Below are 56,225 nucleotides of genomic sequence, written 5' to 3'. Positions count from 1 at the left end.
GAATCCGGGTCTAAACAAATTGATAGAGCATGATGTCGTCCGAAACCGCTTCACACTTTCGGCATCATGCTTTTTCTACAGACGGTGATCGGTTTGCGTCCTGTTTCCAGGCCGGTTGCCACCACCTCCGTATGGGCTTGCTCCCCGGTCGGGGAACGGAACTGATCCGATCTGTCATCAAATCGCGCCGACCACAATATCTCATTGTAGAGTCAGGTTCGGTCGATCAGCTTGGCGGCAAGGTGCGACAGCAGCTTCACCGCTTGACCATAGGTCTTGGCCTTTTCGGGATTGGAGGCGTTGCCGTCCAGCGCCCGCTTGTAGACGCCCTGACAGATGGCCGCCAAGCGGAAGAAGGAGAATGCGAGGAAGAAGCTCCAATTGTCGATGCCGGCCAGCCCGCGCCGACGGCAATACGCCGCGACATAGGCTTCCTCCAAGGGCAGGCCGAGGGCGGCGCGGTCGACGCCGCCAAGACCGCGAAAGCCCGAGGCGTGCGGCAGGCGCCATTGCATGCATTGATAGGCGATGTCGGCGAAGGGATCGCCGAGTGTCGACAGTTCCCAGTCGAGCACCGCCAGCACTTTCGGCTCGCTGGCTGCGAAGATCATGTTGTCCAGCCGGTAGTCGCCATGCACGAGGGATTTTCGGCCGTCATCGGCCGGCATATGCGTCTCCAGCCACGCGATCAGCAGGTCCATGTCGGCGACCGTGCCGGTCTCCGAGGCGCGGTACTGGCTGGTCCAGCGTGCCAGCTGGCGTTCGAAGTAATTGCCGGGTTTGCCGAAATCGCCGAGCCCGACCGCCTCGACATCGACATCGTGCAGGGCCGCCAGCGTGGCGTTCATAGCATCGTAGAGGGCGGCGCGCTCATCGTTGCCAGCGGCCTCCGGCACTGCCGGATCCCAGAAGATGCGGCCGTCGAGAAAATCCATGACGTAGAACATGCGGCCGATCGGCGTCGCCTCCGCCGACAGATGCAGCATCGCCGGCACCGGCACGGCGGTGCCGGCCAGCGCCTTCATGACCGTGAATTCGCGGTCGACCTGATGCGCCGATTTCAGCAACTGGCCCGGCGGCTTGGCGCGCAGGACATAGCGGCCGCTGGCCGCGGTCAGCAGATAGGTCGGGTTCGACTGGCCGGATTTGAATTTTTCGATTGCGGAAAGCCGTGCAAAACCAGGGATGTGCGCCTCGAGGTAAGGGGCTAGCGCTGTCTGGTCGAGCGTATTGGCGTCGCTCATGCGGTCTCCGGCTCACGCTCGATCAGCGTCAGCGTCAGCCAGCGCGCCGTCAGCGCCGGCTTCTTCGAGCCTTCGATCTCGATGGTCACGTCATGCGCCGTCTGCACCCAGCCCGACGGCCTGACCTTGACGTCGGCCAGCACGAAGCGGGTGCGGATGCGCGCGCCGGTCTTCACCGGCGCCAGGAAGCGCAGCGAATCGAAACCGTGATTGACTCCCATCTTGCCCTTTTCCAGCGGCGGCATGGTCTCGAAGGTCATGGCCGACAGCAGCGACAGCGACAGAAAGCCATGCGCGATGGTGCCGCCGAACGGCGTCTCCAGCCTGGCGCGCTCGGGGTCGCAATGGATGAACTGGTGGTCGTCGGTGGCGTCGGCGAACTGGTCGATCATGGTCTGTGTGACCTCGCGCCATGGCGAGACGCCGACTTCCTTGCCGACGCTGGCCAGAAGCACATCGAGACTGATCGGTTCCACTGCGGTGTCCTCCCCTTGCCGCCGACCGCGGCTCATTCCTTGAACAATGTCAGCCCATGCTGCACCGACTGCCCGCCGTCGATCGGCAGGATGGCGCCGGTGACATAGGAACCGGCACGGCTGCACAAATAGAGCGTTGCGCCGCCGATGTCATCCGCCACGCCGATACGGCCGATGGGGACATGGCTGCCGACATGTCTGGCCTTTTCTTCGGTGCCGGTGGCAAAGGCGGTCATCCGGCTCTGGAAGGGGCCGGGGGCGAAGGCGTTGACGGTGATGCGCCGCGCCGCGAGTTCGATCGCCAGCGTGCGCGTCAGGTGGTGAACGGCGCCCTTGGACGCGGCATAGGAATAGGCGTCGTCGGCCAGCGGCTGCGTGCCCATCACCGAGCCCAGATTGATGACGCGGGCCGGATCGGCATCGCTCGCGGCGGCTTCCAGCAGCAGCAGCAATTCGCGCGTCAGATGGAAGGCGGCGGTGACGTTGACGGCGAACACCTTGGCCCAGCCGCTATAGGGAAAATCCTCCAGGGAGGCACCCCAGGATATGCCGGCATTGTTGACCAGAATGTGCAGCTTCTCGGTGCGCGCCTTGACCTCGCCGACCAGCGCGGCAATGCCTGCTTCGCTCGAGACGTCACCGGCAAAGCCTTCGGCACTGCCGGAGCCGCCGAGCCCGTTCAACTCAGCGGCGACCTTGATGCAATCCACGCCCTTGCGCGAAGCGATCATCACGGTGGCGCCGGCTTGGACCAAAGCGGTCGCCACCATGCGGCCGATGCCGGTCGCGGCTCCCGTCACGAGCGCGGTCTTGCCGACCACTGAGAACAACTCGTCGAGATAGCTCATCGATCCTCCGCCTCTTCCTTGCCGCCCGGCAACAGTTCGCGTTGACAAGGCTATCCGAAGTACGGTCATCCTTGCCACGGGTAAAGTGCCCCAGATGCGTGAAAGGGTTGGAGACCGATGGCGGACATGAATCTCGGCATGACCGAGCGGCTGAAGCCGATCCACGCCCGCGTCGCCGCCATGGTGCGCGATGAGATCATGCCGCTCGATCATAAGTTTTTGAGCGAGGTCGGCAAGGGCGGCGACCGCTGGGTCTACACCGCGCGGCAGACCGAGATCCTCGAAGGGTTGAAGAAGACGGCCAAGGAGCGCGGCCTGTGGAATTTCTGGCTGACCGGGTCCGAGCGCGGCTACGGGCTCTCGACCGTTGAATATGCCTATCTCGCCGAGGAGATGGGCAAGGCGCATCTCGGCGCCGAGACCTTCAACTGCTCGGCGCCCGACACCGGCAATATGGAGGTGCTGGAGCGCTATGGCTCGGAGGATCACAAGCAGGCATGGCTGGCGCCGCTGCTCGAGGGGAAAATGCGCTCGGCCTATCTGATGACCGAGCCGGACGTCGCTTCCTCCGACGCCACCAACATCGCCATGCGCTGCGAAAAGCAAGGCGGCGACTATGTACTCAACGGCGAGAAATGGTGGGCGTCGGGGGCCGGGGACCCGCGCTGCGCCATCTACATTGTCATGGTTCGGACCGGCGGCGAAGCCGAGCCGCAGCACCGCCGCCATTCGATGATCCTGGTGCCGTCCGGTACCAAGGGCGTGACCAAGCTGCGGCCGATGCAGGTTTATGGCGACGACGACGCGCCGCATGGCCACATGCATCTTCGCTTCGACAATGTGCGGGTGCCGGCCGGAAACCTGATCCTCGGCGAGGGCAGGGGGTTCGAGATCGCCCAGGGGCGGCTTGGCCCCGGGCGCATCCACCATTGCATGCGCGCCATCGGCCAGGCCGAAATGGCGCTGGAGCTGCTGTGCCAGCGCTCGGTGCGCCGCGAGGCCTTCGGCCAGCCATTGGCCAAGCTCGGCGCCAATTTCGACATCATCGCCGAGTGCCGCATGGAGATCGAGATGGCGCGGCTGCTCTGCCTCAAGGCGGCGTGGATGATCGACCAGGGCGATGCGCGCACAGCCGCGCCCTGGATCAGCCAGATCAAGGTCATCGCACCGCGCGTCGCGCTCAAGGTCACCGACGAGGCAGTGCAGATGTTCGGCGCGCAAGGCATCAGCCAGGACACGCCGCTGGCACGCTCATGGACGCATCTGCGAACCCTGCGCCTCGCCGACGGGCCGGACGCCGTGCACCGCCGGCAGGTGGCGCGCACGGAGCTCAGGAAATACACGCAGGAAAGGGTCTGAGTGGATGAAAACCCTCATCGCCCGCGATTTCGCGCCGCTCGACCAGCTCGTCCATGCCGACAATCTGAAGGAGCTGGTCGGCTGGCATCTCGCCGGCAAGGTTCGGCCGGCCATCGAAGGCACTTATCCGCTGGCCGATGCCGCCGCCGTGGTGACGCGCGTGCTTGGCCGTGGCGCATCCGGCAAGCTCATCCTCAAACGTTAAGGAGCCCCGCCATGCCGATACCTTCAGACATGAGAGCACTGCTGCTGACCGGCGACGGCTACACCAGGACGCCCTCCGGCAGCGTGCTGGAGGCGATGGAGCCGTATCTCAAGCTTGGCAGCATCGGCGTGCCGACGCCCGGACCGAGCCAGGTTCTGATCAAGGTCAGCCTCGCCTCGATCAACCCGTCCGACGTCATGTTCATCAAGGGCCAGTACGGTCAGCCGCGCGCCAAGGGCCAGCCGGCCGGCTTCGAGGGTGTCGGCACGGTCGTTGCCAGCGGCGACGAGCCCTATGCGAAAAGCCTGATCGGCAAGCGCATCGCCTTCACCACAGGCGTCACCAATTGGGGCGCGTGGGCGGACTATGCAGTTGCCGAAGCTGCCGGCTGCATTCCGCTGCTCGACACGGTCCGCGACGAGGATGGCGCGGCGATGATCGTCAACCCGCTCACGGCGCTCGCCATGTTCGACATCGTCAAGGAGACGGGCGAAAAAGCCTTCATCATGACCGCCGGCGCCAGCCAGCTTTGCAAGCTGATCGCGGGTCTCGCCAAGGAGGCTGGGTTCCGGCCGATCGTCACCGTGCGCCGCGACGAGCAGATTCCGCTGTTGAAGGAGATCGGGGCTGCCCATGTGCTCAACGAGAAGGCGCCGGATTTCAAGGCAGCACTACGCGATGTGGTCAAGGCCGAGCAGCCGCGCATCTTCCTCGATGCCGTGACCGGGCCGCTGGCCTCGGCGATCTTCGACGCCATGCCGAAGCGCTCGCGCTGGATCATCTATGGACGGCTCGATCCGGACACCACTGTCATCCGTGAGCCCGGCCAGATGATCTTCCAACACAAGCACATTGAAGGCTTCTGGCTGGTCGAATGGATGCGCCAGTTCCGCGACAAGCGCGGCCCGGCGATCATGGAAGCACAGAAGCGCTTTTCGGATGGGCGCTGGTCAACCGACGTGACGGCGGTGCTACCGCTGGATGAGGCGATGGCGAAGGCCCCGGCGGAGCTGGCCAAGCCGAACGGGAAGGTGTTTATTAGGCCGTAGATCAGAAGAGTTCGAGGTTCTCCCATGAAGCAACTGTGGTTCGTTGCAGTCGTCCTCACGGGGATGACAGGCTCGATTTCTGCCGAGGCTGCTGACAAGTTCCCGCCTTCCTGGCGCAAGTCGATGACCAATGACCCCAGCACAAACTTCTTCCTCAAGAAGTATTCGGCCGCCCTGGACAATCCTGCTGCGACCGCAGTCAGAAACATCGTGCTGGCGCGAGAAGTCGGCTCGGAGTGTCAGTCGTCCAAGCTCAATAAAGCCAAGCTCAAAGCATATCGCGACAGCACGCTCGGCGCGCTTTCGCCTGACGCCCTCAAGGCAGCGGCGTTTGAAACCCGCGTTGCGCTGCGCGGCTTTGACTACCAAGATCTCGCTCACCTCTGTGCCGGGATAGACTATCAATTCGGGCCGAAAGGAGCACTGATCGCGGGTGCGATATCACCGGGGAAAGGTGAGCCGAGGTACCGGTACGACCCGGCCAACCCGTACATCCAACTGCCAGAATTCACTGGCAAATAGTGGAGGCGCACGAACGGTTTTCAGTGCTTGACGACCGCCCCCTCCCTATATCTACAGCCACTGGAGCCAGCTACTCCGCCGGCTCGACATTGGCGTACGCCGCTTCCTCAAGCTCCCGCTTCAGCCTCGCTTCCTCATGCGCCTTCGGCGTGACGAAGCGGCCGAGCAGGAGGTAGGCGACCGGGGTCAGGAACAGCGTCGAGACGGTGGCGAGACCCAGCCCGCCGACGATGACCCAGCCGAGCGCGATGCGCGCTTCGGCACCGGCGCCGGCGGCCAGCACCAGCGGGACCCCGCCGAGGATGGTGCAGATCATCGTCATCATCACCGGCCGCAGGCGGATGATCGAGGCCTGCTCGATCGCCTCGCGCACGCCGAGGCCGCGGTCGCGCAGCTGGTTGGCGAATTCGACGATGAGGATGCCGTTCTTGGCCATGACGCCGACCAGAAGCACGAGGCCAATCTGGCTGTAGGCATTGAGGCTGGTGCCTGACAAAAGCAGCGCAAAGATTGCGCAGGCAAGGCCGAGGGGGACCGTCGCCATGATGATGACGGCGCTGACGAAGCTTTCGAACTGGGCGGCGAGCACCAGGAGGATGATGACCAGCGCGAAGCCGAAAATGGTGATCATGGCGCTGTTGGTCTCGCCGAGCGTCGCGGCTTCGGCCAGCGGCAGGACGCGGCTGCCCGGCGGCAGCAGCGGGGCGGCGATCTGCTCGGCAACGCCGAGCGCGTCACCCAGTGCGAAATTGCCGTTCAGGTTCGAGGTGATCGCCACCGAAGGCTGCTGCTGTTCGCGGGTCAGCGACGGCGGCACGGCGCGCTCGGTCAGCGTGGCGATGGTCGACATTGGCACGAAGCGGCCGTCGGCGGTCTTCAGGAAGATGTTTTCCAGATCGGTCGGATCATTGATCGGGTTGGTGGTCGAGACCAGCTTCACGCCATAGCTGCGGTCGGCGATGTAGACATCGACGACATCGTTGCCGTCGAGCATCGCCTGCAAGGTGTTGGCGAGACCCGATATGTCGATGCCGAGATCGGAGGCGCGCTCGCGGTCGATCGCCACCGCCAGCTGCGGCTGCGTCGGGTCGATGGAAAGCCGCGGCGTCTGGAAGCGCGGATCGGCCTGCATCCGGGCGATGATCTTCACCGCCGCGTCGCCGAGCGCCTTGCGGTCGTTGCCGACCAGCGCGAATTGCAGGCCGTTGCCGGCGCCGCGAATGCCGAGGCTATTGGCCTGCACCGGGAAGATGCGCACGGATGGCACCTGCCGGGTCAGCTGGCTTATCTGCGCCATGATCTCCTGCTGGCTGCGCGTGCGCTCGTCCCACGGCGCCAGCGTCATCACCATGAAGCCGGAATTGTAGGCGCCGTTCTGGCCGGCGTTTTCGAAGGTCGAGACGATCTCGCCGGAATCGCGAAGCGGCTGGATCAGTCGCTCGATCTTCTGCATCTGCTGCGTGGTGTAATCGAGGCTGACGCCTTGCGGCGCGTTGATGCGCAACAGCACGACGGCGCGGTCCTCGCTCGGCGTCAGTTCCTGGCGGATGGTGCCGAACAGGCTGAAGGCGACGCCCGCAAACAGCACCGCAACCAGCAGCACGATCCACGGCGCGCCAAGGCAGGCATGCAGGGCGCGTTTGTAGGCCGCGTTCAGCGCACCGCCGATGCGCGCGCCAATGCCGTGACCGCCTTCATGGTGGAGCGATGCGCCGGTCAACATGCGCGAGGCCAGCATCGGGCACAGCGTCAGCGCGACCACGCAGGAGAGCAGCACCGACATGGCGAGGACGAAGCCGAATTCGCGAAACAGGCCGCCGGTCTGTCCCGGCAGGAAGGAGATCGGCACGAAAACGGCAACGAGCGTCAGCGTCGTGGCGATGACGGCGAAGAACACTTCCTGGGCGCCGAGCACGGCGGCGGCACGAGGCCCCATGCCTTCGTTGCGCCGTCGCACGATGTTTTCCAGAACGACTATGGCGTCGTCGACGACAAGGCCGGTCGCCAGCACCAGCGCCAGAAGCGTCAGGATGTTGATGGAGAAGCCGGCGAGATAGATGGCGGCGATGGTGCCAATCATGGCGACCGGCATTGAGAGACCGGGGATCAGCGTCGCGCGCCAGTCGAGCAGGAAGATGTAGATGACGATCAGCACCATGGAGATCGACAGGCCGAGCGCGATCTCGACCTCGTGCACGGCGCCGTTGACGAAGACGGCGTCGTCGCTGGTGATCTTGATCGACATGCCCTTGGGCAGGTTTTCCTGCAGCTTGGCGACGGCTGCCTTCACTCCGGTGGAAATATCCAGCGTGTTCGATTCCGCCTGGCGGATGATGCCAAGGCCAATGCCGGTCTTGCCGTCGGAGCGCAACGAGGTCTGGCCGATGTCGGGACCGAGCGTGACGGTGGCGACGTCGCGGATGCGCGTCGTGCCGCCGATGATGATGTTTTCGAATTCTTCCGGCGTCGTCACATCGGCCGTGGTGCGGACGATGAGATCCTGGTTGGTGGTGGTGATCGAACCGGCTGGTGAATCGAAAGCGACCGAGGCAAGCGCTGCCCTCAGATCGGCCACAGTGAAGCCGAGGCTGGCGAGCTTGTTCTGGTCGACATCGATGCGGAAGATCTTGTCGCGGTCGCCATAGACCTGAACGTCGGCGACGCCGGGCACGGCGGCCAGTTCGTCCTCGATCTGGTCCTGGACGATCACCGTCATGTCCTGCACCGACATGGTGTCGGAGGTGACGGCCAGTCGCATCACGGCATCGGAATTGGCATCGGCCTTGACGATGCGCGGCGGATCGGCGGTCTCCGGTATCATGTTGGCGACACGGCCGACCGCGTCGCGCACGTCGGAGGCGGCGACGTTCAAATCGACGCCGTCGTTGAACTCGATGGTGACGCGGCTCTGGCCGAAGGACGAGGTCGACGAGATCGACTTGACGCCGGATACGCGCGCGACCGCACCCTCGATGGTGTCGGTCAGTTCACGGTCGACGGTTTCGGCGGCGGCACCCTCGAAAGCCGTCGACACGGTGACCACGGCGCGGTCGACATCGGGCAGTTCGCGGATTTCGACGCCGTAGAAAGCGGCAAGGCCGGCCACTGCGATCAGCGTGTTCAGCACGAAGGCCATGACCGGCCTGCGGATGAAGAGAGCGGTGAAGCCGGTTTCGCTGGCGGTGCTGACAGGCGCGGTCATGAGCCTTCGGCCGCGTCCGCGGCGCGCTGATCCTGGCCGGCGATGCGGACCGCGCCGCCTTCGCTGACGCTCTGGGTGCCCTCGGTCACAACCATGTCGCCATCCTCGATCTCGGCGTCGATCAGCACCGTCTCGGTGTTGCGCTGGATGATGCGCACGGGAACGCGCCTGGCCTTGCCGTCCTCGACCTGCCAGACATAGGCGCCGTCGGAACCCCACAGGATCGCCAGCGGGCTGACGGCCGGATAGGTGTCGCCGGGGAAGCGCATGGTGATGCCGAATGACATGCCGGCGCGCAGCGAATCCGCCGGATTGGCGATTGCAGCCTTGACCAGCAGGGTGCGGCTCTTTTCGTCGATGTGGTTGTCGATGGCCGACACGGTGCCGGTATAGGCCTTGCTCGGATTGGCGATCGGCGTCGCCGACAGTTGCGCGCCGACCTTGACGGCGGCGGCGAAGCGCTCGGGCACCAGGAAATCGACCAGGATGGAGGAGCGGTCGTCAAGCGTGGCGATCGCCGACTGGCTGGTGACGTAATTGCCGGCCGATATCGGCAGGATGCCGACCGTGCCGGCGATAGGGGCGACGATCGAACGACGCTGCAAGGCGAGTTCGGCATCCTGCAGCGCCAGTTTGGCGCCGGCCAGCACCACTTGGGCATCGGCGACGGCGACCGGAGTCGCGGCGTTGGAGGCCCTCAATGATTTCACCCGCTCGAGCTTGTCATGGGCATCCTGCAAGGCGAGCTTGGCACGATCCTGCGAGATCACCTCGGTCTCGGAATCGAGAACAGCGATGATCTGCCCCTTGTCGACGCGGGTGCCGGACTGGACGAGGAATTCAACCAGCCGGCCGGAGCTGTACGGGTTGACCGTCACCGAGGCGTTGGCGCGGCCGGTGCCGATCGCCTGCAGGCGATCGTTGATGGTGGCGGTGGCCGCAGGCAAGGCGACGACATTTGCCGGCCGGCCGGCAGCGTTGCGGCCGCCTGCCTGTTTTGTCGTGTCGACCGCACCGGTTGTGGCGGGCGCCGAAGCATAGGTCCAGTCGATGCCCCAGCGTGCCAGAACCTCCGGCGCGCCCGGGAGGAATCTCGCCCAGGCGAGGACAGCCGCGACCAGGATCACAAGCGCAAAAACGATCTGTTTCCAGGCGACCATCGACACTCCGGTTGGCAAAACGTCTACCGGTTTCACCAAGCAAAAAAACGCGCAGCGACGCACCCGGTATGTGCGAAGCCGCCGCAATATCATGGCTTTATGGCAATTCTGCCGCTTCCATGCACATTAAATCTGCGTAATTTTGCGCACCTGCGGCGGGGATTGAACGTGTCAGCGCAGGCTTTCCAGGTCGCGGATGCGCCTGGCGCTGTCGGCCTCGAGCTGCCTCGTGACGGCGCCGATCAGCGTCTCGGCGACAACGAACAGAGCGGCGGAAGAGTCCCACGCCGAAGGCACGGCGGTGCGTCCGGCAATGACGTGGCGGGCGAAGCGGGCGATCGGCGATAGCCACTGGTCGGTGAACAGCACGATCTGAACGCCGCGCTGATGCGCGGTCTGGGCAAAGCGGACCAGACTGTCCTGATAGCGCCTGATGTCGAAGATCACCAGCACGTCGCGCTTGCCCATGTCGATCAGCCGGTCGCGCCAGATGCTCTCCTGGCCGGCAAGGTGATAGACATCGGGCTGGATGATGGCGAGGTGGGCGGCCATGTAGCGCGCCAACGGATCGGTGAAGCGGCCGCCGATCAGGAATGTCTTGCCGCGCCGTTCGGCGAGCCTTGCGGCGATGTCGGCAAGCTGCCTGTCGGAGAGATGCCTGAAAGTCTCGCGCATATTGTCCAGCGTCGCCTCCAGCATTGGCGACACGGCACTGCTGCCTGGCGAGGCCGGATTGAGCGTGCGCGATGCCGGCGACTGCAATTGCGCCGCCAGTTCGTCCTGCAGCGCCGACTGGAATTCGGGATAGTTCTGGAACCCTAGCCTCGAGACAAAGCGCAGGATTGTCGGCGACGATACGCCGGCGGCGGTCGAGAACTCGGCGACCGTCTTCAGCCCGATCAGCGGATAATTGGCAATCAGCGTTTGCGCGGCGCGGCGCTCGCCGGCCGGCATCGTGCCGATGCGGTCCGAAATCAGTTCGGCAATGCTGGAAATCATCGTTTTCCCCACCCCTGAGCCCGTCCAGACCGCTTCCCCGAAATCGCGTTTGACAAAGCCGACAAACTGTATGAAATCATCCACAGGGACGCAATGAGGCAAAATACGTAACATAAGATACAGCGCTCCCCAGGGGACGGCAGACTATGGAGAGAGCACGGCCCGCCAGCCTTGCATCGTCTGATACCGTAGGGGTGACGAACCCCGGCGGGTGCAGCCCTTTCGTGCTGACCTGCGACCACGCTTCCAACTTCCTGCCGTCGGCATTCGGCACGCTTGGCCTGCCGGCCGAGGACCTCTCCCGCCACATCGCCTGGGACCCCGGCGCGCTGCCGGTGGCCCGCCGCATCGCGACCGCCCTCGATGCGACGCTCATCGAAACCCGCATCTCGCGCCTGATCATCGACTGCAACCGTCCGCTCGACGCACCGGACCTGGTGCCGCCGGTCAGCGAGACGACGGCCATTCCGGGCAATGCCGGCCTGTCGGACAGTGAGCGCGCCGAGCGCATCGCTTTGTCGTGGCGGCCGTTCCACGACACGATCGCATCGATCATCGACGACCGGCAGGCGCGTGGGCAGGACACCCGGCTGGTGTCGGTGCATTCCTTCACGCCGGTCTACAAGGGCAAGAACCGGCCCTGGCATATCGGCATCATCCATGATGACGACCGCCGGCTGGCATCGCCGCTGATAGCGGCGCTGCAGCGGCTCTCCGGCGTCACTGTCGGCATCAACGAGCCCTATTCGCCGGCCGACCGCGTCTATTTCACTTTGGAGCGCCATGCACGCTCGCGCGGCCTTGCCTGCGCAATGATCGAAATCCGCAACGACGAGATCTCCGGCGAGACCGGGCAGCGGAAATGGGCGGATCTGCTCACAGGCATTTTTTCTGACCTGGAACCCGAGGAGGCCAAGGGTTCCTGGCGACACGCAATGGGAAAGTCAGTTCAATCGGCCAGCTAAGAACGTTAAAAAGGGGACTTCAAATGGCAGCACCGATACACACGGACACATCGGAGGACGTGAAGGTCCTTCACAGCATGGGCTACGCCCAGGAACTATCGCGGCGCATGGGAGCATTCCAAAGCTTTGCGATCTCGTTTTCGATCATCTGCATCCTGTCCGGCGGGTTTGGATCATTCCCGATCGCGCTTTCGACGGGCGGTCCATTCTCACTGACCATCGGCTGGATCATCGGCAGCGCGTATGCGGTTGTCGTTGCGGCCTGTCTTGGCCAGATCGCGTCAGCCTACCCGACGGCAGGCAGCCTGTATCACTGGTCGTCAATCCTGGGCGGCCGGTTCTGGGGTTGGGCAACGGCCTACGTCAATCTGCTGGGACTGCTGTTCGTCATCCCGGCCGTGAATGTGTTTCTCTATCTCATCACGCGTGATCTGTTCTTCGGTTCGGTACTCGGCTGGGACGTCTCCGGCTGGGGGATGGGGACGCAAATTCTATCGGTCGCCGTCATCACCGCGGCGCAAGCCCTGCTGAACCATTTCGGCATCAGGCTGACGACCATACTGACGGATTTCTCCGGCTACCTGATCCTCGGGGTCACCGTCATCCTTATCATCATGTTTCTGATGGCGGCGCCAAGCCTGGACATCGGCAAGGCGTTCACCTTCGTAAACAACACCGGGGCTTCTGGTGGTGGCGTTTCCCCGCAAACCGGTCCATTGATGGCGATCATCATCGGCCTTCTCTATCCGCTGTTCACCATTACCGGCTTTGACGCGTCCGCACACACGGCGGAAGAAACAGTCAATGCGCGCGACACGGTGCACAAGGGCATGCTGCATTCAGTCTTCTGGTCCGGCGTGTTCGGTTTTGTGCTGATCCTTGTCATGATCATGGCCATCCCGGATCTGAATGCCGCCGCCGCCTCCGGCTGGAGTTCCTTCAACAATCTCTTCATCGCAGCCATCATGACGTCGTTTATCGGCAAGTTGATGCTGATCGGTGTGATCATTTCCAACTTCCTCTGCGCACTAGCCGCCGTGACGTCCACATCACGGATGATCTATGCGTTTGCGCGTGATGGTGGCTTGCCATTCTCGGGCCTGCTGAGCTCGGTCAGCCCGACATATCGCACGCCGGTGGCGGCGATCTGGTTCTCCGCCATCATGGCGGTCGTGTTGACCGCCGTGACGACGCCACTCAATGCCTTTGCCGCGCTCTCGACCGGCTGCGCTATGTATCTCTACATTTCATATGCAATGCCGATTGTTGCGGGTTTCTTTGCCGAAGGAAAAACCTGGACCACCTTTGGCAGCTTCCGTCTGGGCGGTTTGTCAAAAGTCTTCGCGGTCATTGTCATGATCGGAACCGTCCTGGTCACGATCGGTGGTCATGCCTTCGTCGTGTCGATCCCCGGCACACCGGGCGACGCTGCCGCCAATCCGCCGGTTGCCGCCACAAGCTTCGTGCCGGGCCTGTGGTACTATTCGGTTGGCTTCGCCATCATCCTGGCAATTCTTTGGTTCGCCATTGAAAACCGGCGTTTCCAGGGTCCGCCAATCGGCGAGGCGGCAATCGCCAAGCGCAAGGCGATCATTGCAGCCGCTGAAAAGGCTGTCGGCGAATCTGCCTGAGCAACAATCAAAGCCGTGGCGAGTTCGATAGCCACGGCTTTTTCGCTTTCAAAGTGACAAGCCCAAGCGGCTAGCTGGAGTGCCAAAGGAATGGCCGGAAATTTCTCGTTCGATCAGTTGAAGAAAGCGGTCTCCAATGGCGAGATCGACACGGTGCTGGCCTGCATCGTCGACATGCAGGGGCGGCTCGCGGGAAAGCGTTTCCTGGCGCAGTACTTTGTGGATTCTGCTCATGACGAGACGCATGGCTGCAACTATCTGCTCGCCGCCGACATCGATATGGAGCCGGTGCCGGGCTACAAGGCGGCAAGCTGGTCGAAGGGCTATGGCGACTTCGTCATGAAGCCGGACCTTGCGACGCTGCGGCGGATTCCGTGGCTGGAAAAGACCGCGCTGGTGATCTGCGACGTGCTCGACCACCACACCCATGACGACCTTCCGCATTCGCCGCGCGCGATGCTGAAAAAGCAGGTCAAGCGGCTCACCGAACGCGGCTATATCGGCTACTTCGCCTCCGAGCTCGAATTCTACCTGTTCAACGAGACCTATGATTCCGCCCGCAAGAAGCACTGGCAGGGCCTCGATACCGCTTCGCCCTATATTGGCGACTACCAGATCGGCATCACCACCAAGGAAGAAGGCGTCATGCGCCGGCTTCGCAACGAGATGGAAGCGGCCGGCATTCCGATCGAGAATTCCAAGGGCGAATGGGGCCCAGGCCAGGAAGAGATCAATGTGCGCTATGCCGAAGCGCTCGACATGGCCGACCGCCACGTCATCCTGAAGAACGGCGCCAAGGAGATTGCCGAGTCCGAAGGCAAGTCGATTTCCTTCATGTCGAAATACAATTACGGGCTCGCCGGTAATTCCAGCCACATCCACAATTCGCTGTGGAGCGCCGACGGCAAGACGCCATTGTTCTTCGACAAGAAGGCGGACTGGACTTTGTCCACGCTTGGCCAGCAATGGGCGGCTGGGCAGCTCAAATATGCCAGGGAGTTTACCTGGTTCCTAGCGCCCTACATCAACTCCTACAAGCGCTTCCAGGCCGGCACCTTCGCACCGACCAAGATCATGTGGAGCGAGGACAACCGCACCGCTGGCTTCCGCCTGTGCGGTGAGGGCACCAAGGGCATCCGCATGGAATGCCGCATCGGCGGCGCCGACCTGAATCCCTATCTCGCTTTCGCCGCGCTGATCGCCGCCGGCCTTGCCGGCATCGACGAGAAGCTCGAACTGCAGAAGCCGTTCGTCGGCGATGCCTACCAGGCCTCGCGCCTGCCAGAGATCCCGAAGACGCTTCGCGACGCCACCGAGACGCTGGCCAAGTCGAAGATGCTGAAGCAGGCGCTCGGCGATGACGTGCTCGAACATTATGTCCACACCGCAAAGTGGGAGCAGTTCGAATACGACCGCCGGATTACGGATTGGGAACTGCACAGGGGGTTCGAGCGATATTAAAACTTTATACAGCTTTAATGTTGACAATGTAGTGAAGTTAGTACCATATGGTACCTGTAAATTGCAGTGCGCTACATTGAGGAGTTTGCAATGTCCAAATATGCGCCGCTCAAGGACTTCCTCATTGCCCAAAATGTCGATCGCGTTCCGATGTCATTCGCCGAAATCGAGAGAGTGCTCAATCTGCCGCTGCCCGCATCGAAGCAATACCCTGCATGGTGGAGCAACAATCCGAGCAACAATCCCATGACAAGGGAGTGGCTTAAGGCTGGGTTCGAGACCGAATCCGTCAATATAGGGAGTGGGAAACTGGTATTTCGCCGCGTTCGCAAAGTGCCCATTTCGGCGCCGCCCAGTGGTAGCGTGCCTGCCGCGCCAAAGGAGGCGCGCGCGGATCGCCACCCCGGTTTTGGTTTCATGAAGGGCCTGATAACAATCGAAGCCGGATTTGATATCACCAAACCTTTCGATGACGAGCCATGGGACCGGGGCTATCTGGGCGGTGAGGCTGACGCGCGTGACGGCAAACTTGCGGTGCGTAAATGAGCGAAGGGCCAAACCTGCTTCTGGATACATGTGCGATGATCTTTGTCGCCAACGATAGTCTGATCGATCCGCACGCAAGCCGGGAGATTTCGGAAGCGGCCTATGACGGCCGTCTGTATCTTTCGCCGATGTCGGCATGGGAGATCGGAATTGGCGTAGCCAAGGGCCGGCTCAATCTGCCATTGGCGCCACTCGACTTCGTGCAGCGATTCATCGAGCGAATGTCGGCAAAGCTCAGCGCTATCTCACCAGCCATTCTGATTGCGTCATCCAACCTGCCCGGTCCGCCTCATGGTGATCCCATGGATCGGATACTGATGGCAAGTGCGAGAGCGTTGGACATGGTTCTGGTGACGCGTGACGAGCCCATCCTTCGCTATGGCCGCAACGGCCATCTGCGCACCCTAGCCTGCTAACTTGGAGTATCCTTTGGAAACCGTAAAACTGAAATCGCCCATCGATGGTTCGATTTACGCCGAGCGGCCGATCGCGACCGACCAGGCGATCAATGCCGCGGTCGAGCGCGCCAAGGCGGCGCAGGAGAAGTGGGCGCTGACGCCGATCGTCGAGCGCGGCAAATTTATGCTGGCGATGCTCGAAGCGCTGGTCGCGATGACCGACGAGATCGTGCCGGAGATCGCCTGGCAGATGGGGCGACCGGTGCGCTATGGCGGCGAGTTCGGCGGCGTCAGGGAACGCACCAATTACATGGTCGAGATCGCTGAAGCCGCGCTGAAATCCGTGCCGGCATCCAACCCGAAGGACGGCTTCCGACGCTATGTGAAGAAGGATCCGCTCGGCGTCGTCATGGTGATCGCGCCGTGGAACTATCCCTATCTGACCGCCGTCAACACCATCGTGCCGGCACTGACGGCCGGCAATACTGTTATCCTCAAACATGCGGCGCAGACGCTGCTGGTCGGCGAACGGTTCCAGCAGGCGTTCGACAAGGTTGGGCTGCCCAAGGGCGTGTTCCAGAATGTCGTGCTGAACCATGCCCAGACCGAGAAGCTGCTCGGCTCGGGCAAGATCGACCATGTCAATTTCACCGGTTCGGTCGGCGGCGGCCGCGCCATCGAGAGGGCGGCGGCCGGCACCTTCATGACGCTCGGGCTCGAACTCGGCGGCAAGGATCCGGCCTATGTGCTGCCCGACGCCAAGCTCGACCATGCGGTGGCCAATCTGGTCGACGGCGCCTTCTACAATTCCGGCCAGTGCTGCTGCGGCATCGAGCGCGTCTATGTGCATGAGAAGGTCTACGACCAGTTCGTCGAAGGTTTCATCGCCGAGACGAAGAATTATGTCGTCGGCAATCCGCTGGAACAGGCGACGACAATGGGGCCGATGGCGCAGGCGCGCTTTGCCGACCTGATCCGCGAGCAGAAGGCCGAGGCGCTGCGCAAGGGTGCAATCGCACACATCAATATGAAGGTGGCTAACGACAAGGCCGGCTCGCCCTATCTGGCGCCGGAAGTGCTGACCGGCGTCGACCACCAGATGAGCGTCATGCGCGAGGAAAGTTTTGGCCCGATCGTCGGCATCATGAAGGTGCGCAACGACGAGGAGGCGATCGCGCTGATGAACGACAGCCACTACGGGCTGACCGCTTCGATCTGGACCGACGATATCGAGCATGCGGTGGCGATCGGCGACCGCGTCGAGACCGGCACCGTGTTCATGAACCGCTGCGACTACCTCGATCCGGCGCTGGTCTGGACCGGCGTCAAGGACACCGGCAAAGGCGTCGCCCTTTCGGCGCTCGGCTACGACAATCTGACCCGGCCGAAATCCTTCCATCTGCGCGAAGCCATCTGATTTTTTGAAAGACAAGACATGTCCAAGCTGATCTCCAAATGGAACTACCCGACCACCGTCCGCTTCGGTGCCGGGCGCATCAAGGAACTGCCTGAGGTGCTCGCGGCCACCGGCATTAAGCGGCCGCTTTTCGTCACCGATCCGGGGTTGGCGAAACTGCCGGTCGTCGCTTCGACGCTGAAAATCCTCGACGACGCCAAGGTATCCTATGGCGTGTTCTCCGAGGTGAAGCCGAACCCGGTCGATTCCAACCTCACCGCCGGCATCGCCGTGTTCAAGAAGGGCAAGCATGACGGCGTCATCGCCTTCGGCGGCGGTTCAGCGCTCGATCTCGGCAAGCTGATCGCGTTCCAGGCTGGCCAGACGCGGCCGATCTGGGACTTTGAGGATGTCGGCGACTGGTGGACGCGCGCCAATTCGGATGCCATCGCGCCGATCATAGCCGTGCCGACCACTGCCGGCACAGGCTCGGAAGTCGGGCGTGCCGGCGTCATCACCAATGAGGCGACGCACACTAAGAAGGTGATCTTCCATCCGAAGCTTTTGCCGGCAATCGTCATTGCCGATCCGGAACTGTCGGTCGGCATGCCCGGCTTCATCACCGCCGGCACCGGCATGGATGCGCTGGCGCACTGCCTCGAAGCCTATTGCGCGCCGGGCTATCACCCGATGGCCGACGGCATTGCGGTGGAAGGTGTGCGCCTGGTGTTCGAGAACCTGCCCAAGGCCTACGCCAACGGCAAGGACCTTGTCGCGCGCGCCCACATGATGAGTGCGGCCGCCATGGGTGCTGCCGCCTTCCAGAAGGGTCTTGGCGCCATCCACTCGCTGTCGCATCCGATCGGCGCGCTCTACGACACCCATCACGGCATGACGAATGCGGTGTTCATGCCCTATGTCTTGGCCTTCAATCGCGACTCCATCGAGGAGCGGATTGCCCGGCTCGCTGCCTATTGCGGCATCAAGGGTGGCTTCGACGGCTTTGCCAAAGCGATCATCAAGCTGCGCAAGGAATTGAAGGTGCCGCATGCGCTGCCCGATCTGATCAAGGGGCTCGACATGGACAAGAAGCGCAAAGGGCTGATCGCCGACATGGCGGTGGTCGATCCGACCGCCGGCGGCAACCCGGTCAGGCTGACCAAAAAGGCGGCGCTGACGCTGCTCGAGAACACTATCGCCGGCACTGTCTGAGGCGGTTTCTGCGCCGGACGTGATCTAAAAACGAAGGGAAAGGAAGGGCAAGGGGGCAAAAAGCAAGGCAATAAACCATTAGCCGGGAAATTAAGTCGAGGCTAATTGCTACAGCCGGTTAAAAAGAGTTAACTTTTCGTACCGCCGGGGGCCAGTTTCAAAAAGCTTTCATCTGGCTGTCATATGAAACCGATACCGCATCGCAGGCGTCCAGGACGCCAGTTCAACGGAGAGAACACATGTTCAAGTTCACAGGGAAAGTGCTTTCCCTTTCGGCCGTCGCCCTCATGGCGACCTCTGCTATCTCGTCGGCCCAGTCCATGGATGAACTGGTTGCCGCTGCGAAGAAGGAAGGCCAGCTCACGACCATCGCGCTGCCGCATGACTGGTGCGGCTACGGGGCCGTCATCGACGGCTTCAAGGCAAAGTATCCTGAGATCACCATCAACGAACTCAACCCCGATGCCGGCTCCGGCGACGAGGTCGAGGCGATCAAGGCCAACAAGGACAACAAGGGCCCGCAGGCGCCCGACGTCATCGACGTTGGCCTGTCCTTCGGCCCGACCGCCAAGGCTGACGGCCTGATCCAGCCCTACAAAGTGTCGACCTGGGACTCGATCCCCGACAGCGCCAAGGATGCCGATGGTTACTGGACCGGCGACTACTATGGCGTGCTATCCTTCCTGGTGAACAAGGACCTCGTCAAGGAAGCGCCTGCTGACTGGGCTGACCTGCTGAAGCCGGAATTCGCCAACACCGTGGCGCTTGCCGGCGACCCGCGCGCCTCGAACCAGGCCATCCAGGCCGTCTACGCGGCCGGCATTTCCGGTGGTGCGGCTGCCGGCGAAGCTGCTGGCACTGCTGGTCTCGACTTCTTCAAGAAGCTTAACGCCGCCGGCAATTTCGTGCCGGTCATCGGCAAACCGGCGACCCTGGCACAAGGCCAGACGCCGATCCTGGTGACCTGGGATTACAATGCACTTGCCGGTCGCGACACGCTGAAGGGCAATCCGCCCGTCGACGTCGTCGTGCCCAAGACCGGTGTCGTTGCCGGCGTCTATGTGCAGGCGATCAGTGCTTTCGCACCGCATCCGAACGCTGCCAAGCTCTGGCTGGAGTATCTCTACTCCGACGAAGGCCAGATCGGCTGGCTGAAGGGCTATTGCCACCCGATCCGCTTCAACGATCTTGCCAAGAACGGCAAGCTCCCGGCGGACGTGATGGCCAAGCTGCCGCCGGCCGAGGCTTACGCTGCCGCGGTGTTCCCGACGCTGGACGAGCAGGGCAAGGCAAAGGAAGCCGTCACCAAGAACTGGGATGCCGTCGTCGGCGCCAACGTCAAGTAAGGCTTGAAACCAACCGGGCGGCCTCGCGGCCGCCCGGTGATCCTCGGAGACGGTAGCCGGCGCATGACAGATATCTCGCTTTCCGATCACGCAGTTGCCGGGAAGACCGCGCCCCCCGGCGAGGCGCGTGCAATGCGACTGCCGACGCAATGGCTCGGCGTTGCGCCATTCTTCATCTTCGCCATCATGTTCCTGATCCTACCCACGCTCTATCTGATGCTGGGTGCATTCCAGAACGATGCCGGCGAATTCACGTTCGAAAACATAGCAGCACTGGCGCAGCCATCGATTGTCGCCGCCTACTGGATCTCGCTCAAGGTCAGCCTTTCCTCGTCGCTGATCGGCGCCTTCGCAGGTCTCGGCATCGCCATCGCCATCGTGCGCGGCGGCCTGCCGGAGTGGATACGTTCGGCGACGCTGACATTCTCCGGCGTGGCTTCCAATTTCGCCGGCGTACCGCTGGCCTTCGCCTTCATCGCCACGCTCGGACGCCTCGGTCTCGCCACGGTGCTGCTCAACACCGTGTTCGGCCTCAACATTTATGCGCACGGCTTCAACATCCTATCGTTCTGGGGCCTGACGCTGACCTATGTCTATTTCCAGATTCCCCTAATGGTGGTCATCATCACGCCGGCGATCGACGGCTTGAAGAAGGAGTGGGGCGAGGCTGCGGCGACGCTTGGCGCCACCCAGACGCAATACTGGCGCATGGTGGTCATCCCGGTGATCTGGCCGAGTTTCCTCGGCACGGTCATCCTGCTCTTCGCCAATGCCTTCGGCGCCATCGCCACCGCCTATGCGCTGACCGGCTCTTCACTCAACATCGTGCCGATCCTGCTCTATGCGCAGATACGCGGTGACGTGCTGCACAATGCCCATCTCGGCTATGCGATCGCCTTCGGCATGATCGTCATCACCGGGCTGGCCAATGTCTTCTACATCTGGTTCCGGACGCGCTCGGAGAGGTGGCTGAAATGAAGTCCGGAAAATTCTGGGCCTGGGTCGTCTTCGGGCTGGGCGCGGCCTATTTCTTCATTCCGCTGATCGCGACGGTGGAATTTTCCTTGCGCATGCGGCGCGGCGCTTATTCCTTCGACGCCTATCAGATCGTGCTTGGCGACCCTCGTTTTCAGGCGACCTTTGGCTACTCAGTGCTTGCCGCCATCTTCACCATCATTCTGGGCGTGTTGATCGTGGTGCCCGCCGCCTACTGGATTCGACTGCGCCTGCCGCAACTGCGGCCGATCGTAGAGTTCATCACGCTGCTGCCGCTGGTCATTCCCGCCATCGTCATCGTCTTCGGCTATATCAGGATGTACGGTTCGAATTCGCCGCTGCCGTTCCTGGCGACCGACATGGGCACAAATGCCTTGCTGGTCATCGGCTATGCAATGCTGGCGCTGCCCTACATGTATCGCGCGGTCGATACCGGACTGCGCACCATCGACGTCAGGACGCTGACCGAAGCGGCGCAGATCCTTGGCGCCGGTTGGGGCACGATCATTGGTCGTGTGATCCTGCCCAATGTGCTGATCGCCGTGCTCTCGGGCGCCTTCCTTACCTTCGCCATCGTCATTGGCGAATTCACCATGGCCAGCTTGCTCAACCGGCCCGCCTTCGGTCCCTATCTGCAAAACGTTGGCGCCAACCGCGCCTATGAGCCCGCAGCGCTTGCCATCATCGCCTTCGCCATCACCTGGGGCTGCATGTCGCTGATCCAGATCCTGTCCCGTTTCGCGCCGAGATCGGCGAACCGCCCGAACTGATCGACAAAGTACTGATCGAAAGAAAAAGCCATGGCCGAACCATTCCTCTCCATCCAGCATGTGCGAAAATCCTTCGGCGCCACCACCGTGGTCGAAGATTTCAATCTTGATGTCGAGCCGGGCGAGTTCGTTTCCTTCCTTGGGCCATCGGGTTGCGGCAAGACCACCGTGCTGCGCATGGTCGCCGGTTTCGAAGAGCCGTCGGCGGGCAAGATCGTCGTCGCAGGCAAGGACATCACGAGGCTAAAGCCCAACCAGCGCAATGTCGGCATGGTGTTCCAAGCCTATGCGCTGTTCCCCAACTTGACGGTGGCGCAAAACATCGGCTTTGGCCTGAAGGTCGCCGGCATGCCCAAGGCGGACATCGACAGACGCGTGGCCGAGATGCTCGACATCATCAAGCTGCCGCAGATGGCCGACCGCTATCCCTACCAGCTCTCCGGCGGCCAGCAGCAGCGCATCGCGCTGGCCCGTGCCATTGCGCCGAAGCCGAAGCTGCTTCTTCTCGACGAGCCGCTGTCGGCGCTCGATGCCAAAGTACGTGTGTCGTTGCGCGAGGAAATCCGCTCGATCCAGAAGAAGCTCGGCATCACCACCATCTTCGTCACACATGACCAGGAAGAGGCGCTGTCGATCTCGGACCGCATCGCGGTGATGTATGGCGGCAAGGCCGAGCAGGTCGGCACCCCGTTCGAGATCTACAACCGGCCGGCGACCAAGTTCGTCGCCAATTTCGTCGGCACGCTGAACGTGCTCGAAGGCACTGTCACCGATGCCGCGTCCGGCAAGGTGCGCGTCAACACGCAGGAAGTCTCGCTAATGGGCAAGCTCAACGGCTCGAAGTCCGGTGACACGCTGTCGCTGGCGCTGCGACCGGAGGCGATTTCGCTCGGACGCCAACCCGGGCGCGATTCAAGCCTGTCGGGCGAAATCTCCGAAGTGCACTTCCTCGGCTCAGTCATTCGCGTTCGCGTCGGCATCGGCGGCAACACGGTGTCGCTCGACACCTTCAACAGCCCGGCAACGCCGCCGCCCGCCGTCGGCGAGAAGGCCGACATATCGTTCTCATCAAGCGATATGCTGGTGCTGCACTAGCAAGCAGCATCCTGGGGCGACCGAGGCGGTCGATTCGAGCTGGCGCGATGAACGGCCGTATCATTGCCGGACCCCGAGTGCTGGATAATCAACAGCATCTTGCCATCCAGCCACTGCCCATGATGCCGCTTCGCCGCTACGATGGGCCATGGCGCTATTCGAACTTACCCTCATCCTACTCCTGGCAGCCGTCGCGCTGACGGCGCTGTCGCGGCGGCTGGAAATTCCCTATCCGTCCCTGCTGGCTCTGGCCGGCGTCGCGATTGCCTTCGTACCCGGTGCGCCGACAATCGAGATCGATCCGGAGCTGGCGCTTGCCCTGTTCATCGCGCCGGTGCTTCTCGACGCCGCCTATGACACGTCGCTGCGCGACCTCAAGCGCTACCGGCTGTCGCTCGCGTTGCTCGCGCTGGGCGCCGTCGTCTTCACCACCGTGGTGGTTGCCTTGGTCGGCTGGAAGATGGCCGGCCTGCCGATCGCGGCGGCAATCGCGCTTGGCGCCATCGTCGCGCCACCGGATGCGGTGGCCGCATCCGCCGTGCTCAGCCAGTTCAAGGTGCCGCACCGCATCACCGCCATCCTGCAGGGCGAGAGCCTGCTCAACGATGCCACGGCGCTGCTGATCTACCGGCTGGCGGTTTCGGCCGCGCTTGGCACGATCATGCTCAGCAACGCCGTTCCGGTGATCCTGCTGGCAACGATCGGCAGTGTGATCGCGGGCTATCTGTTTGGCCGCGTCTCGCTGCTGGCGCTCGGCCGCATCGAGGATGCGGCGAGCAGCACGGTGGTGCAGTTTGCCGGAACCTTCGCCGTGTGGATCATCGCCGACAGGCTCGGCCTTTCCGCCATCATCACCATCGTCGTCTATGCCATGACCATTGCGCGCAGGGCGCCGCGCCAGTCGTCGGCGAGACGCCGCGTCAGCACCTATTCGGTCTGGGAGTCGGCGGTGTTCGTGCTCAACGTGCTGGCTTTCGTGCTGATGGGCCTGCAGGCACGCACGATCGTTGGCAGGCTGGCCGGCGACGGGCAAGGCGAAGCATTCCTTTTCGCCGCAACGGTGCTGGTCGTCGTTATCGTCGCGCGCCTTGTGTGGGTGGCGAGTTACGTCGCGATCATCCGGTGGCTTGCCCGCTTCGGCAGCCAAGAGGCAAGGCGGGAATTGCCGACGTTCGGCGGCGCCGTCATTGTCGGCTGGTGCGGCATGCGTGGGTTGGTGACGCTGGTGGTGGCCATTGCGCTGCCGGCCGATTTTCCCGGCCGCGACCCGATCGTGCTTGCCGCCTTCGCGGTGGTGCTGGGCACGCTGGTGCTGCAAGGCATGACGCTGAAGCCGCTGCTGCGCTGGATCAACTTCGACCCCGATAGAACCGTCGACAATGAGGTGGCGCAAGCGCGCGTCGCCATCATGCAGGCAGCACTGGACGTGCTGAGCCGCAAGACATCTGCGGCCGCCGCCGTCGTGCGCGAACAGTATGAAGCGCAGCGCCTGATTGCGGAAAACCCGGAGGACGCTCAGGCCGCGACCGAATACGACCGGCTGCGCCTCTATGCCATCAACCGCCAGCGCGACACGCTCGAGGAGTTGCGCAGCAACGGCACGATCGGCGACGAAGCCTACCACCGGCTGGAGGAAGAGATCGACTGGGCCGAACTGGCGGCATCGCCGGCGGGCCGGTTCCAGCCGCTGACCACATCATAGACGCTGGCCCAGTTCCGCCGTCGTGCCGGTACATTGCAACCCGTCTGCCGAACCGCTACTGCCAAAGCGAAATTGAGCCGGATAAGCAATGAAGCTGGTCAGCTACAACATCCAGTACGGGTTCGGCGGCGATGGCCGTTACGATCTTTCGCGCTGCACCAAGCTGGTCGACGGCGCCGATATCATCGCGCTGCAGGAGGTCGAGCGGCATTGGCAGCGCACCAATGAGGACGACCAGCCGGAGGTCCTGTCCAAGCTGCTGCCTAGCTATTACTGGGTCTATGGCCCGGCCTTCGACATGGACGCCAGTGAGCAGCGCGACGGCCGGGTCGTCAACCGCCGCCGCCAGTTCGGCACAATGCTTCTGTCGAAATTGCCGATCGCCTGGTCGCGGCTGCACGCGCTGCCGATGCGCCGCACGCTGCGGCCGCTCAACACGCGCAACGCCGCGCTCGAATGCATGATCCGCACGCCGGCCGGACCGGTAAGGGTCGTGTCGCTGCATCTCGCCCATATCGCGGCGGAGGAGCGTCTGGAGCAGATCGACTATCTCTTGGCCGAGCATCGCCGCGCGCCGTCCGAGGGCGGCCCGTGGAGCGGCGCGGACGATGAGCCTTCGCGCAACTGGACCAGTGGCGAGGCCGAGCCGGAGAACCCGACGGCGGCGATCTGGATGGGCGATTTCAACATGGAGCCTGGCAGCGCCGAATACAGCCGCATCGTCGGCAGCACGCCCTATCATCGCGGGGCGGCCTATCTCGACGGCTTTGTTGATGCCGCTGCCGTCGCTAGCGAGCCGGCTGCCGATTACCACACCCATGTGAAAACGATCGACGGGAAAGTGGCAAAACGCCGGCTCGACCATTGCTTCGTCGGCGGTATGTTCGCGGACCGTGTGCGCTCGGTCAGTGCCGATATAGGCGAGATCGCTTCAGACCATTTTCCGGTCCGGATCGATATCGATCTCGAAACGCCTTTGAGCTCGGGAGATCGGTGAGCCCTCGATGACGCTTTTCGTCTTTTTCGCGGTGCTTGCCGCCGCCGCCATGCACGCGATCTGGAACGCGCTGGTCAAGGTGCATCTCGATCGCTTCCTGTCGATCACGCTGATGACGCTGGGCATGGGTTTTGCCGCACTGTTCGTGCTGCCCTTCGTCGAGTTTCCAAAGGCCGCGGTATGGCCCTTTATCATCGCCTCGGTGCTCTTTCACATGGGCTACCGGACCTTCCTGATCGGCGCCTACAAGGCCGGCGATTTCGCCCAGACCTATCCGCTGGCGCGCGGCACGGCGCCGCTTTTGACCGCCCTCGGCGGCGTTGTCGTGGTGCAGGAGATGCCGGCGCCTTTCGCCATCCTCGGCATCCTGCTGCTGTCGGCCGGCACGCTGGTGATGTCGTTTCGCGGCGGCGCGCATCTGGAGCGGATCAATGTGCGCGCAGTCGGCTTTGCGCTCGGCACTTCGATCTTCATATCCAGCTATACGCTCTCCGACGGCAGCGGCGCGCGGCTGGCCGCAACGGCAACGAGCTATGCCGCATGGCTGTTCATCTGCGATGCCACGTGGGCGCTGGTGCTGTGCCTCATCTTTCGCGGGCCCAAGGCGCTGCCCGTGCTGGCGCGTGACTGGAAGGCAGGCCTGTTCACCGGCGTGCTCAGCGGCGCGGCCTACTGGATCGTCATGTGGGCGATGACCAAGGCGCCGATCGCCTCGGTGGCGTCGTTGCGCGAGACGTCGATCCTGTTTGCCATGATGATCTCGGTTTTCGCGCTCGGCGAGAAGATGACAGGCTGGCGCGGCGCCGCCGCGCTCAGCATCGTCGCCGGTGTCGTGGCCCTCAGGCTGGGCTGAGAGCCTGATACTTCAGCCGAGCACCGTCATCACCTGTCCGCGCCGTTCCGGACTGAAGCGGATGACGAGGATGATGCAGACGGCGACCACGCCGGCAAACAGCGCCAGCGCGTAGCCATAGCTGCCTCCAGACGCCTCGGCGATGCCGGCCTGGTAGGGACCGCCATAGGACGCCGCGAGATTGCCGGCCTGGTAGATGAAGCCGGGCAAGGTTGCCCGCACGGCGCCGGGCGACAGCTCGTTAAGATGCACCGGAATGACGCCCCAGGCGCCCTGCACCGCGACCTGCATGACGAAGGCGCCGATGGCCAGCATGAACGGTGTCGAGCTGAAGGCCCAGAGCGGAATCGAGGGCAAGGCAATCAGGCAGGCGAGCGTTATCGCGCTGACGCGGCCGATCTTCTCCGACAGTGCGCCGAACGCCAACCCGCCGACGATGGCGCCGATATTGGCGACGATGGTGATCCAGCTCACCGTGTGCGGGTCGAAGCCATGCTGCTTCTTGAGGAAGGTCGGGTAGAGGTCCTGCGTGCCGTGGCTGAAGAAATTGAAGAACATCATCAGCACGACCGCATAGACGGCGACGCCCCAGTGCTTCTGCAGCGTTTCAAGAAGGCCAGGTCTGACGGATTTCTGCGCCTCGACGAAGGCCGGCGATTCCGGCACATGCGAGCGGATGAAGAGCACGATCAGTGCCGGCAGGAAGGAGAGCAGGAACATGGCGCGCCAGCCGATCGTGTAACCACCGATCGTCTGCTGGTAGAGCACGCCGTAAACCACGGCCGCCAGAAGGTAGCCGGTGGGATAGCCGCATTGCAGGATGCCCGAGACCATGCCGCGGGCACCGGGCGGAATGGACTCCATGGCGAGCGAACTGCCCAGCCCCCATTCGCCGCCCATGGCGATGCCGAACAGAGCGCGCAGCGCGAGGAAAATGCCGAGATTGGGCGAGAAGGCAGCCAGCGCGCCGATCACCGAATAGCTGACGATGTTGAGCATCAGAATGGGCTTGCGCCCATATTTGTCGGCCAGCCTGCCGAAGAAGAAGGCGCCGATGAAGCGTGTCGCCAGCGTCAGGAACAACGCCTTGGAGACTGCCGGGACGTCGGTGTTGAATTCGGCTGCGATATCGGTGAGCAGGAACGTCAGAAGGAAGAAATCGAAAGCGTCGAGCGTCCAGCCGAGGAAGGAGGCAAGGACGGTTTTCTTCTGCTGCGCGGTGAGAGCCACGACGTTCCTCCTAAACGCCCCCGGGGAACGATATGTTCCTTGGGGCGCAAAAGAGAACAGGCGTCAGCCGGCTTTCGAAAGAAGCGCGGTCACTTTTTCGTAATGTCGAGATCGAACACCATCAGCCCGTCGGTGCCGCCTTCGAGCGCTGCGACCAATCGGGCGCCGGCGCGCTGATGCGCTTCATGCACGAGATAGGCGTCGCGGGCGGCGGCATCGCGGAAGTCGATGGTGAAGGCATGGCTGAAGCCGCGCGCGAACGGCTCCGGGCTGACATTGGTGCTGAAATGGACCGTGTCCATGCCGTCGACAACGGAGCGCAGTGCTTCGAGATCGGCGTGGATTGCCGTGCGCTCGGTGGCGGGCACATCGCTGCGGAAGCGTACGAAGACGCAGTGTCTGATCATTGGTTCGTTCTCCTAAGTGGCTATGCGGCCCGATTGCCGGAGAACACCGCCGGCGGAAGCGGCTCGCGGCCGAGGATGATGTCGGCGCCTTTTTCGCCGACCATGATGGTCGGCGCATTGGTGTTGGAGGAAGGCACGCGCGGCATCACCGAGGCATCGCAGACGCGCAGGCACTCGATGCCGCGCAGACGCAGGTCCGGTGTGACCACCGCCATATCGTCATGGCCCATGCGGCAGGTACCCACGGGGTGATGGTCGGTCTTGGCGGTGCGGCAGGCATAGTCGATCAGCTCGTCATCGCTGGCGAGCGATGGTCCGGGCAGCACCTCGCGCAACACGTAAGGCGCAAGCGCCTTCTGCCGCATGATCTCGCGCGCAAGCCTGAGGCCCTTGATCGACATGGCGCGGTCATAAGGGTCCGACCAATAGTTGGGATCGATCAGCGGGTGGTCGGCCGGGTCGGCGCTGCTCAGCCGCACCGTGCCGCGCGAGCGCGGGCGCAGGAAGGCCGAGTTCAAGGTCACGCCGGGGTTCTTCAACCTCTCGACGCCGGCCTCGATGCCGGAGCCCAGTCCCAGATGGAACTGGATGTCGGGCGAGGCGGCGGTCGGATCGGCGTACCAGAAGCCGCCGGTCTCGAACAGGCTGGAGGCGACCGGCCCTTTCTTCAGCAGCAGATACTGCAAGCCGGCCCACGCGGTGCGGTGCAGCTTGGCGTAGTTGTCATAGGTGTGGTCGCCGGTGCATTCGGCGATGACGAACAAATCGAGATGGTCCTGCATGTTGGAGCCGACACCGGGCAGATCATGCACCGGCGTCACGCCGACCGATTTCAGGTGATCAGCCGGGCCGATGCCCGACTGCATCAACAGCTTCGGCGAACCGATGGCGCCGGACGAGACGATCACTTCGCGCTCGGCGCGCATGATGGTCTTCTCGCCGCCGGGTTTGTCGACGATCTCGACGCCGATGGCGCGGCCTTTCTCGACCACGATGCGGGTGACCAGCACATCGGTTCGGACTGTCAGGTTCTTGCGGGCGCGGATGGGCTTCAAATAGGCGACCGAAGCGGATGAGCGCCGGGCGTCCTTCTGGGTCAGCTGGTAGTAGCCGACGCCTTCCTGGCTAGCGCCGTTGAAATCCGGGTTGAAGGGGATGCCCATCTCTTGGCCGGCGCGGAAATAGGCCTCGCAAATCGGCAGCGGCGAAATCGGGTTCGACACGCCGAGCGGCCCCTGGTCGCCGTGAAAATCGTTGGCGAAGCGCTGGTTGTTCTCGGCGCGCTTGAAATAGGGCAGCACGTCGCGATAGCCCCAGCCCGCGAGGCCCTCTTCCTTCTCCCATGCGTCGTAGTCGCGAGCGTTGCCGCGCGTGTATATCTGGGCATTGATGGACGAGCCGCCGCCGACCACCTTCGCCTGCGTATACCAGAAGACGCGGTCCTGCATGTGCCTCTGCGGCACGGTCGACCAGCCCCAGGAAGCGATGCCCTTGGTCATCTTGGCAAAGCCCGCCGGCATGTGGATGTAGGGGTGCCAGTCCTTGCTGCCGGCCTCGAGCAGCAGCACGGAATTCGCTGGATCCTCGCTCAGCCGGTTGGCCAGAACGCAGCCGGCCGGGCCGGCACCTACGATGATGTAGTCGGTCATAACTCTATCCACCTACAGTCGAGGCACGGAGAGCGCGCCGTCGACATTGATAATCGAGCCTGTGGAAAAGCCGAGCTTGCCGGCGGCAAGCGTCGCCACCACGGCGCCGATGTCCGATGCTTCGCCCCAGCGTTTTGCCGGCACCAGGCCGCTGTCGATAAGCGCGTCGTATTTGGCTGATACGCTCGCGGTCATGTCGGTGCGAATGATGCCGGGCCGCAGTTCGAACACGCCGATGTTTTCCGGCGCAAGCCGTAGCGCCAGGTTCTTCACCCACATCGAAAGGCCGGCTTTCGAGATGCAGTAGTCGGCGCGTTCCGGCGAGGCCATATCGGCGCTGACCGAGGTGATGGTGATGATCGAGCGCGGATGATTGCTGGGAGCCGCCAGCATCGCCTTGGCGACGGCCTGGCTAAGGAATACGGTGCCGCGCAGATTGATGCCGAGCGCACGGTCGAAGTTTTCGGGCGTCAGCTCCAGCAGATCGCCGCGCACCACGGCGCCGACGCCGGCATTGTTGACGAGGCAATCGATTCGGCCGAAAGCGCGTGTGGCGGCGTCGATAAGTGATGCGTGATCGGGAAGGCTGGCAATGTCGCATCGGTGGTAAGCGAACTTTGCGCGGCGCGCGATGATGTTTTCAACAAGCCGTTTGGCGGGGTCGTTGGCCAGGTCAGCGACGAGAATGTCGAAGCCTGCATCGGCCAGCGCCTCGGCGCAGGCCAGTCCAATGCCGCGCGCGCCGCCGGTGACGATGGCTGCGGGGCGGATCATGCCGCGAGGTCCGTTCGGCGAATATGCTCGGCCACGCGCAACGCCTGGGCGGCAATCGACAGCGCCGGATTCACAGCAGCCGAGTTCGGCAGGAAGCTCCCGTCGACGACGAACAGGTTCTGGTGATCGAACGCACGGCAATACGGGTCGAGCGGCGACGTCGCCGGGTCATCGCCCATTTTCACCGTGCCGCACTGGTGCGAGGGCGTGCGCTTGTCGAAGGGACGCGACAGCACGATGGGATAACCGCAGGCGCGGAAGTTCTCACGCATCACCTTGGTCAGCCCGTCCAGCGACTGCATGTTGGAGCGCCGCCATTGCATGACGATGTCCTTGCCGTCGACCATGATGCGGCTGTCCGGATCGGGTAGATCCTCGCACATCAGATACCAGTCGACGGCGTGACCGGCCATGTAATCGAGCGCGAATTTCGGCACGCGTTTGACGTTGGCCTTCAACATGTTGCCGTCGATCTTGCCGAGCAGCTGGACGTTGCCGAGCGGCTTGCCGCCTTTGCCGTCGGAGAGATAGTAGTCATTCAGCATCAGCGTCTTCTGGTAGACGCTGTCGTTCCTGCGGCGCGGATCGATCGCCAGCATGGCGCTCGAATTATGGTTCATGAAATTGCGGCCGACCTGGTCGGAGCTGTTGGCGAGGCCTTTGCCGTCTGATGACGGCGAGCGCAGCAGGATGACGGCGGAATTGACCGCGCCGGCGGACAGGATGACCAGCTTCGGCGCGACTTTCTTCAGCTCGCCATTCTGACGGTAGTGAACGGCAGCGATGCTTTTGCCGTCGGACGACGCTTCGAGATATTCGACATGGCAGCCGGTTTCGAGTCGGATATTGCTGTCCTTGAGTGCAGCCGTCAGCGGTCCGGTCTGCGCATCGACCTTGCCCTGGGCGGTATTGGGGAATGCGTCCCAGCCGGTCTTGCCCTCTTTCAGCCAGGTGTCGATGTCGACGCCGAGCGGCAGCGAGGCCGGATGCAGGCCGAGGGCTTTCAACTCAGCGCGGGCGCGGGCAATCGGCGCTTCGTCGGGCACCGGCTTGAAAGCATAGGGGATCGAGTGGAACGGTTCGGTCGGGTCCTCGCCGAGCGAGCCGCGGACGCGAAACAGCTGCTCGGCTTTCGAATACCAAGGCTCGAATTCATCGTAGGAAAACGGCCATGCCGGCGAGACGCCACCGAAGTGCTCCATGGCGGCGAAATCCTCTTTGCGGTAGCGGATCAGCACCGCGCCGTAGAATTTCGAATTGCCGCCGACATAGTAGTAATTGCCGGGGTTGAAGGCCGCACCGCCGGCCTCGCGCCACATCTCCTTCGGACGGTAGTGGCCGTCGACGAAGATGGAGCGCGTGTCGCGGGCATGCGGCGTTGCCGTCAAGGGCTCACCGCGCTCCAGCATCAGGATCGAGGCACCGCTGCCCGCCAGACCGGAGGCGATCGTAGCGCCGCCGATACCGGAGCCGATGATGACGATATCGGGGCTGACCATCTCGATCAGCGGATGCGGTGTTCGGTCGCCGGATCGAAGAACACGGCCTTGGTCAGGTTGAAGGCGAGCGGCGTGCTGGTGCCCGGCTGGATGTTGGCGTCGGCCCGCAACCGCGCCACCACGCCCTTGCCGCCGAGGTTGGTCACCGCGAACGTGTCGGACCCTGCCGGCTCGACCACTTCGATGTGCAGGTCGGCAGTGGCAATGTTGGAGGCGTTGCGTTCCGCACCTTCCGGATCGGTCAGCGCTTCCGGGCGCACGCCGAAGATGATCGGCTTGCCCTGGAATGCCGAAAGACCCGCCGGCGCGTTGGCCATCGGCAGCGTGATCGGCTCGCGCGCCTCGCGCTCCAACACGACGGACAGCGCATTGCCCGACGTGGCAATGGTCGCCGGGATCAGGTTCATCGCTGGCGAACCCATGAAGTCGGCGACGAACAAATTGGTCGGGTTGTTGTAGATCTCGGCCGGGGTGCCGAACTGCTGCACCTCGCCGTCGCGCATGACGGCGATCTTGGTAGCCAGCGTCATCGCCTCGATCTGGTCGTGGGTGACGTAGACGATGGTTGTGCCGGTGGTGGCATGCAGGCGCTTGATCTCGATGCGCATGTCAACGCGCAATTTGGCGTCGAGGTTGGACAAAGGCTCGTCGAACAGGAACAGCTTGGGGTCGCGCACCAGCGCCCGGCCCATGGCGACGCGCTGGCGCTGGCCGCCGGAAAGCTGGCTCGGCTTGCGCTGCAGGAGGTGGCCGATCTGCAGGACCTTGGCCACCTTGTCGATCGCCTTTTGGCGTTCGTCGGCCGGCACGCCGCGCATCTCCATGCCGAAGGAGATGTTTCCGGCCACCGTCATGTTCGGATAGAGCGCATAGCTCTGGAACACCATGGCGATGTCGCGCTTGGATGGGTGCAGATCGTTGATGGCGCGGCCGTCGACGCGGATTTCGCCCTCGGTGATCTGCTCCAGGCCGGCAATCGTGTTGAGCAAGGTGGACTTGCCGCAGCCGGACGGGCCGACCAGCACCAGGAAGCCGCCCTTTTCGAGCTCGACATCGATGCCCTTCAGGATCTCGACATTCCCGAAGCGCTTCTTCAGCCCATCAATTTCCAGAAAAGCCATGGTCGTTCCTTCCGAATTGATCAGCCCTTGACCGCGCCAGCCATCAGCCCGCGCACGAAATAGCGGCCGGCGACGACATAGACGATCAGGGTGGGCAGAGCCGCGATCATCGCGGCCGCCATGTTGACGTTGTATTCGACGACGCCGGTCGAGGTGTTGACGACGTTGTTGAGCGCCACCGTCATCGGCATGGAGTCGCCTGTGCCGGCGTAAGCCGAAGCGAACAGGAAGTCGTTCCAGATGTTGGTGAACTGGTAGATGACGGTGACGACGAAGATCGGCATCGAGTTCGGCAGCATGATGCGGCGGAAGATCTGGAAGAAGGAGGCGCCGTCGACCTGTGCGGCCTTGATCAGCTCGTTCGGGAATGCCTCGTAATAGTTGCGGAAAAACAGTGTGGTGAAGCCGATGCCGTAGACGACATGGACGAAGACCAGGTTGACCGTCGGATTGCCGAGACCGAAACTCGTACCCGTCGCATTCTGCAGCTTCACGCCGAAACGTCCCAGGCTGCCGAGGATGGTCGCCATCGGCAGCAGCACCGACTGGAACGGAATGAAGCAGGCAAACAGCATCAGCCCGAACACCAGCGTGGCGCCGCGAAAACGCCATTTGGTCAAGACGTAGCCGTTGAGCGCGCCGAGCATGGTCGAGATCAGTACGGCTGGAGCCACCATCTTGATCGAGTTCCAGAAATAGCCCTTGATGCCGGCGCAGGTGAGGCCGACGCAGGTCTCGCCCCAGGCCTTCAGCCACGGGTCGAAGGTCGGCGCCGTGGGCAACGCCAGCATGTTGCCGTTCTGGATCTCGTCCATGGTCTTGAACGAGGTCACCAGCATGACGAACAGCGGCATCAGATAGAACAGCGCAAACAGCGCCAGAAGCCCGTAGATGACGATGCGGTTGAGGGTCTTGGTGCTGATGCCGCCGGAGGCCTGCCGGGAAGCAGCGGGGCGGGCAGGGGTGGCGACAGCGCTCATCGCGGCTTCTCCCGCAGTTCGGAATAGAGATAGGGCACGATGATGGCGACGATGGTCATCAGCATGATCACGGCACTGGCCGAGCCGACGGCCATTTCGTTGCGCTTGAAGGTGTACTCATACATGAAGTTGGACGGCAGCCAGGCCGAGCCACCGGGGCCGCCGCTGGTCAGCGCCACCACGAGATCGTAGGACTTGATGGCAAGGTGCGCGAGCACGATGAAGGCCGACAGGAAGATTGGCCGCAGCAGCGGAATGACGATGCGGCGGTAGAGCTGGAAGGTGGTGGCACCGTCGATCTGCGCCGCCTTCATGATCTCGCCGTCAATGCCACGCAGGCCGGCCAGGAACATCGCCATGATGAAGCCGGAGGCCTGCCAGACGCCGGCAATGACCACCGTGTAGATGACGAAATCCTTGTTCTTGATCCAGTCGAAATGGAAGCTCGTCCAGCCCCACTGATGCAAGGTCTGCTCAAGACCGAGGCCGGGGTCGAGGAACCATTTCCAGGCGACGCCGGTGACGATGAAGGACAGCGCCATCGGGTAGAGATAGATCGGCCGCAACACGCCTTCGCCGCGAATCTTCTGGTCGAGCAGGATGGCCAGGAACAGGCCGAGCGCCAGGCAGATGGCGATGTAGAGAAAGCCAAAAATGCCCATATTGACGATCGACGTGTACCAGCTCGATGGCGGGTCGGAGTCGAACGTCCAGCCCCACAGCCGTAGATACGCGCGTGGTCCGGTAATGACATAGGACGGGAAGGTCTTGGAATTGGTGAAGGACAGATAGACTGTCCACAGGATGAAGCCATAGACGAAGACGATGGTGATGGCGAAGCTCGGCGCCAGCACGATCTTCGGCAGCGCGTCCTGCAGTCGCGCGCGCACGGAGGGGCGAGACCGCTCGGGTGTCAGCTTGATCTGGGTCGTCGCTACACTGCTCATGAGGCTCCTCCCGTTCGGGTCGTCCGTGCTCTGCCGTCAGGCGGCAAGGCGGCCCCGTGCATACGGGTCTCTGGTCGGCATGGTGTTCAAGAGTGCTTTCACCGTTTCACGGAAACGGCGAACCTCTCTAACTCTTTCTTTTACGCAATTCCGGCCGGAAAACCGCTCACACTTTTCCTGGAATTGCGCCAGCTGGCCAATCCTTAGGTGACACCTTCCCCGCCGAAGCGGGGAAGGTGTGTTTCTGGCCAGCGCTTACTTGGCGTCGTCGATTGCCTTGACCAGTTCGGTCACGGCTTCGTCCGAGGTCTTGATCTGACCGTGGACGAACTTCGAAACGACGTCCTTGTAGGCATTGGCGACCGCCGGAGGCGCGCCATAGCCCTGGGCAAGCGAGCCGAACAGTGTGCCGCCTTCGTTGGCAGCCTTCAGGTCGGCGATGCCCTTCTTGCCGCACGCGTCGAAGTCGGTGTCCGGAACGTCGGTACGGGCGGGAACCGAACCCTTGACGACGTTGAAGGCCGACTGGAAGCTCTTCGACAGGGTGGCGGTGGCCAACGCGACCTGGGCGGCCTTGCGGTCGTCCGGAACGTTGAACATGCCGAACATGTCGGAGTTGTAGACCACCGAGCCTTCCGTGCCCGGGAAGCGATAGCACAGGAAGTCGGTGCCCGGCGTTTTCTTGGCGGCGTTGAACTCGCCCTTGGCCCAGTCACCCATCACCTGCACCAGGGCATCGCCCTTGATGACCATGGCGGTGGCAAGGTTCCAGTCGCGGCCCGAGAAGTTCGGGTCGACATAGGTGACGAGCTTGGCGAGGTTATCGAACGACTTCTTCATCGTGTCCGACTTGAGGGACTCGTCGTCGAGGTCGTTGAAGGCCTTCTTGTAGAACTCAGGTCCGCCGGTCGACAGCACAACCGAGTCGAACATGGTGGCTTCCTGCCAGTTCTGGCCGCCAAGGGCGAGCGGAATGACGCCAGCCGCCTTGGCTTTGTCGAGCAGGGCGACGAAGTCGTCGAAGGTCTTTGGCTCGGTGCCGCCGATCTTGTCCATCACCGCCTTGTTGATCCACAGCCAGTTGACGGAGTGGACGTTGACTGGAGCAGCGACCCACTTGCCGTCATAGACGGAGAACTTCTGCAGGGCTGCCGGAACCGACTTGTCCCAGCCTTCCTTCTTCGCCGTCTCGGTCAGGTCGCCCATGACGCCGGCCGCCGCATAGTCGAGCACGGTGTAGCCGAGCATCTGCGACGCGGTCGGGTAATTGCCGGCCGCGACCATCGCCTTCAGCGCAGTCATGGCGGCGTCGCCGCCACCACCGGCCACCGGCACGTCCTTCCAGGCATAGCCTTCCTTGGCAAGGTCGCCCTTGAGGACGTTGAGAGCAGCCGCTTCGCCGCCCGACGTCCACCAATGCAGCATCTGCACTTCCTTGACGTCCTCGGCATGGGCCGAGAAAGCAAAGGCCGTCGCCAGAGCCGTTCCGATAAGCAGTTTGCGCAACATGTTCTACCTCCCTTGTTGCATTACACGACCGGTGGAAGCCCACCGGGTTCTTCCAAACTCAGCCGACCCACCAACCGGTGCGCTGGCCGCGATGAAACTGGATTGTCTTTTCCTCGGTATAATCCTCGACAGCGCGTTTGCCGAGTTCGCGTCCGATGCCGGACTGCTTGTAGCCCCCGAATGGCAACTCGGGAAAGCCTTCCATGAATGTGTTCACCCAAACGGTCCCCGAACGCACACCACGCGCCACCGACATACAAGTGTCGATGCTGGCGCTCCACACCCCTGCCGACAGACCATAGGGCGTGTTGTTGGCGATGTGCAACGCCTTTTCAATCGATCCAAAAGTCAGCACGGTGAGCACCGGGCCGAACACTTCCTCGCGCGCAATAGCCATGTCTTCGGTAACGCCGCGGATGATGGTCGGATCGAGATACTGGCCGGCATTGGACGCCAGCTGGCCGCCACCGCAATAGACATTGCTGCCGTCTTTTGCTGCCGCCACGACGTAATCCGCCACCTTGGTCAGATGGTCGGCGGAAATCATCGCGCCAACCTTGGTTCGGTCGTCGAGTGGGTCGCCGACCGTTACCTTGGCGGTCAGGGCCTTGACAGTGGAGAGGAAATCGTCGGCGATGGCTTCATGCACGATCAGCCGGCTGCCGGCATTGCAGCATTCGCCGGCGTTGAAGAAGCCGCCGAACACTGCTGCGTCAGCGGCCGCCTCGAGATCGGCATCGGGGAAGACGATCTGGCCGTTCTTGCCGCCGAGCTCCATCGAGACTTTCTTCAGCGACTGCGCGGCGGAAGCCATGGTCATCTTGCCGACGCGGGTAGAGCCGGTGAACGACACCATCTCGACCAGCGGATGGCTGACCATCGGCCCCCCGACATCGGCGCCGAGGCCGGCCAGGATGTTGACGACGCCCGCGGGCAGGCCGGCCTGCATCAGGATGTCGCCGAGCACGAAGGTCGAGGCCGAGGTCATTTCGCTCGGCTTGACCACCGCGGTGCAGCCGGCGGCGAGCGCGAAGGGCAGTTTCTGGCTGACGATCAGGAACGGGAAATTCCACGGGGTGATGATCGAGACGACGCCGATCGGCTCGCGCAGCACCACGCCCAGCATGGCGTCGCCGAGATTGGCGTAACTCTCGCCGTGCAGCGTGCGGGCGAGCGAGGCGGCATAGCGCCAGATGTCGACGGCGCCGCCGATCTCGCCGCGCGCCTGGGCGATCGGCTTGCCGGATTCCAGCGCATCGAGGCGGGCGATGTCTTCGAGCTGGGCCTCGATCAGGTCAGCCGTCTTGAGCAAGATCGCGGCGCGCTCGGCCGCCTTCGTGCGCGGCCACGGGCCGGTCTCGAATGCCTTGTGCGCGGCCTGCATGGCCGCCTCCACCTCGGCCTCGCCGGCCTGCGCATAGCGCGAAACGGTGAAGCCATGGCCGGGGCTGTTGCGCGCAATCGTGCGGCCGTCACGGGCATCGACATGCTTGCCGTCGATCAGGAGCTTGTAAGCCTTCGGCGCCTTGGACGCCTCGGCCGGCATGGAAATGTTGAGCGGTGCGTTCATCATGCTTTCTCTAGGATCTTGAAAAGGCCGGCTTCTGCTTGGCCTTGAAGGCGCTCACGCCGGCTTTGACGTCGCCGGTCAGCGCAACGAAGCCGCTCGCGAGCGCCTCGGTGGCGGCCGCACTTTCCTCGCCTTCGGCGACTGCGATCATCAGCTTGGCGGCTTCGGTTGCGAGCGGCCCGCGCCCGGCGATTTTTTCGGCCCAAGTCCTGGCCTCTGCCAGCGCCTGGCCGGTCTCGACCACGCGGTCAACGACGCCGAGGGCAAGCGCGTCGGAGGCGGCAAAGAGCTCGCCGCCGAGTGCCATGCGGCGCACGATCTGGGCCCCAAAGCGGCGCACGGCGCGCTGCGTGCCGGACCAACCGGGGACGACGCCGATCGATGTCTCGGGAAAGCCGAGCTTCACCTGCGTTTCGGCGACACGGAAGTCGCAGGCGACCGCCAGCTCCAGCCCGCCACCCAGCCCATGGCCGGAAAGCACCGCGATGGTCGGCTGCCGCAGCCGCGCCAGTCGGTCGAAGACACGGTGGCCGTAGCGCACCCATTGCACCTGAAAGTCGGCAGCGCTCATTTGTGCCCAGGCTTCGACGTCGCCGCCGGCGCAAAAGCCTTTGCCTTCGCCGCGGATCAGCACGACGCGCACGCCTTCAGCCATTTCGGCTTCGTCGAGCGCTGTCTCGAGCGCGCGCAGCATCGGAATGTCCAGCGCGTTGAACTTCTCCGGCCGGCGCAGCGTGACGATGCCGATGGCGCCGTCCTGCTCGAAGGTGACGAGGCGCTCAGCCATGCGCGCCTCCGAGCGAAGCGCCACCATTCAGCGACAGGCCGATCGGCCGGTCCTGATAGAGAGCCGCCGGCGTGACCTTGAGATCGTTGGCGATGCCGAGCGGAATCTCTGACTGCGCCAGCACATCGCGTTCGAGGTCGATGCCGGGCGCCAGTTCCGTCACCATCAGACCGTCCGGCGTCAGCTTCATCACGCAGCGCTCGGTGACGTAGGTGATGTCCTGCCCTTGCGCGACGGCGCGCTTGCCGGAGAAGGAGATGTGTTCGACCTCGTTGACCACCTTCTTGACCTTGCCTTCTGCATCGATGCGGATGCCGCCATCGGCGAGCGACAGTTTTGCGCCGGCATTGAAGAAGCCGGAGAAGACGATCTTTTTCGCCCGTGCCGTGATGTCGACAAAGCCGCCGGCCCCGGCGGTGACATGTGGCCGGGCCGAGAGTTTCGACACGTTGACGGAGCCATGGCGGTCGATCTGCAAGAAGGAGAGCAGCGAGGCATCGAAGCCGCCGGCCTGGAAATAGATGAACTGGTGCGGCGAGGGCATGATCGCCTCGGCATTGGAAGCGCAGCCGAACTTGAAGTCGAGCAGCGGCACGCCGCCGACGGCGCCCTGCTCGATCACCCAGGTGACTTTGCCGTGCTGGCCTTCCTCGAGAAGGATACGCGGCACGTTTGCCGAGATGCCGAAGCCGATATTGACCGCCATGCCGTCGCGCAATTCCATGGCGACGCGGCGCGCGATTACTTTCTGGACGTTCATCTCAGCGTTGCGGAAGCTGGACAACGGCCGGAAGATCTCGCCCGAAATCGCCGGGTCGTAAGGCGTCAACGTCGTCTGCAACTGGTCCGGCGCCACCACGATGTGGTCGACCAGGACGCCGGGCACGCGCACGTCATGCGGCTTCAGCGTGCCGTTCTCGACGACGCGCTTGACCTGCGCAATGACGATGCCGCCATTGTTGCGGGCGGCGAGCGCCTGTTCGAGGCCGCCCAAATAGGCGCCTTCATGCTCGTAAGTGAGGTTGCCGCGCTCGTCGGCGGTGGTGGCGCGGATGATCGAAACGTTGGGCACGATCGAGCGGAAATAGAGCCATTCCTCGCCGTCGAACTGCTGCACCGAGACGATCGGCTCGCTTGCCGCCGCGTTCATGGCGCAGCCCTGGTGGCGCGGGTCGGCAAAAGTGTCGAGGCCGACCTTGGTCAGCACGCCCGGCCGCTTGGCGGCGGCCTCGCGGTGCATGTCGAACAGGATGCCGGAGGGCACGTTGTAGGCGGCGACCGAATTGTCGCCGATCATCTTCCATATCTGCGGCGGCTCGGACGAGGAGGGGCCTGAGGGATAGGAGCCGCAGAGCGTGCGCTTCAACAAGCCGGGCTTGGCCAGATGGTCGATGCCCTTGATGCCATACATGTCGCCGGCGGCGATCGGATGCAGCGTGGTGATGTCTTTCGGATGGCCTTCGGCGTCGAAGCGCTCGCCGATGGCAGCCAGGACGGCGTCAGGGCAGCCAAGGCCGCTCGACGACGAGACGGAGACGGTCATGCCGTCCGTGATGAGGCTTGCTGCTTCAGCGGCGGAGACGAGCTTGCTCACACAACACCTTTCGGATCGATAGTGACGGCCTTGCCGGACTTTGCCGACTGCAACGCTGCTTCGGCTGAGGCCAGCGACCAGACGCCGTCCTCGCCGGTGGCGGAGGGCTGGCCTTCTCCACGCATGGCGGCATGGAACTGGCGCAGCGACCTGGCGTAGAGGTCTTCTCGGTCGAAGCTCAGTTCTTCCTCGCCTTTGGCGGTGCGTAGCAGCACCGAGCCGACTGGCTTCTGCGTCATCACATTTTTTGCGATCAGCGAACCTTCGGAACCATGCACCTCAAAGCCGGTATCGGCGAACTTGGTTGTGAAGCCTTCATGCGACTGGGCAATCAAACCGGACCTGAAGCGCCAGATGCACATGGCACCGTCTTCCAGCCCGCTGCCGGCCATGCCGGCCGACTGGGTGAAGGCCGAAATCTCGATCGGGTCGTCGCCGAGCACGAAGCGCAGCGTGTCGGCATCGTGCACGGTGATGTCGAGCACCACGCCGCCGCCGGCTTCCGGTCTGGTGATGCGCCAGCCCTGCAGGTTCTCCGGCAGATAGACGGCATGGAACACACGCGCGGCAATCGGCTTGCCGATGCGGCCGGCTGATATGGCGTCGCGCATGGCGTGGTGGGCGCCGGCATTGCGCAGATGATGGTTGGTGCCAAGCACCACGCCGGCTTCCTTGGCGGCGGCGACCATCGTGCGCGCATCAGTGCTGTTCAGCGCCAGCGGCTTTTCGCACAGAACATGCTTTCCCGCCTTTATCGCGGCCAGCGCCTGTTCGAGATGCAGTTCATTGGTGGTCGAGATGTAGACGACGTCGATGTCGGCGCCGAGCAAATCGTCAAGCGTCGAGACGGCGAGAGGAATGTTGTTTTCTGCGGCATAGGTCTTGGCGCGCTCCGGGTTGGAGCTCATCACCGCTGATATCTCGCCATCCTTTTGTGCGCGGATGGCGTTGATCATGAACTGTTTGGCGATCGTGCTGGCGCCGATCAGTCCCCATCTGACGCTCATGCCGCGTCTCCCATTCCTGCTGATGTGTTCTGGGCGCGGCGACCGGGACCGCAGCTGTCCCTGACGACCAGATTGACGGCGCCGATATGGTCCTCGGCATGCGTGGTGCGCGACTGGATCATCTTCAGCATGACGTGGGCGGCGCGTTCACCGAGGCCGGGTGTGTCGACCGAGACGCTGGTCAGCGCCGGCATATAATGCCCGGCCTCGACCACGTCGTCGAAGCCGACGACGGCAAAGTCCGCGCCGGGCTCCAGCCCGCGCTTGCGCAGCGCCAGCATGACGCCGAAGGCGACGGCATCGTTGAAGCACAGTGCCGCCGTCGGCGGCTCGGCCATGGCAAGGGCGGTTTCCAGGCACGCGATGCCGCCCCTGCGGCTGGTCTCGCCTTCGACGACAAGCACGTCGCGCCTGGCAATGCCCAATGTTTCGCAAGCTTCACGAAAACCGCCCAGGCGCTCCTGATAGACGACCAGGTCGGAGGTGCCGCCGAAGAAGGCCAGCCGGCGATGGCCCTTGCCGATCAGATGGGCGGCGGCGAGATACGCGCCGCGATGGTTGTCAGGAGCGATCACCGGGATGCGGCTGTCCGGCAGGCGGCGCATGGCGAAGACGACCGGCACGCCCGCCATCTCGAGGCGACGGAAGGCGCCCGGCGTGGTGCCGCGTGCCGGTGACACGATCAGGCCTGCGACGCCCTGTTCCATCAGCGACTTCAGCACTTCTTCCTGGCGCACCGGGTTCTCCGCCGTGTTGGCGATGAAGGGCACGATGCCGGCCGACTGGAAGACGCGCTCCATGCCGACCGCCAGCTCGGCGAAAAAGGGGTTGGTGAGATCGTTGATGACCATGCCGATGACGTTGGAATGGGCTTTGCGCAGATTGGCGGCGCCGCGGTTGTAGACATATCCGACATCCTCGATCGCCTTGCGAACCTTGACCGCGGTTTCAGGCCGGATCAGCCCTGAGCCTTGCAGCACAAGCGACACCGTCGATTTGGACACACCAGCCTCGCGGGCGATGTCCAGGATCGTTGCCTTGGCCCGGCTGGCCATGTCGGTGGTTTCCTCCGCCTGAATGAGAAAATCTATTGGAACGTTCTAATCACTCTGCCAAACGAGAGTCAATCGGGATTCTTGCGGAGATCGAAAAGGTGATGAATGTGGTTCCTAGCAAGGACTCTTAGCCTTCTTCAACGTTTGGCCCAGTTCAATCGCCGGAATCATAAAGTTCCTTGATTTATTGGAACGTTCCATTTATAGGGTGCCGAAAACGGAGGTTGCCATGGATATCACCCTGCCTACGCAGAATGGCGGCCGCGTCAGCTACAAGCTCGCGGGCAGTCCGGTCGAGCCCGTAATCGGTGCAGTTTTCCCGCGCATCGCCTATGCCGCGGCCCATGTCGTCGCCGACCCTTTCGCGATGACCGACCCCTGGTCGAAGCCTGCGGTCGACTGGGACAAGACGATGGCGTTTCGGCATCATTTGTGGCGGCTTGGCTTCCGCATCGCCGAGGCGATGGACACCTCGCAGCGCGGCATGGGTTTCGACTGGGCGAATGCGCAGGAATTGATCCGGCGCTCGATCGCCGAGGCGCGCAGCGTCGAAGGCGCAGACCTCGCCTCGGGCGCCGGCACCGATCATCTGGCGCCGGCCAATTCGAGATCACTCGAAGATGTGATCGCCGCCTATGAGGAGCAGTTCGCTTTCATTGAAGGCGAGGGCGGCAAGGCGATCATGATGGCCAGCCGGGCGCTGGCAGCGGTCGCAAAGGGTCCGGACGACTATATCAGGGTCTACGATCGCATCCTCAGCCAGGCATCCGGCAAGGTCATCCTGCACTGGCTGGGCGACATGTTCGATCCTGCACTGAAAGGTTATTGGGGCAGCGGCAATTTCGAGGCCGCGCTCGACACCGTCGTCGCCATCATCGAGCGTCATGCCGGCAAGGTCGAGGGGATAAAGATTTCCCTGCTCCATGCCGGCAAGGAAGTTGCCTTGCGCAACCGGTTGCCGGAAGGCGTCGTCATGTTCACCGGCGACGATTTCAACTATCCCGAACTGATTGCCGGCGACGGGAAGCGGCACTCGCACGCCTTGCTCGGCATATTCGACGCCATCGCGCCGGTCGCCAGTGCGGCGCTCGCGAAACTGGCTGACGGCGACCGCGCCGGCTTTGACGCGCTGATGGCGCCGACAGTGCCGTTGTCGCGCAAGATCTTCGAGGCGCCGACGGAGTATTACAAGGCCGGCATCGTCTTCATTGCCTGGCTCAACGGCCATCAGGACCATTTCGCCATGGTCGGCGGCATGCAGTCGGCGCGCGGCATCCTGCACTATGCCGACATCTTCCGCCTTGCCGACCAGGCAGGGTTGCTCGCCGATCCCGAGCTTGCGCTGGCCAGGATGAAGCATTTCTGCGCGGTTGCAGGTGCCTGAGAACGACACAATCGCTGGCTGAAACCTGTCCCCCGTATGGGGGATTTGCGTTCTCGCGCCAAATCTGTATTCGGTTGCCGGGATTGGATGCGGACGGAGCGGCAATGACGGAAAAAGTGGCGCTCATCACCGGGGTTACCGGGCAGGACGGGGCCTATCTCGCAGAATTGCTTCTGCAGAAGGGCTATATTGTCCATGGCGTCAAACGCCGCTCGTCCTCGTTCAACACCGAGCGCGTTGACGACATCTATGTCGATCCGCACGAGCGCGGTGCGCGTTTCTTCCTGCATTATGGCGACCTGACCGACGCGACCAACCTTATTCGCCTGGTGCAGGAGACACAGCCCGGTGAGATCTACAATCTCGGCGCCCAGAGTCATGTCCAGGTGAGTTTCGAGACGCCGGAATACACCGGCAATGCCGATGCGCTGGGAACACTCAGGCTGCTCGAGGCGATCCGCATCCTGCGCCTGGAGAAGTCGGTGCGCTTCTATCAGGCATCGACGTCGGAGCTTTACGGCAAGGCGCGCGAGGTCCCGCAAAGCGAGGCGACGCCCTTCCATCCGCGCTCGCCCTATGCCGCGGCCAAGCTTTACGCCTACTGGATCACGGTCAACTACCGCGAGGCTTACGGCATGTTCGCCGCCAACGGAATCCTGTTCAACCACGAAAGCCCGACACGCGGCGAAACCTTCGTCACCCGCAAGATCACGCGGGCCGTCGCCTCGATCCATCACGGCCTTCAGGCCACGCTCTATCTCGGCAATCTCGACGCCAGGCGTGACTGGGGCCATGCGCGCGACTATGTGGAGGGCATGTGGCGCATTCTGCAGCACAGCGAAGCCGACGATTTCGTGCTGGCGACCGGTGAGGCGCATTCGGTGCGCGAATTCGTCGAACTGGCTTTTGCCGAGACCGGGCGCACCATCCGCTGGCAAGGCGAGGGTGTCGATGAAGTCGGTGTCGATGCCGGTTCGGGCACTGTCCTGGTGCGCATCGATCCGCGCTATTTCCGGCCGACCGAGGTCGACCTGCTGCTCGGCGACTCCGCCAAGGCCAAAGCCAGGCTGGGGTGGTCGCACACGACCGGCTTCAGGGATCTGGTGGCGGAAATGGTGCAGGCCGATCTGGCGCGCACCGCCGGCGGCACGCGGCAGAACAGCCGTTCTGCGTGAGGCAGGCCGATGGACGCGACATTTGAACTGAAGGGCAAGCGTGTCTTCGTCGCCGGGCATCGTGGCATGGTCGGTTCGGCCGTCGTGCGCCGGCTGGCGAGCGAGGACTGCGAGATACTCACCGTATCGCGCGACAGGCTCGACCTGCTCGACCAGGCAGGGGTGCGGCGCTGGATGGCCGAGCACAGGCCGGATGCGGTGGTGATGGCGGCCGCCAAAGTCGGCGGTATCCTGGCCAATGACCGGTTCCCTGTCGATTTCCTGCAGCAAAACCTGGTTATGCAGGGCAATGTCATTGACGGCGCCTTTCGCAGCGAGGTCGGCAAGCTTTTGTTTCTCGGCTCGTCCTGCATCTATCCAAAGCTCGCGCCGCAGCCGATCAGGGAAGACGCGCTGCTGACCGGTCCGCTCGAACCCACCAATGAATGGTATGCGATCGCCAAGATCGCCGGGCTCAAACTGTGCCAGGCCTATCGGCGCCAGCATGGCGTCGACTACATCTCGGCGATGCCGGCCAACCTTTACGGTCCTGGCGACAATTTCGATCTCCAGTCCAGCCATGTCGTGCCGGCCCTGATGCGAAAGGCGCATGCACTGGCGCTGAGCGGCGGCAACAGCCTCGAGGTCTGGGGCTCGGGCACGCCACGGCGTGAATTCCTGCATGTCGACGACGCCGCCGATGCCTTGGTCTGGCTGTTGAAGAATTATGCCGGCGACAGCCACGTCAATGTCGGTTCGGGCGAGGATGTCACCATTGCCGAGCTTGCCCAGACCGTCGCATCGGTCGCCGGCGTCGAGGCTGATATCGCCTTCGATACGACCAAGCCAGATGGCACGCCGCGCAAGTTGATGGATGTTTCGCGGCTGTTTGCGACGGGATGGCGCCCGCGCTACGCGCTTCGCGATGGATTGGAACAGACATATGCGTGGTTTCTCACCCATATTGAGAAGGGTGATGTCCGCCTCGGCGCGGCCTGATTCCAATTTTCCTTGAACCATTTCGCTGCCGCCCGCGACCAAGCGGTGTGTAGCAAACACGGTCCATCAAGGAGAACGTCAATGTTTATCACTTCAAGAAACGCATTTCTCGCCGCCATCGCGGTTTCGGTGCTGGCAGGGTGTCAGACGGCACCGCCGAGGGAATGCGAGAAGACCAAGCCCGGTGTCACCTACAACGGCAAATGCTGCGGCATCGGCACACCGTGCCGTGAAGGCAACAACACCCCTCATGACAAGCCCGACAGGCCCGATCCGCGGCCACAGTGATCCGCGAGCCAGAAACGTCCCGGCACGTGCCGGGACGTTTCGCCCCGACAGGGTGGATTTACGGATCGGAAGGCCGCTACCCGGTTCCTTGCTGGCCGGCATTTGAATACGAAACGGGACGGCGGGGCAGTAGACGATGCGGTCGCGCAGATCGCGCGAAAACTTCCCGCCGGATCTGTACTTCAAGGGGCTGTTCGACTGTTCGAAGGGAAGGTCCCGTAGAAACTCAGATTTCGCTTTCCGTCGATGCGAAGGATGCTACTAAAAAAAATTCGAGATGCTCTTGAACTCATTTGGGGCGCCTCCTAATTCGATTTCCGCCAAGGCCATAAGGCTCGGCAAAAAATGGCGGCGCCGCTGGGGCGGCGCCCTTGTACCCATGTTGCTTCAAGGAGGATGTGGCTATGAGAACCTTTGATACCCTCTATCGGACCACCGTCGGTTTCGACCGGCTTTTCGACATGCTCGACAGCGGCACGCGTCCAGACTGGCCGCCCTATAACATCGAGAAGGTCGACGAGAACGATTACCGTATCTCGATGGCCATCGCAGGCTTCAGCCAGGATGAGGTTGAGCTGACCCAGCATGGACCCGAACTGGTCGTGGTAGGCCAGAAAGCTGATGATCAGAGCGGACGCCAGCTGCTGCACCAGGGCATCGCCTATCGCAGTTTCAGGCAGACGTTCAAGCTTGCCGACCACATGAAGATCAAGGCAGCCAAACTGGAGAATGGCCTCCTCTCGATCGACATCGTCCGTGAGATTCCCGAAGAGCTGAAACCGCGCCGCATCAGCATCGGCGTCGGCGACACGCCGACGGCCGCCACTCAGATCACGCAAGACACGGACCGCGCGCGTAAAGCCGCGTAATCCTGTCGATCTGTCACACTTTGAACTGCGGGTCCGCCTCCCGGTTCCGGCCGGGAGGCTGTGATTGCGGAGAAACGAAGATGATCACTGCAGGACGTACTGGCGCGCCTCTGTCGCGCGCCTGCAGTTGGCCTGGACCGCGCAAACCATGAAACTCAATGGTTCGTTCAATTTGGAGGATCATATGAACGATCGGATGTTTGACAGCGCCGTTTTCGTGAAAAGCGGCGACAACCTTGTTCAGGAAATCACGTGTCTCGAGGACGCTCTGGAGTTCCTCTATGAATGGCCGAAGGACAGGCGCGGCCCCATTCACCAAACCGCATTGCGGGCCTGCCAGCGAGCTTTCGATAGCGATTATCCGCTTTCCGCAGCCAGAGAAGCGTTCAGCGGTTTTGCGAAAGCAGCCAGAATCCTTGAAGAAGTATCCACGACAATGCCGTGGATGATGGGCAGAGGTGGCGAAGGCGGAGGAGTGACTGCCTAAGCGCGTCGCGCTGAAACGGATTCATGCGACACGCTTTAAGTCTTTGTTTTGATGCATGTCGTTGTCCCAGACCCGTGGCACACTTCTGGGTGACATGCATTAGGAAAGGAGGTCATGATGCTATCGAAACCTTTTGAAAAGCCGGTCCGGGTGTGGGTGGGATTGGGCTTTCCCCGCCAACTCAACACGGTCGCGGATGCCTATCAATTCGCATCCGAATGGTGTGGCAACAGCCCGGAGCAGAGAGCTGCTATTCGCGCTTGCAAAGCCGCTCTGATTGGCGATGTGGAACCCGAGACAGCACGAGGCGTCTTCGTCGCGTTCGCTCGCAAGAAGGATATTCTTATGGAGGACGGCATCGAGCCTGCGCCTTCAAGGACGCTAAGCCCGCACCACGTCTAAAGCGCGTCCCGTTTGAACGGACTCAGGCGACGCGCTTTAGGTCTTTGTTTTTAGGCATGTCGTTGTCTCAAAACCGGGGCCACTTTTGAGCGCCATGCATTAGAATGTCCACAAACACGAGGCGGCTGCCACAAGCGGTGGCCGCCTTACCGGCTAAGTTGTCGAAGGGGTGCGCCAAAAACGGGCTTGGCCAAGTGATCGAAAGGATGGTGGGCGTGACAGGGATTGAACCTGTGACCCCTGCAATGTCAATGCAGTGCTCTCCCGCTGAGCTACACGCCCATCCGAAGCCGCGCATACACCATTTTTGGTCCAGCGCGTCAATAGCCGGAAAAGGGAAAGAAAGGCTCGTTTTGTCGCGCCGCCGACGAAGCGGCGAGATCACACTGTGCGCGCTTCAGGCGGCCTGCAGCATTTTTTCGACCTCGTTGACGAGATCGCGCAGGTGGAAGGGCTTGGACAGCACCTTGGCGTCTTTCGGCGCCTTGGAATCGGGGTTGAGCGCGACGGCCGCGAAACCGGTGATGAACATCACCTTGAGGTCGGGATCGATCTCGGTGGCGCGGCGGGCGAGTTCGATGCCGTCCATCTCCGGCATGACGATATCGGTCAGCAGCAGGGAGAAAGGTTCTTCGCGCAGCCGCTCGTAGGCGCTGGCGCCATTGTCGAAATCGCTGACGTGGTAGCCGGCCCGCTCCAGTGCCTTGACCAGGAACCGGCGCATGTCGTCGTCGTCTTCCGCCAGCAGAATGCGTGCCATCTTGTCCCGTCCGAGTCACCCCAGCCAAGCCTGCCGTCCGGCAAGCCCGTTAACCATCCTGTATATGAGGAGCTGACGGTAAACATCAAGTGAACGTTGGCGGCATTAATCCTGATTTGACGCGGTTCCTGACATGCCGAAATGCTGGACATGCGGCCGATGAGGTGGCAGTTTCCCATCATGATGCATTGCTGTTTCCGGGTTCGTTCAAATTGACGACGGCAGCCGAAGATTTTTCGGTCGTTCCACCCTTCGAAATCCGATCGGGCGCCGAGCAGCGCGTTCCCTTCGTCTTCAACTCACCGCATAGCGGCCGCTATTATCCAGACCGCTTCCTGGCCATGGCGCGGCTCGACCGGAACGCCATCCGCCGCTCCGAGGATTGCTATGTCGACGAGCTGTTCGGCAGCGCGGTGGCGCTGGGCGCGCCGATGCTGGCGGCGAATTTTCCGCGCGCCTATCTCGACGTCAACCGCGAACCCTGGGAACTCGACCCGCGCATGTTCGCCGAGCCGGTGCCGTCCTTCTGCAACATCCGCTCGGCGCGCGTCGCCGGCGGGCTCGGCACCGTGCCCAAGCTGGTGGGCGAGGGGCTCGACATCTATTCCGGCCGTCTGCCGCTGGCGGAGGCCGTCCAGCGCATAGAGGTGGTCTACAAACCCTATCACGAGACGCTGAAGCGGCTTTTGACCAGAACCCATGCCAGGTTCGGCTATGCCGTGCTGATCGACTGCCATTCGATGCCGGCGAGCATCAGGGTGGGCGACAGCGGCCTGCGGCCGGATTTCATCGTCGGCGACCGTTTCGGCATCTCGGCCACGGCGGCCCTGACCGAGACGGCGATCGGCCTGCTCATCGGCATGGGCTACACCGTCGCGCACAACAAACCCTATGCAGGCGGCTTCATCACCGAGCATTACGGCCGGCCGGCGCGCCATCTGCATGCGCTGCAGATCGAGGTCAATCGCGGCCTCTACATGAATGAGCGGACGTTCCAGAAATCGGCCGGCTTCGATGCGCTGGCCGACGATATGGCGCGCTTTTCGGCCGACCTGATGGCGATGCCCGACCACCACTTCGTCGACCTGCCGCTGGCCGCCGAATGACGCCGGAGCGGCGGCTGTTCATGCAATCCCGCGCTGGCCATCCCGCAGCGTAAAAAAAGACCGCATCGTTTGCACGACACGGTCGAAGTCTAGGGAGGAAACGCCCAAGGAGGGCATGGACAGGAAAACCTGTCCGAGAACAAATTTATTGTGCGATGCACAAATGTCAATCGATCCCACGCTTTTTTAATTCACTCTGATGTGAAAATGCGTTTCGATGGTCCCGATGTGTGACATTTCAGCAACGCTGATGTCTCTGATAAATCGATAAACCGGCTTGTTTTGGCGGGAAAGTGCCGGCAGACCGGGTTGGCACTCTGTAATGCGGGAGAATCACGTGGACATCAGCATCGATTTCATGCGCCGGATCGCGCAAGCAGCGGCGGCTGAAACCTTGCCGCGTTTCCGCGCACAGGGCGCCGTGGCCAACAAGGAAAAAGGCAGTTTCGACCCGGTCACCGAGGCCGACCGCGAGGCCGAGCGCGCCATTCGGGCGCTGATCTCGGCTGAGTATCCCGATCACGGTATCCTTGGCGAAGAACATGGCAGCGAAAACATCTCCTCAAGGCATGTCTGGGTGATCGATCCGATCGATGGTACCCGCGCCTTCATCTCAGGCCTGCCGGTGTGGGGAACGCTGGTCGGGTTGACGGTCGACGGTGACGCCGTCGCCGGCATGATGGCGCAGCCGTTCACCGGCGAGCTGTTCTACGCCAACGCTTCCGGCTCCCACTACGAAGGCCCCGGTGGGCCGCGGAAGCTGTCGACCCGCAAGAGGACGAAGCTTGACGAGGCGACCTTGTTCACCACCACGCCGGCGCTTTTCAAGGGCGAGGCGCGCACCCGCTACGACGCGTTCGAGGAACAGATCCAGCTCGCCCGCTACGGCGCCGATTGCTACGCCTTTGCCATGATTGCCTCGGGCAGCGTCGACATCGTCGCCGATCCCGGATTGAAACCCTACGACATCGTGGCGCTGATCCCGATCATCGAAAAGGCCGGCGGCGTCGTCACCACATTCGAGGGCGGTCCGGCGGAAAAGGGCGGCGACATCCTGGCCGCCGCAACGCCGGAGCTTCATGCGGCTGCAATGGCAGCCCTGCGGGGCTGATAGTCGACCCGATCAGCGCGGCTTGATCGAGCGCTGGAATTCCGCCGGCGTTCGCCCGTAGACCTGCCTGAACGCGGAGCTGAAATGGCTGTGGCTGGAGAAGCCGAGGTCCAGGCCGAGCGTGGTCAGATTGTCGTAGCGGCCAAGCAGGTCGAGCGCGCGCGCCAGCCGCAGGCGCAGATGGTAGCGATAGAGCGGCATCGCCTCGACCTGCTGGAAAACCTGCGTGAGATAAACCGGTGATACCCCGACTTCAGCGGCGATCTCGGCCAGCGTCCAGCGCCGCGAAAGATCCGAGGACAGGACGAGCTTGGCGCGATCGACCAGCTTCTGCCGGCCAGCGCTGGCGCCGGCGGCATGCGAGGTGCTCTCGCCGAGGGAGCGCCGCACCAGCGTCAGCGCCAGGGTTTCGGCCTCCAGCGTTTCGGCAATGTTGCGGCTCAGGCTGTAGCGCAGCACCGCCACCAGCGCCTGAGCCCGCGGGTCGATGCGGCGGCGCTGACGACGAAACGCCACGGCGCTGCCCGAGCGCAACTGCTCCTTCGGCGTCAGCTCCTGCAGTTGCGCCTCCTCGACAACGAGATCGAGGCAGGAATCGCCACCCTCGACGGGATGGCTGATCCGGTAGCCTTCGGCGTTGTTGAAGAACAACAACTGGTTGGCTTCGGCGACCGCATCGTTGCGGCCGACATGGCGCACGAAGACGCCGCGATAGGGAAACACAAGATGCGTGGCAGCGGTGCACTCTTCTTCGCTCTTGTGCCGGCATTCGCCGCTGCAGAGGACATCCCTCACCCTGACGGTGCCGGTGTCCAGAAGCGTCTGTACCGTGAACTGCGACATGGTGAGCTGAGACATGGCCGTTGCATTCTACCCTTGCGCCGAAAGCTGCTCCGGCACATTAGGCGATTGGCTTGTCCAAACCTGTCAGGAGACTTCACCTGTCGGGCCCTTCGTACGGCCATGGCTCAGTCCCACAAACGGCGCATGTATTCGCAGTGAGCTTGGCTGCGCGACAGGCCGATGTCCTTGAGCTGTTCGTCGGTCATTTCGAGCAAGGCAAGGCGGCTTCGGCGCCTTTCCAGTTGACGGCCGATCCAGTTGGCCGCCGCGATGCCTTGTGTCCGCAAGGACCGCCGGAACGTCGCGGTTTGAGTTGTCGGCTGATGTGCGAGGCATTGCGCCGCCGCTGCATGATCGGGGCGCATCGCTCAGGCTTCCCCGTTGCCGGCCACTGATGCGCCGGCCACTGATGCGCCGGCTTCGTTCAGCGCAATCGCGCATTCCTCACAGCAGACCTCGACGGTCTTGCCGCCGACCTTGACGCGGATCGGATTGGCGTCCAGCTGGCAATCGCAGGCAGCGCAGGTTTTCTCGGTCATGACGTCATCTCCTTGGCGTTCGGTTCGACACGGAGAGATGAGCATTCCGGGGCGGCACCGGCTGTCAGAATCTTTAGCTCTTTGTGTGCTGCCGACGCTGCTCCTGACAGAAGGCTGTCAGCAGGCGCAAGCTCAAGGCGCCGCAACATGCAGCGCCGGTGGCATCAGGCTGTGGGGTCGTCGTTGCCGGGTATGAAGGCGTCGAAGGCGGCGAGCAACTGCTCGCGATAGACATCGGCCTCCTGCAGGATCTCGTGTTTCGAGCCATCGATCATCAGCAGCGAGCCGAGGCGCAAACGCCTGGCGCAGGCTTCCACGGCCTTGGTCGAGACGACCTGATCGGCGCCGGCGGCGATCATCAGCAGCGGCACCTGGATCCTGGCCATGAAGTCGGGCTCGCTGATGGCTTCGCCTGCCTTGATTGCCGCCTGCAGCCAGCGGATCGTCGGCCCGCCGAGCGCCAGTTGCGGATAGTGCTCGTAGATTTTCGTGTTGCGCTGATAGCGCCCGGGGTCCGATGTCACCTTGTTGAGGGCGAAGGGCAGGGTTTCCCTGGGACGCGGACCCCAGGCGGCGTAGAGCCGACCGAAGCCGAGAAAGCACAATACCGAGCAGACGCGGCGCGCCATTTTTGCCGACACGGGCGAGTCGGGCACCGTCAGGAAAGGCGCAATCAGCACCATTCGACGCACCCGGTTGACCATCGACGGCGCCGCGAGCAGCGCGATCACGGCGCCCATCGAATGGGCGAGGATGTAATACGGGCCGCGGCAGTCGGGCAGCACGATGTCCTCGAAGAACTGTTCGAGGTCGCCGGTGTAATCGTAGAAGGAGCGGACATAGCCGCGTTGCGGGTCGGCGATCAGCCGGTCGGAATCGCCCTGGCCGCGCCAGTCGAGCGTGGCGACGCCGAGGCCGCGGTCGGTCAGGTTGCGGATGGTTTCGAAATATTTCTCGATGCACTCGTTGCGGCCGGGCAGCAGCACGACGGTGCCTTTCAGCGGCCGGGTGACCGCGGCAAACAGGCCGTAGCGGATCTTCTTGCCGTCGCGCGTGGTGAAAAAGCCGCCGGCGACATTTTGCGGCGGCGGATTGCCTGGCGTGGGATGGAAGAGATCCGTCATTAGGCGCTTGCGTCTTCGTGGTGTCTCACCCGGCAGGGCGTCGGCATGGTGATAGACGCCAATGGATGAAAAGCAAAGGGAGGACGCCAAGGGGGCGGACGAACAACAAGCAAGGCCGGAAGCAGCCTGCGGCGGCGTGCTTCCGGCCTCTGTCGATCCGGGAGGAAGGGACGTTACACCCGGTCGGCCTCGTCGCGGCGCTTTCATCCGGCGCCGCCTGGTTCTTTATCCTGGGGGCACTCTAGCGCCGGCCGGCTGAACGGGCGCCGAAGCAGCGGTTCATCTGCCGTTCATCGACGCCTCGATTGGCGCTCTTCAAAAATCCTTGAAATGCGCTTTTGCGCTCCCCAAATGTCGGATGCAGCCGCCGATGTCGGGGCTGCTGGTCCACCCGAAACGCCTTTCCAGGGTTTCGCACCGGCCACACGCAAACATGTTGCTCAACAGGAGAACACCTCATGCGTCACGTTGATTTTTCCCCGCTCTATCGCTCGACCGTCGGCTTCGACCGCCTGTTCACCATGCTCGACTCGCTGGCCCAGCCCGATGGCGCGCAGACCTATCCGCCCTACAACATCGAGCGCACCGGCGAGGACGCCTATGGCATCTCGATGGCGGTTGCCGGCTTCTCGGACGAAGAGATTTCGATCGAAGCCCACCGCAACGTGCTGACCGTCAAGGGTGAGCGCAAGGAAGAGGGCAATGGCGAAGGCTCCGAGCTGCTCTACCGCGGCATTGCCTCGCGTTCGTTCGAGCGCCGCTTCCAGCTTGCCGACCATGTCGAGGTCGTCGGCGCCACCCTGAAGAACGGCCTGCTTTTCGTCGACCTTAAGCGCAACATCCCCGAGGAGCTGAAGCCGCGCAAGATCGCGATTACCGCCTCTTCGGCCAACGCCAAGCAGATCGAGGCCAAGAACGCCGCGTGATCAAGAGGGCGGCGTCACAACGCCCAAGGTTGAAAGCGTCTCCTCCCGAGACGAAAGCGGCGCCGCGAGGCGCCGCTTTTTTTCGCCGCAGCCTCTGTCACCCCAACCGAAGAGTTCTGGCTCTTTTGCGGCGGGCGCCGTCTTCCCATGAAGGGCGATGTCTGATCTTTCGGCTGATTTTTCCCTGGCCCTAACGGCAACCATTGCGGTGACCTTCCTGCTGGCCGGCATCGTCAAGGGCGTTACCGGTATGGGACTGCCGACGTTGGCGATGGGGCTGCTGGGCACAATCATGCCGCCGGTCGCCGCGGCTTCGCTGCTGATCGTGCCGTCCTTCGTCACCAATATCTGGCAGCTGTTTGCCGGCCCGAGCTTCGGATGGATCCTCAGGCGGCTGTGGCTGATGATGGTCGGCATCGTCGCCGGCACGCTGGCCGGCTCATGGCTGCTGGCCAGCGACAATGTCAAATGGACGACGGCCGGCCTCGGGGCGGCGCTGATCGTCTATGCCGTCTATACGCTGCTGGCGCGGCAGTTGACGGTTCCCGCGTCAGCCGAGCGCTGGTCGTCGCCCATCGTCGGTTTCCTTACCGGCATCGTCACCGGCGGCACCGGCGTGTTCGTCGTGCCCGCTGTACCTTACATTCAGGCGCTGGGCTTGAGCCGTGACGATCTGATCCAGGCGCTCGGCCTGTCCTTCACCGTGTCGACGATCGCGCTCGCTGCCGGCCTTGCCTCGCACGGCGCGTTCCAGGTCGGGCATGTCGCCATGTCGTCGCTGGCGGTTGCGCCGGCCTTGCTCGGCATGTGGCTCGGACAGTTGCTCCGGCAGCGGATCAGCCCGGCGACCTTCCGGCGCTGGTTTCTTATTTTCCTGATCTTGCTTGGCCTCGAGCTTTTGGCGCGGCCTTTCCTTGCTTAGCGATCGGTGCCGGTTGCGAGAACGGCCTCGACGTTTTGCCGGTGGACGGGCTCGTACAGCGCGAAGTACTCGACCGCGCCCGTGGCGAATATGTCGGCGCCGCAGGTTTTCAGATCCTGCTTCGCAAGATCAGGCTCACGCCGGCAGCGAAGCAGTTTTTGAACGTAGGCTTGCGTCGCGGCGATGAGGCCTTTGTCGTAGCCGCCTCGCTCAATCGCTTCGAGCGAGCCGTGATTGGGCAAGATGCGGTCTATCGACCAGCCGGCCATGCGTTCGAGATCGACCAGATGTTGCGCCAGCCGATCCGCCTCGCTGACATAGGTGATCGGATCCTCCAGCGTGTCGCCCGCCAGGAGCAGGCCGGTTTCGGGCATGAACAGCACCGTGCCGTCATGGCTGTGGATTTCGACCTGACGCAGTTCGACGGCGATCGATCCAACGGCGAGGTCAAGACTGCCTGCGAAGGTCCTGTTCGGCAGCACGAGAGGCTTGATCGGTGGAACACCGCTTTCGATCTCAGCCCGGTTGTTCGCGAGCGCCGAGGCGGTGAGCGTGTTGGCGATAATCTCGCAATCCTGAAACACCTCATTGCCGGCAATATGATCGTCATGCCAGTGGCTGAGCACGACTCGGATCGATGTTGCGCCCATGTCTTCGAGCGTCTGCCTGATGAAGCGCGCGTGAGGCAGCGAAATATGCGTGTCGTAGACAAGCGCCTGCGAGCCATCGACGATCGCATACGTGAAGATT

At 62.9% G+C, this 56,225-nt stretch carries 55 protein-coding genes and 1 tRNA gene; 29 read left to right on the top strand and 27 right to left on the bottom strand.

Features of this window, described 5'->3' with window-relative positions; genetic code table 11:
• Window positions 1-212 precede the first annotated feature (212 nt).
• Genes NKJ64_RS17940 through NKJ64_RS17930 form a run of 3 tightly spaced genes read right to left on the bottom strand, consistent with a single transcriptional unit; the run spans window position 213 to window position 2,568 of the window.
• Window positions 213-1,244, bottom strand: coding sequence for a phosphotransferase (locus NKJ64_RS17940; RefSeq protein WP_023828253.1), 1,032 nt, complete (start codon window positions 1,242-1,244; stop codon window positions 213-215).
• Window positions 1,241-1,756: a MaoC family dehydratase gene (locus NKJ64_RS17935; protein WP_280799695.1), complete on the bottom strand. Its 516-nt coding sequence runs from the start codon at window positions 1,754-1,756 to the stop codon at window positions 1,241-1,243. The genes NKJ64_RS17940 and NKJ64_RS17935 overlap by 4 nt, the downstream gene beginning before the upstream one ends.
• Window positions 1,753-2,568 (bottom strand): SDR family oxidoreductase, encoded by an 816-nt coding sequence (locus NKJ64_RS17930; protein ID WP_352463063.1) that lies wholly within the window; start codon window positions 2,566-2,568, stop codon window positions 1,753-1,755. Before NKJ64_RS17930 ends, NKJ64_RS17935 begins: the two co-directional genes overlap by 4 nt.
• 117 nt (window positions 2,569-2,685) lie before the next feature.
• Here NKJ64_RS17930 and NKJ64_RS17925 point away from each other — a divergent pair, with 117 nt between their 5' ends.
• Genes NKJ64_RS17925 through NKJ64_RS17910 form a run of 4 tightly spaced genes read left to right on the top strand, consistent with a single transcriptional unit; the run spans window position 2,686 to window position 5,703 of the window.
• Window positions 2,686-3,927: an acyl-CoA dehydrogenase family protein gene (locus NKJ64_RS17925; RefSeq protein ID WP_352463062.1), complete on the top strand. Its 1,242-nt coding sequence runs from the start codon at window positions 2,686-2,688 to the stop codon at window positions 3,925-3,927.
• A complete protein-coding gene (locus NKJ64_RS17920) occupies window positions 3,830-4,132 on the top strand; it encodes a zinc-binding dehydrogenase (RefSeq protein ID WP_352463104.1) in 303 nt (100 codons plus the stop codon). Before NKJ64_RS17925 ends, NKJ64_RS17920 begins: the two co-directional genes overlap by 98 nt.
• An 11-nt stretch (window positions 4,133-4,143) precedes the next feature.
• Window positions 4,144-5,181 (top strand): zinc-binding dehydrogenase, encoded by a 1,038-nt coding sequence (locus NKJ64_RS17915; protein WP_352463061.1) that lies wholly within the window; start codon window positions 4,144-4,146, stop codon window positions 5,179-5,181.
• Window positions 5,182-5,205: 24 nt separating this feature from the next.
• Complete coding sequence (locus NKJ64_RS17910; RefSeq protein WP_023740933.1) at window positions 5,206-5,703, top strand: hypothetical protein; 498 nt, start codon at window positions 5,206-5,208, stop codon at window positions 5,701-5,703.
• A 70-nt stretch (window positions 5,704-5,773) separates the two neighbouring features.
• Here NKJ64_RS17910 and NKJ64_RS17905 read toward each other — a convergent pair whose 3' ends face one another.
• From NKJ64_RS17905 to NKJ64_RS17895, 3 genes are all read right to left on the bottom strand, one after another.
• On the bottom strand, window positions 5,774-8,905 hold the full coding sequence (locus NKJ64_RS17905; RefSeq protein ID WP_352463060.1) for an efflux RND transporter permease subunit: 3,132 nt from the start codon (window positions 8,903-8,905) through the stop codon (window positions 5,774-5,776).
• Entirely contained in the window at window positions 8,902-10,065 is a 1,164-nt protein-coding gene (locus NKJ64_RS17900; RefSeq protein ID WP_352463059.1) for an efflux RND transporter periplasmic adaptor subunit, read from the bottom strand. Before NKJ64_RS17900 ends, NKJ64_RS17905 begins: the two co-directional genes overlap by 4 nt.
• Window positions 10,066-10,236: 171 nt before the next feature.
• Window positions 10,237-11,064, bottom strand: coding sequence for a MurR/RpiR family transcriptional regulator (locus NKJ64_RS17895; RefSeq protein ID WP_023828247.1), 828 nt, complete (start codon window positions 11,062-11,064; stop codon window positions 10,237-10,239).
• Between the two features lie 146 nt (window positions 11,065-11,210).
• Between NKJ64_RS17895 and NKJ64_RS17890 the strand changes: the two genes are divergently transcribed.
• The 14 genes from NKJ64_RS17890 (at window position 11,211) to NKJ64_RS17825 (ending at window position 26,432) form a co-directional block, all read left to right on the top strand.
• Window positions 11,211-12,029: an N-formylglutamate amidohydrolase gene (locus NKJ64_RS17890; RefSeq protein WP_352463058.1), complete on the top strand. Its 819-nt coding sequence runs from the start codon at window positions 11,211-11,213 to the stop codon at window positions 12,027-12,029.
• 77 nt (window positions 12,030-12,106) lie between these two features.
• Complete coding sequence (locus NKJ64_RS17885; protein WP_352463057.1) at window positions 12,107-13,660, top strand: amino acid permease; 1,554 nt, start codon at window positions 12,107-12,109, stop codon at window positions 13,658-13,660.
• A gap of 90 nt (window positions 13,661-13,750) precedes the next feature.
• Entirely contained in the window at window positions 13,751-15,121 is a 1,371-nt protein-coding gene (locus NKJ64_RS17880) for a glutamine synthetase family protein (protein ID WP_023671164.1), read from the top strand.
• Between the two features lie 90 nt (window positions 15,122-15,211).
• Window positions 15,212-15,667, top strand: coding sequence for a DUF7662 domain-containing protein (locus NKJ64_RS17875; protein WP_352463056.1), 456 nt, complete (start codon window positions 15,212-15,214; stop codon window positions 15,665-15,667).
• Window positions 15,664-16,083: a type II toxin-antitoxin system VapC family toxin gene (locus tag NKJ64_RS17870; RefSeq protein ID WP_031245945.1), complete on the top strand. Its 420-nt coding sequence runs from the start codon at window positions 15,664-15,666 to the stop codon at window positions 16,081-16,083. The genes NKJ64_RS17875 and NKJ64_RS17870 overlap by 4 nt, the downstream gene beginning before the upstream one ends.
• 13 nt (window positions 16,084-16,096) lie before the next feature.
• Entirely contained in the window at window positions 16,097-17,482 is a 1,386-nt protein-coding gene (locus NKJ64_RS17865) for an aldehyde dehydrogenase family protein (RefSeq protein WP_352463055.1), read from the top strand.
• Between the two features lie 18 nt (window positions 17,483-17,500).
• Complete coding sequence (locus tag NKJ64_RS17860) at window positions 17,501-18,673, top strand: iron-containing alcohol dehydrogenase (RefSeq protein ID WP_023683212.1); 1,173 nt, start codon at window positions 17,501-17,503, stop codon at window positions 18,671-18,673.
• A gap of 239 nt (window positions 18,674-18,912) precedes the next feature.
• Window positions 18,913-20,019: an ABC transporter substrate-binding protein gene (locus NKJ64_RS17855; RefSeq protein WP_023671169.1), complete on the top strand. Its 1,107-nt coding sequence runs from the start codon at window positions 18,913-18,915 to the stop codon at window positions 20,017-20,019.
• A gap of 63 nt (window positions 20,020-20,082) precedes the next feature.
• The gene (locus NKJ64_RS17850; protein ID WP_502902874.1) at window positions 20,083-20,997 is read left to right on the top strand and encodes an ABC transporter permease; all 915 of its coding nucleotides are present in this window, start codon (window positions 20,083-20,085) and stop codon (window positions 20,995-20,997) included.
• A complete protein-coding gene (locus NKJ64_RS17845) occupies window positions 20,994-21,785 on the top strand; it encodes an ABC transporter permease (RefSeq protein WP_023671171.1) in 792 nt (263 codons plus the stop codon). Before NKJ64_RS17850 ends, NKJ64_RS17845 begins: the two co-directional genes overlap by 4 nt.
• Window positions 21,786-21,815: 30 nt before the next feature.
• On the top strand, window positions 21,816-22,880 hold the full coding sequence (locus NKJ64_RS17840; protein WP_023701013.1) for an ABC transporter ATP-binding protein: 1,065 nt from the start codon (window positions 21,816-21,818) through the stop codon (window positions 22,878-22,880).
• Window positions 22,881-23,028: 148 nt separating this feature from the next.
• Window positions 23,029-24,582 (top strand): cation:proton antiporter, encoded by a 1,554-nt coding sequence (locus NKJ64_RS17835; protein WP_023704038.1) that lies wholly within the window; start codon window positions 23,029-23,031, stop codon window positions 24,580-24,582.
• An 88-nt stretch (window positions 24,583-24,670) separates the two neighbouring features.
• Window positions 24,671-25,579, top strand: a complete 909-nt coding sequence (locus tag NKJ64_RS17830; protein WP_352463054.1) for an endonuclease/exonuclease/phosphatase family protein — start codon at window positions 24,671-24,673, stop codon at window positions 25,577-25,579.
• A gap of 7 nt (window positions 25,580-25,586) precedes the next feature.
• Entirely contained in the window at window positions 25,587-26,432 is an 846-nt protein-coding gene (locus NKJ64_RS17825; protein ID WP_023683217.1) for an EamA family transporter, read from the top strand.
• Between the two features lie 12 nt (window positions 26,433-26,444).
• Here the strand turns inward: NKJ64_RS17825 and NKJ64_RS17820 are convergent, their stop codons facing one another.
• From NKJ64_RS17820 to NKJ64_RS17755, 14 genes are all read right to left on the bottom strand, one after another.
• On the bottom strand, window positions 26,445-27,662 hold the full coding sequence (locus NKJ64_RS17820) for an MFS transporter (RefSeq protein ID WP_352463053.1): 1,218 nt from the start codon (window positions 27,660-27,662) through the stop codon (window positions 26,445-26,447).
• 89 nt (window positions 27,663-27,751) lie between these two features.
• Complete coding sequence (locus tag NKJ64_RS17815) at window positions 27,752-28,069, bottom strand: Dabb family protein (RefSeq protein WP_023683219.1); 318 nt, start codon at window positions 28,067-28,069, stop codon at window positions 27,752-27,754.
• Between the two features lie 20 nt (window positions 28,070-28,089).
• On the bottom strand, window positions 28,090-29,718 hold the full coding sequence (locus tag NKJ64_RS17810) for a GMC family oxidoreductase (RefSeq protein WP_352463052.1): 1,629 nt from the start codon (window positions 29,716-29,718) through the stop codon (window positions 28,090-28,092).
• Window positions 29,719-29,730: 12 nt separating this feature from the next.
• Window positions 29,731-30,492, bottom strand: coding sequence for a 3-ketoacyl-ACP reductase (locus NKJ64_RS17805; RefSeq protein WP_023755039.1), 762 nt, complete (start codon window positions 30,490-30,492; stop codon window positions 29,731-29,733).
• Window positions 30,489-31,991 carry a GMC oxidoreductase gene (locus tag NKJ64_RS17800; RefSeq protein ID WP_023755038.1) on the bottom strand — a complete coding sequence of 501 codons (1,503 nt, stop codon included), beginning with the start codon at window positions 31,989-31,991 and terminating at the stop codon, window positions 30,489-30,491. The genes NKJ64_RS17805 and NKJ64_RS17800 overlap by 4 nt, the downstream gene beginning before the upstream one ends.
• A 5-nt stretch (window positions 31,992-31,996) precedes the next feature.
• Window positions 31,997-33,112, bottom strand: a complete 1,116-nt coding sequence (locus NKJ64_RS17795; RefSeq protein WP_023671180.1) for an ABC transporter ATP-binding protein — start codon at window positions 33,110-33,112, stop codon at window positions 31,997-31,999.
• A gap of 20 nt (window positions 33,113-33,132) precedes the next feature.
• Window positions 33,133-34,092, bottom strand: coding sequence for a carbohydrate ABC transporter permease (locus tag NKJ64_RS17790; protein WP_023755037.1), 960 nt, complete (start codon window positions 34,090-34,092; stop codon window positions 33,133-33,135).
• On the bottom strand, window positions 34,089-35,039 hold the full coding sequence (locus tag NKJ64_RS17785) for a carbohydrate ABC transporter permease (RefSeq protein WP_023671182.1): 951 nt from the start codon (window positions 35,037-35,039) through the stop codon (window positions 34,089-34,091). The genes NKJ64_RS17790 and NKJ64_RS17785 overlap by 4 nt, the downstream gene beginning before the upstream one ends.
• Window positions 35,040-35,294: 255 nt before the next feature.
• Entirely contained in the window at window positions 35,295-36,548 is a 1,254-nt protein-coding gene (locus NKJ64_RS17780; protein ID WP_027049809.1) for an ABC transporter substrate-binding protein, read from the bottom strand.
• 58 nt (window positions 36,549-36,606) lie between these two features.
• Window positions 36,607-38,118, bottom strand: a complete 1,512-nt coding sequence (locus tag NKJ64_RS17775; RefSeq protein WP_023755036.1) for an aldehyde dehydrogenase family protein — start codon at window positions 38,116-38,118, stop codon at window positions 36,607-36,609.
• A gap of 10 nt (window positions 38,119-38,128) precedes the next feature.
• On the bottom strand, window positions 38,129-38,905 hold the full coding sequence (locus NKJ64_RS17770; protein ID WP_352463051.1) for an enoyl-CoA hydratase/isomerase family protein: 777 nt from the start codon (window positions 38,903-38,905) through the stop codon (window positions 38,129-38,131).
• Window positions 38,898-40,499, bottom strand: coding sequence for an acyl CoA:acetate/3-ketoacid CoA transferase (locus NKJ64_RS17765; RefSeq protein ID WP_023755034.1), 1,602 nt, complete (start codon window positions 40,497-40,499; stop codon window positions 38,898-38,900). The genes NKJ64_RS17770 and NKJ64_RS17765 overlap by 8 nt, the downstream gene beginning before the upstream one ends.
• Window positions 40,496-41,506: a Gfo/Idh/MocA family protein gene (locus NKJ64_RS17760; RefSeq protein ID WP_023755033.1), complete on the bottom strand. Its 1,011-nt coding sequence runs from the start codon at window positions 41,504-41,506 to the stop codon at window positions 40,496-40,498. Before NKJ64_RS17760 ends, NKJ64_RS17765 begins: the two co-directional genes overlap by 4 nt.
• On the bottom strand, window positions 41,503-42,561 hold the full coding sequence (locus tag NKJ64_RS17755; RefSeq protein ID WP_023755032.1) for a LacI family DNA-binding transcriptional regulator: 1,059 nt from the start codon (window positions 42,559-42,561) through the stop codon (window positions 41,503-41,505). Before NKJ64_RS17755 ends, NKJ64_RS17760 begins: the two co-directional genes overlap by 4 nt.
• A gap of 229 nt (window positions 42,562-42,790) precedes the next feature.
• On the opposite strand from NKJ64_RS17755, the gene NKJ64_RS17750 reads away from it, so the two are divergent.
• The 7 genes from NKJ64_RS17750 (at window position 42,791) to NKJ64_RS17720 (ending at window position 48,144) form a co-directional block, all read left to right on the top strand.
• Window positions 42,791-43,945 (top strand): dihydrodipicolinate synthase family protein, encoded by a 1,155-nt coding sequence (locus NKJ64_RS17750; protein WP_023755031.1) that lies wholly within the window; start codon window positions 42,791-42,793, stop codon window positions 43,943-43,945.
• Between the two features lie 104 nt (window positions 43,946-44,049).
• Window positions 44,050-45,120, top strand: a complete 1,071-nt coding sequence (gene gmd, locus NKJ64_RS17745) for a GDP-mannose 4,6-dehydratase (RefSeq protein WP_023755030.1) — start codon at window positions 44,050-44,052, stop codon at window positions 45,118-45,120.
• Window positions 45,121-45,129: 9 nt separating this feature from the next.
• Window positions 45,130-46,098, top strand: a complete 969-nt coding sequence (fcl, locus tag NKJ64_RS17740) for a GDP-L-fucose synthase (RefSeq protein ID WP_023755029.1) — start codon at window positions 45,130-45,132, stop codon at window positions 46,096-46,098.
• Between the two features lie 81 nt (window positions 46,099-46,179).
• On the top strand, window positions 46,180-46,386 hold the full coding sequence (locus tag NKJ64_RS17735; RefSeq protein ID WP_023710933.1) for a hypothetical protein: 207 nt from the start codon (window positions 46,180-46,182) through the stop codon (window positions 46,384-46,386).
• Window positions 46,387-46,790: 404 nt separating this feature from the next.
• Entirely contained in the window at window positions 46,791-47,255 is a 465-nt protein-coding gene (locus NKJ64_RS17730) for an Hsp20 family protein (RefSeq protein ID WP_023671192.1), read from the top strand.
• Window positions 47,256-47,439: 184 nt separating this feature from the next.
• Window positions 47,440-47,742 carry a DUF982 domain-containing protein gene (locus tag NKJ64_RS17725; RefSeq protein ID WP_023683230.1) on the top strand — a complete coding sequence of 101 codons (303 nt, stop codon included), beginning with the start codon at window positions 47,440-47,442 and terminating at the stop codon, window positions 47,740-47,742.
• Window positions 47,743-47,856: 114 nt separating this feature from the next.
• A complete protein-coding gene (locus NKJ64_RS17720; protein WP_031197745.1) occupies window positions 47,857-48,144 on the top strand; it encodes a DUF982 domain-containing protein in 288 nt (95 codons plus the stop codon).
• A 207-nt stretch (window positions 48,145-48,351) separates the two neighbouring features.
• Here NKJ64_RS17720 and NKJ64_RS17715 read toward each other — a convergent pair.
• Both NKJ64_RS17715 and cpdR read right to left on the bottom strand, forming a co-directional pair.
• A tRNA-Val gene (locus NKJ64_RS17715) sits at window positions 48,352-48,426 on the bottom strand.
• A gap of 115 nt (window positions 48,427-48,541) precedes the next feature.
• Window positions 48,542-48,904 (bottom strand): cell cycle two-component system response regulator CpdR, encoded by a 363-nt coding sequence (gene cpdR / locus NKJ64_RS17710; RefSeq protein ID WP_023671195.1) that lies wholly within the window; start codon window positions 48,902-48,904, stop codon window positions 48,542-48,544.
• A 164-nt stretch (window positions 48,905-49,068) separates the two neighbouring features.
• Between cpdR and NKJ64_RS17705 the strand changes: the two genes are divergently transcribed.
• Entirely contained in the window at window positions 49,069-50,010 is a 942-nt protein-coding gene (locus NKJ64_RS17705; RefSeq protein WP_023683232.1) for an N-formylglutamate amidohydrolase, read from the top strand.
• 337 nt (window positions 50,011-50,347) lie between these two features.
• On the top strand, window positions 50,348-51,121 hold the full coding sequence (gene hisN / locus NKJ64_RS17700; protein ID WP_023683233.1) for a histidinol-phosphatase: 774 nt from the start codon (window positions 50,348-50,350) through the stop codon (window positions 51,119-51,121).
• A gap of 12 nt (window positions 51,122-51,133) precedes the next feature.
• Here the strand turns inward: hisN and NKJ64_RS17695 are convergent, their stop codons facing one another.
• The 4 genes from NKJ64_RS17695 to NKJ64_RS17680 all read right to left on the bottom strand — a co-directional run bounded on the left by NKJ64_RS17695 (window position 51,134) and on the right by NKJ64_RS17680 (window position 53,627).
• On the bottom strand, window positions 51,134-51,964 hold the full coding sequence (locus tag NKJ64_RS17695; protein ID WP_023683234.1) for a helix-turn-helix domain-containing protein: 831 nt from the start codon (window positions 51,962-51,964) through the stop codon (window positions 51,134-51,136).
• A gap of 125 nt (window positions 51,965-52,089) precedes the next feature.
• On the bottom strand, window positions 52,090-52,329 hold the full coding sequence (locus tag NKJ64_RS17690) for a DUF1127 domain-containing protein (RefSeq protein ID WP_023683235.1): 240 nt from the start codon (window positions 52,327-52,329) through the stop codon (window positions 52,090-52,092).
• Window positions 52,330-52,332: 3 nt separating this feature from the next.
• Window positions 52,333-52,503 (bottom strand): hypothetical protein, encoded by a 171-nt coding sequence (locus NKJ64_RS17685; RefSeq protein ID WP_023683236.1) that lies wholly within the window; start codon window positions 52,501-52,503, stop codon window positions 52,333-52,335.
• A gap of 164 nt (window positions 52,504-52,667) precedes the next feature.
• Complete coding sequence (locus NKJ64_RS17680) at window positions 52,668-53,627, bottom strand: alpha/beta fold hydrolase (RefSeq protein ID WP_352463050.1); 960 nt, start codon at window positions 53,625-53,627, stop codon at window positions 52,668-52,670.
• Between the two features lie 458 nt (window positions 53,628-54,085).
• Between NKJ64_RS17680 and NKJ64_RS17675 the strand changes: the two genes are divergently transcribed.
• Window positions 54,086-54,553 (top strand): Hsp20 family protein, encoded by a 468-nt coding sequence (locus tag NKJ64_RS17675; RefSeq protein ID WP_352463049.1) that lies wholly within the window; start codon window positions 54,086-54,088, stop codon window positions 54,551-54,553.
• Window positions 54,554-54,710: 157 nt separating this feature from the next.
• Window positions 54,711-55,475 (top strand): sulfite exporter TauE/SafE family protein, encoded by a 765-nt coding sequence (locus NKJ64_RS17670; protein WP_023701029.1) that lies wholly within the window; start codon window positions 54,711-54,713, stop codon window positions 55,473-55,475.
• Here NKJ64_RS17670 and NKJ64_RS17665 read toward each other — a convergent pair.
• Window positions 55,472-56,225: MBL fold metallo-hydrolase (locus tag NKJ64_RS17665; protein WP_352463048.1), on the bottom strand; the 754-nt coding region annotated here is incomplete at its 5' end. The genes NKJ64_RS17670 and NKJ64_RS17665 overlap by 4 nt on opposite strands.

Origin of the sequence: Mesorhizobium sp. M0062, assembly GCF_040323125.1 — a bacterium.
Classification (GTDB): domain Bacteria; phylum Pseudomonadota; class Alphaproteobacteria; order Rhizobiales; family Rhizobiaceae; genus Mesorhizobium.
This window is presented reverse-complemented; position numbering and strand designations above follow the sequence as displayed.

Coding starts and splice junctions, on each gene's coding strand:
- NKJ64_RS17940 (WP_023828253.1), bottom strand. CDS start 1,244: ATGAGCGACGCCAATACGCTCGACCAGACAGCGCTAGCCCCTTACCTC.
- NKJ64_RS17935 (WP_280799695.1), bottom strand. CDS start 1,756: ATGAGCCGCGGTCGGCGGCAAGGGGAGGACACCGCAGTGGAACCGATC.
- NKJ64_RS17930 (WP_352463063.1), bottom strand. CDS start 2,568: ATGAGCTATCTCGACGAGTTGTTCTCAGTGGTCGGCAAGACCGCGCTC.
- NKJ64_RS17925 (WP_352463062.1), top strand. CDS start 2,686: ATGGCGGACATGAATCTCGGCATGACCGAGCGGCTGAAGCCGATCCAC.
- NKJ64_RS17915 (WP_352463061.1), top strand. CDS start 4,144: ATGCCGATACCTTCAGACATGAGAGCACTGCTGCTGACCGGCGACGGC.
- NKJ64_RS17910 (WP_023740933.1), top strand. CDS start 5,206: ATGAAGCAACTGTGGTTCGTTGCAGTCGTCCTCACGGGGATGACAGGC.
- NKJ64_RS17905 (WP_352463060.1), bottom strand. CDS start 8,905: ATGACCGCGCCTGTCAGCACCGCCAGCGAAACCGGCTTCACCGCTCTC.
- NKJ64_RS17900 (WP_352463059.1), bottom strand. CDS start 10,065: ATGGTCGCCTGGAAACAGATCGTTTTTGCGCTTGTGATCCTGGTCGCG.
- NKJ64_RS17895 (WP_023828247.1), bottom strand. CDS start 11,064: ATGATTTCCAGCATTGCCGAACTGATTTCGGACCGCATCGGCACGATG.
- NKJ64_RS17890 (WP_352463058.1), top strand. CDS start 11,211: ATGGAGAGAGCACGGCCCGCCAGCCTTGCATCGTCTGATACCGTAGGG.
- NKJ64_RS17885 (WP_352463057.1), top strand. CDS start 12,107: ATGGGCTACGCCCAGGAACTATCGCGGCGCATGGGAGCATTCCAAAGC.
- NKJ64_RS17880 (WP_023671164.1), top strand. CDS start 13,751: ATGGCCGGAAATTTCTCGTTCGATCAGTTGAAGAAAGCGGTCTCCAAT.
- NKJ64_RS17875 (WP_352463056.1), top strand. CDS start 15,212: ATGTCCAAATATGCGCCGCTCAAGGACTTCCTCATTGCCCAAAATGTC.
- NKJ64_RS17870 (WP_031245945.1), top strand. CDS start 15,664: ATGAGCGAAGGGCCAAACCTGCTTCTGGATACATGTGCGATGATCTTT.
- NKJ64_RS17860 (WP_023683212.1), top strand. CDS start 17,501: ATGTCCAAGCTGATCTCCAAATGGAACTACCCGACCACCGTCCGCTTC.
- NKJ64_RS17855 (WP_023671169.1), top strand. CDS start 18,913: ATGTTCAAGTTCACAGGGAAAGTGCTTTCCCTTTCGGCCGTCGCCCTC.
- NKJ64_RS17850 (WP_502902874.1), top strand. CDS start 20,083: ATGACAGATATCTCGCTTTCCGATCACGCAGTTGCCGGGAAGACCGCG.
- NKJ64_RS17845 (WP_023671171.1), top strand. CDS start 20,994: ATGAAGTCCGGAAAATTCTGGGCCTGGGTCGTCTTCGGGCTGGGCGCG.
- NKJ64_RS17840 (WP_023701013.1), top strand. CDS start 21,816: ATGGCCGAACCATTCCTCTCCATCCAGCATGTGCGAAAATCCTTCGGC.
- NKJ64_RS17835 (WP_023704038.1), top strand. CDS start 23,029: ATGGCGCTATTCGAACTTACCCTCATCCTACTCCTGGCAGCCGTCGCG.
- NKJ64_RS17830 (WP_352463054.1), top strand. CDS start 24,671: ATGAAGCTGGTCAGCTACAACATCCAGTACGGGTTCGGCGGCGATGGC.
- NKJ64_RS17825 (WP_023683217.1), top strand. CDS start 25,587: ATGACGCTTTTCGTCTTTTTCGCGGTGCTTGCCGCCGCCGCCATGCAC.
- NKJ64_RS17815 (WP_023683219.1), bottom strand. CDS start 28,069: ATGATCAGACACTGCGTCTTCGTACGCTTCCGCAGCGATGTGCCCGCC.
- NKJ64_RS17810 (WP_352463052.1), bottom strand. CDS start 29,718: ATGACCGACTACATCATCGTAGGTGCCGGCCCGGCCGGCTGCGTTCTG.
- NKJ64_RS17805 (WP_023755039.1), bottom strand. CDS start 30,492: ATGATCCGCCCCGCAGCCATCGTCACCGGCGGCGCGCGCGGCATTGGA.
- NKJ64_RS17800 (WP_023755038.1), bottom strand. CDS start 31,991: ATGGTCAGCCCCGATATCGTCATCATCGGCTCCGGTATCGGCGGCGCT.
- NKJ64_RS17795 (WP_023671180.1), bottom strand. CDS start 33,112: ATGGCTTTTCTGGAAATTGATGGGCTGAAGAAGCGCTTCGGGAATGTC.
- NKJ64_RS17790 (WP_023755037.1), bottom strand. CDS start 34,092: ATGAGCGCTGTCGCCACCCCTGCCCGCCCCGCTGCTTCCCGGCAGGCC.
- NKJ64_RS17785 (WP_023671182.1), bottom strand. CDS start 35,039: ATGAGCAGTGTAGCGACGACCCAGATCAAGCTGACACCCGAGCGGTCT.
- NKJ64_RS17780 (WP_027049809.1), bottom strand. CDS start 36,548: ATGTTGCGCAAACTGCTTATCGGAACGGCTCTGGCGACGGCCTTTGCT.
- NKJ64_RS17775 (WP_023755036.1), bottom strand. CDS start 38,118: ATGAACGCACCGCTCAACATTTCCATGCCGGCCGAGGCGTCCAAGGCG.
- NKJ64_RS17770 (WP_352463051.1), bottom strand. CDS start 38,905: ATGGCTGAGCGCCTCGTCACCTTCGAGCAGGACGGCGCCATCGGCATC.
- NKJ64_RS17760 (WP_023755033.1), bottom strand. CDS start 41,506: ATGAGCGTCAGATGGGGACTGATCGGCGCCAGCACGATCGCCAAACAG.
- NKJ64_RS17755 (WP_023755032.1), bottom strand. CDS start 42,561: ATGGCCAGCCGGGCCAAGGCAACGATCCTGGACATCGCCCGCGAGGCT.
- NKJ64_RS17750 (WP_023755031.1), top strand. CDS start 42,791: ATGGATATCACCCTGCCTACGCAGAATGGCGGCCGCGTCAGCTACAAG.
- gmd (WP_023755030.1), top strand. CDS start 44,050: ATGACGGAAAAAGTGGCGCTCATCACCGGGGTTACCGGGCAGGACGGG.
- fcl (WP_023755029.1), top strand. CDS start 45,130: ATGGACGCGACATTTGAACTGAAGGGCAAGCGTGTCTTCGTCGCCGGG.
- NKJ64_RS17735 (WP_023710933.1), top strand. CDS start 46,180: ATGTTTATCACTTCAAGAAACGCATTTCTCGCCGCCATCGCGGTTTCG.
- NKJ64_RS17730 (WP_023671192.1), top strand. CDS start 46,791: ATGAGAACCTTTGATACCCTCTATCGGACCACCGTCGGTTTCGACCGG.
- NKJ64_RS17725 (WP_023683230.1), top strand. CDS start 47,440: ATGAACGATCGGATGTTTGACAGCGCCGTTTTCGTGAAAAGCGGCGAC.
- NKJ64_RS17720 (WP_031197745.1), top strand. CDS start 47,857: ATGATGCTATCGAAACCTTTTGAAAAGCCGGTCCGGGTGTGGGTGGGA.
- cpdR (WP_023671195.1), bottom strand. CDS start 48,904: ATGGCACGCATTCTGCTGGCGGAAGACGACGACGACATGCGCCGGTTC.
- NKJ64_RS17695 (WP_023683234.1), bottom strand. CDS start 51,964: ATGTCGCAGTTCACGGTACAGACGCTTCTGGACACCGGCACCGTCAGG.
- NKJ64_RS17690 (WP_023683235.1), bottom strand. CDS start 52,329: ATGCGCCCCGATCATGCAGCGGCGGCGCAATGCCTCGCACATCAGCCG.
- NKJ64_RS17685 (WP_023683236.1), bottom strand. CDS start 52,503: ATGACCGAGAAAACCTGCGCTGCCTGCGATTGCCAGCTGGACGCCAAT.
- NKJ64_RS17680 (WP_352463050.1), bottom strand. CDS start 53,627: ATGACGGATCTCTTCCATCCCACGCCAGGCAATCCGCCGCCGCAAAAT.
- NKJ64_RS17675 (WP_352463049.1), top strand. CDS start 54,086: ATGCGTCACGTTGATTTTTCCCCGCTCTATCGCTCGACCGTCGGCTTC.
- NKJ64_RS17670 (WP_023701029.1), top strand. CDS start 54,711: ATGTCTGATCTTTCGGCTGATTTTTCCCTGGCCCTAACGGCAACCATT.